The following is a 57,671-nucleotide window of genomic DNA, read 5'->3' as shown; positions in this document are numbered from 1 at the left end:
CAGAAAAAGGCCAATTAGCAAAGCAGTAACAAAAGTCTGGCTAAAAGCTCGACCTGCACCATCACGATAAATTAGCGCAACAATACCAGGAATAACCATGGTAAAAGAAAAGATAATGACAAGCAGCCCGACTATGCGGGTTATTGCACGAAAATGCATTCGGCAGGTTCCTTGATAAAACTGTTTACTATTCCGATTCTGGCGTGAGCGCTAAGGCCCCACGACTTATATCGCGTAATTTATCATTGACCTCCTGCTCAAGAGTAGCAGGAATTGCAATTTGTAAAGAGACAGTTTCATTATAATCACTGTGCAAAACCGTGCCATTCACCTGAGCAAGGAGTTGTTCAATCGCATTAATCAACGAATAGTCACACACTAAATTAAAGATCTTTTGTGGTACTTTTGTCTTTGTCGGTAATATTCTTAATGCTTGCTGGACACCATTTCCATAGGCTTTAACGAGCCCACCCGTTCCCAGTTTTATCCCACCAAAATAACGCACAACAACACAGGTAACCTCCCCTAGGTTGCTACCTAATAGTTGCGCCATAATGGGTTTTCCTGCTGTTCCAGTTGGTTCTCCGTCATCAGAGAACCCCAACTTTTGTGAATCATCAGGCCGACCAGCGACAAATGCCCAGCAATGGTGCCGGGCATCTGGGTATTGAGCTTTAATTGATTGAATATAATCTTTTGCCGCGTCAATACCATCTGTATGAGCTAAATACGTAATAAATTGGCTTTTTTTGATCTCTTCTGTAAAAGAAATAGTTTCAGCCGGTATTAAATAAGGTTTCATTAACGTAAATGTAAGTCTCGAGTCATATTTTCAATACGATTTGCGTGGATCACGATATTGTCTTCAATACGGATCCCACCGTAAGGTTTGAAAAACTCAATTTTATCCCAATTAAAATACTGGCTAAACTCCCCATTTCGCCATTCAGATAATAGAGATTCAATGAAGTAGAACCCAGGTTCAATAGTTAACACCATTTTAGGTTCTAAAACACGAGTACATCGTAAGAATGGATACATTTTAGGGGCCGCAAGATGTGTACCGCTGTCATCTTGCATAAAGCCAGCAGCATCATGAACTTGTAACCCAAGCGGGTGCCCTAAACCATGAGGCAAAAATGGCGTTGTTAAGCCACTTTCCACCATTGACTCTTCGCTAATACCTTTAATAATATCATGTTTAATCAGTATTTTAGCAATCCTATGATGCATATCTACATGATAGTCTGTATAGCGTACACCCGCCTTGATTGTATCAATTAAAGCGAGCTGTTCTGTATTGACATCCGCAACTAATTCAGCAAATTCATCCTTCCCTTTTGCCGCATAAGTTCTCGTAATATCAGCAGCATAACCGTTATATTCAGCTCCTGCATCAATAAGGAAGCTACGCAATTCATTCGGCACAGTTTGCTGTAGCTTAGTGTAATGCAATACCGCTGCGTTTTCGTTCAGCGCAACAATGTTACCATAAGGGACATTGGTATCTCGATGCCCAGTTGATTGTAAATAACTGATATTAATATCAAACTCACTCATACCTGCACGGAATGCTTCGAGAGCGGCAAGGTGCCCATTTACTGCCATTTTTTGCGCTTCACGCATGCAGTAAAGTTCATAATCGGTTTTATAAGAACGATGATAATGATAGTAATCTAAAACAGGTTTGGGATTGATATTATGTAGCGAAATCCCTAACGACTCAGCTTTTGCAGTTGCCGAACCAATATAAGCCACATTTTCTTTCGGTAGACTTGTTAGGAAGGTTTTAATGTCATCCGCATTTTTTAAATGGATTAATTCAATATCTTTAGTCCAAAAACTGTTCGGAAGTGGCTCAACACTATGCCAATAGTCAACAGGGGAATAAAACCATAGTTTAGGTTTATTTACGCCATCAACTAATAGCCATGAATGTGGAACATCGGTGACAGGTACCCACGCTTTAAAATGAGGGTTAACTTTAAACGGATAGTCGCTATCATCAAGAAAGATGCGTAGGGGTTCACCTGAATGAATCAATATGGCATCTAATTTGCTGCGCTGTAAAACTTGCTGAGTTCTGTTTTGTAACGTTTTAATATGTTCAGCGTAGAGTGCAGTCAGTTTTTCCATTTCCTTCAACCTTTCAGCATTAATTAGAAAAATTAAGCTTACCACGTTCTGTTATTAACGGATATGCGCTCTGTTGCAAACCCGCACTAATTAATTGATATATAATTAATTTATCATTTAAAACATTAATTATTTCACTTAATTGCTGTGACCAACCTTCCATTTTTGTTATTAAAAGTTTGCAATTAATTAACATTCTAGTCACACTCAACTCATCTGGTCGTACCAGATAACACTACCACGTAGAGGAGAGCAGAATGCTTTATCAAAGTGACACTATCTATATTCAATGGTTGAAACAAGGGATTGCAGAACTGGTTTTTAACTCACCAGGGCCAATTAACAAATTGGATACCCACACCGTTGCTTCACTTGATGAAGCCGTGTCTGTTCTTGAGCAACAAACCGAGCTGCAAGGTGTAATTTTCCGCTCTGATAAATCCGCTTTTATTGTTGGTGCTGATATCAAAGAGTTTCTTTCACTCTTTGAAGCATCAAAAGAAACGCTAAGTGATTGGTTGCACTACGCTAACAGTATTTTTAATCGCATTGAAGACCTGCCTGTTCCAACGATTTGTGCCATTAATGGCTATGCATTAGGTGGTGGCTGTGAATGTGTTTTATCCACTGATTTTCGCATCGCTTCACCTGATGCTCGAATTGGGCTTCCTGAAACAAAACTTGGGATCATGCCTGGATTTGGTGGGTCTGTTCGTCTACCTCGATTAATTGGTTTAGATAGCGCATTAGAAATTATTACTGCAGGTAAAGATGTCGATGCCTCTCAAGCTTTAAAACTTGGCCTTATTGACGCGATTGTTAGTACAGAAGCTCTCGCACACTCAGCGCTGCAAGTTATTGAATCTGCAATCACCGGGGCCTTTAATTGGCAGAAGAAACGCCAACCTAAACTTAATCCTCTACAATTGAAACCTATTGAGCAAACGATGAGTTTCAATGTCGCTAAGGGGATGGTGTACAAGGTTGCTGGCAAACACTATCCAGCCCCTATGGCTGCTGTGAATACGATAGAAAAAGCAGCAAACTGCACTCGTGATGAGGCATTGAAGCATGAAACAGCTGCATTTGTTCCTCTAGCGCATAGTGATGTTGCACGTGCTTTAGTGAATATTTTTCTAAATGACCAACAAGTTAAATCAAACAGTAAAAAAGTCGCACAACATGTTGATATTCCAACACATGCTACAGTATTAGGTGCAGGGATTATGGGCGGTGGCATTGCTTATCAATCAGCCAGTAAAGGCGTGCCAGTCTTAATGAAGGATATTAATGTTAAGTCATTAGACTTAGGGATTGAAGAAGCGCAAAAGCTATTAAATAATCAGTTTGAGCGTGGAAAAATTACAGCTGCGAAAATGGCAGCAACCTTATCATCAATTCACCCCTCATTATCTTACAACGGGGTGGAAAATAGCCAAATCGTCGTAGAAGCCGTTGTTGAGAACCCGAAAGTCAAAGCTGCTGTATTATCTGAAGTTGAATCCTTAGTAACAACAGAAACCATACTGGCTTCAAATACTTCAACGATTCCAATTTCAACCCTCGCAAAATCACTAAAACGCCCAGAAAATTTCTGCGGCATGCACTTTTTTAACCCAGTGCATCGGATGCCATTAGTCGAAATTATCCGAGGAGAACAAACTTCTGATAACACGGTTGCTAAGGTTGTTGCCTACGCCAATAAAATGGGTAAAACCCCTATTGTTGTCAATGATTGCCCTGGCTTCTTTGTTAACCGAGTACTTTTTCCTTATTTTGCAGGCTTTAATTTGCTGCTACAAGATGGAGCTGACTTTAGAGAAATAGATAAAGTCATGGAAAAAGAGTTTGGCTGGCCAATGGGGCCTGCTTATCTCCTTGATATCGTTGGTATTGATACCGCTTTTCATGCGGAACAAGTTATGGCCCAAGGTTTTCCTGAAAGGATGGGGAAAAAAGGAAAAAATGCCATCGATGTAATGTATGAACAACAACGATTTGGCCAAAAGAATGGCCAAGGGTTTTATCAATATGAAAAAGATAAAAAAGGGAAACCGAAAAAAATTGATGACCCTCGGACTGATGAATTACTTGCTACTATTTGCCCAACAAAGCGCACTTTCACCAAAGAAGAAATTATTGCTCGAATGATGGCTCCCATGATTAACGAAGTTGTTCGTTGCTTAGAGGAAGGTATCATTCAAAGCCCTTCAGATGCAGATATTGCTTTAGTTTATGGTTTAGGTTTTCCACCATTTAGAGGGGGAGTGTTCTGCTATTTAGATACCTTAGGTAGCCAGTCTTACTTGAAAACGACGGAATCTTTGCAGCACTTAAGCCCGCTATATCACGCGCCTAGTGGCTTAAAAGAAAAAGCGGCTACCAATGCAAGATATTACCCACAGCCACCTGTCGTGGCGATTGATGTCAAAAAAGTTGCGAGAGGTTAATTTTATGGAAAATGTCGTCATTATTGATGGAATACGTACACCAATGGGCCGTTCAAAAGGTGGGGTATTTCGCCATGTTAGAGCTGAAGACCTTTCTGCACACCTCATGAATGCAATTTTTGAACGTAATCCAAACGCAAGTAAAAAAGAATTGGATGACATTATCTGGGGTTGTGTTCAGCAAACACTGGAACAAGGGTTTAATGTTGCTAAAAATGCAGCATTGCTCACGGATATTCCTCATACAGTTCCAGCAGTTACAGTAAATCGCCTTTGTGGTTCATCAATGCAAGCAATACATGATGCGAGTCGGTTAATTATGACGGGTGATGCAAAATCTGTACTCATTGGTGGGGTGGAGCATATGGGCCACGTACCAATGACTCATGGTATAGATTTCAACCCTAAGCTGACTTTACACGTTGCTAAAGCCGCAGGCGCTATGGGTCTAACCGCTGAAATGCTTGCCAAAATGTATAAGATTAGCCGAGAAGAGCAAGATGCGTTTGCGTTACGGTCTCACCAACTTGCTGCCTTAGCGACGGAAAAAGGGAAGTTCAATAACGAAATCGTCCCAATTAGTGGCCATGATGCCACAGGTAACCTCATTTCAGTCAATTATGATGAAGTGATTCGTTTTGATGCAAATCTCCAAGGTTTAGCCGCTCTTCGCCCCGCTTTTGACCCTGTTAGTGGAACGGTAACCGCAGGTAATTCATCTGCTCTGTCTGATGGTGCTTCTGCGATGTTACTGACTAGCGAAAGTTATGCCACGCAGCAAGGAATTAAGCCACGAGCCAAAATACGCGCAATGGCCGTTGTTGGCTGTGACCCATCAATCATGGGATTTGGGCCTGTGCCAGCAAGTGAACTCGCTTTGAAACGCGCAGGACTAACTTTAAATGATATTGATATTATTGAATTAAACGAAGCTTTTGCGGCGCAATCTATTGCCTGTCTAAAAGGCTTGAAGCTATCAGAAAACCAATTAGATGATAAAGTAAATCTCAGCGGAGGGGCTATTGCACTTGGCCATCCTTTGGGTTGTTCAGGAGCAAGAATTTCAACAGCTTTGCTTAATCATTTAGAACAAAACGATAAACAATTTGGTTTAGCCACCATGTGCATCGGGTTCGGCCAAGGTATAGCCACAATTATTGAACGAGTTTAACAATTTAGTTTTAGTTTTCGCAAACATTGTATTTTGTCGATGTTCCCGCCTAGTCAGGGGCGGGTTTTTTTGCCTTTTTTTGCCCAAATAACCACAACAAACTTAACCCTCATAGTTCGGGTTATCGGTAGGCGGCAAGCAAATGAGACCCTAGGAGCATACAAAAGTATGTAACTAGAGCGAATAAGTGAAGCCACCCCCCCTACAATTTGAAATATGACGGGTTAAATGAATTCGTAAGCATCACCGAATAACTGCTCCGATTTAGCTCCGCGCTCATTACAAAACCGTTCTCTCGCTATTTTCGCCATTTCAAAACGACCTGCAATATAGATATCATGGCTTGATAAATCACCGAAATCTTCTAGCACTGCACTAAGAACAGTTCCTGTTCTACCACGCCATAGTTCGTCTGGTTGCTCAACAACAGGGGTGATCTTTAAATTAGGATAGTTTTCACTGAGGGCCTGCAATTCACCAAGATCGTATAAGTGCTCCAATTGACGACCGCCCCAATAGAAAGTTATGTCACGATTTGGGTTTTCAGCTAACGCCGCAAGCAATACTGAGTGGGTATAGGAAAAACCTGTTCCACCTGCAATTAAAATCATTGCGTTACTGCTATTTTCCCGAAACCAAGCTTTACCGTGAGGAATGTCAATATTTATACGTTTCTGATCCAGAATTCGATCCATTACAGCCATTGCGTATAAATTAATCTCAGAAGCACCAATATGTAATTCGATAGTTTCTTTATTATTTGGAGTAGAAGCCATTGAAAATGGTCGTTTGTCACGCTCATCCATCACGACCATTAAATATTGGCCTGCTTTAAAATGAAAAGGACCATCTGGCAACAAAATCACCCGATAAACCGTATCCGTGATAGATTCAACAGATGTTACTTTACAGCTTAAAGTTGCCATGGTTTCCCTCTTATTTTTTATCAAAAATATTTAATTGTTCCCAAATATCATCAATGCGAGATTTAACGCTCTCTGTCATTACGATAGGACGCCCCCACTCACGATCTGTCTCACCAGGCCATTTATTGGTAGCATCAAGTCCCATTTTTGAACCTAACCCTGAGACAGGAGAAGCGAAGTCGAGATAATCTATTGGTGTGTTTTCCATCATAACGGTGTCACGGGCTGGGTCCATCCGAGTTGTAATTGCCCAGATAACATCTTTCCAGTCCCGTGCATTAATATCATCATCACAAACAATAACAAATTTAGTGTACATGAATTGGCGCAGGTATGACCAGACCCCCATCATGACCCTTTTGGCGTGTCCTGCATATTGTTTTTTCATTGTCACAACGGCAAGACGATACGAGCACCCTTCTGGAGGAAGATAAAAATCAACAATTTCAGGGAATTGCTTTTGAAGAATAGGGACAAGAACCTCGTTTAACGCCTCCCCTAATACTGCAGGCTCATCGGGTGGCCTTCCTGTATAGGTTGAGTGATAAATTGCATCACGACGCTGAGTCACATGAGTCACGGTAAATACAGGGAAATTATCGATTTCATTATAATATCCTGTATGGTCACCATAAGGGCCTTCAGGGGCCATTTCGCCCGGCTCAATATACCCTTCTAAAATAATTTCAGCGCCAGCGGGAACTTCAAGGTCATTCGATATGCATTTAACAACCTCGGTTTTATTGCCACGCAATAACCCCGCAAAAGCATATTCAGATAATGTGTCAGGGACTGGTGTTACCGCACCTAAAATGGTTGCGGGATCTGCGCCAAGAGCGACTGCAACAGGAAATTTTTCGCCTGGATGAGCTTGGCACCACTCTTGAAAATCCAAAGCGCCACCGCGATGAGATAGCCAACGCATAATGACTTTATTTTTTCCAAGAACTTGCTGGCGATAAATACCTAAATTTTGCCTTTCTTTATGTGGGCCCTTAGTGACTGTCAACCCCCACGTAATTAAAGGTGCAGCATCTTCTGGCCAACAATGCATAACTGGGATTTTTGTCAGATCAACGTCTTCACCGGCCCAAATTTGTTCCTGACAAGGCGCAGAACTTAGCCGTTTTGCAGGCATGTTCAGCACTTGCTTGAATTTTGGTAGTTTATCGAAAAGGTCACGAAAGCCTTTCGGAGGATCGGGCTCTTTCAGAAAAGCGAGTAATTTGCCTACATCATGTAAAGCTTTTATGTCCTCTTGCCCCATTCCCATCGCAACGCGTTTAGTTGTGCCAAACAGGTTACACAAGACAGGCATGTTGTAGCCTTTGGGATTTTCAAATAATAGGGCCGGTCCCCCTGCTCTTAGTGTGCGATCTGCAATTTCGGTCATTTCCAAATAGGGATCGACTTCCATTGTAATACGTTTTAACTCGCCTTGTTTTTCAAGTTGCGAGATGAAATCTCTAAGGTCACGGTATTTCATTATCTTCTTTTACTGTTACAGGGGGAGTCCCATTATAAGACGTCCGGCCAAGGTTACAAGTTGCTGTCTAAAGCACTTTAAAATCAATCTTTTTCTGGCTTAGTATACCATTTTACTGGCAATCAAAAGGGACTAATTTTTCTAATAGTAATGTATTAAATTGTTCTGAGAATGTTTTATTATGCTGAAATAGTTTAAAACCTTCATCTTTTCCGCTGAAATAATGAAGTTCATTACCTTTAATTTGTAACCCACTTCCCTCCCTGAGCGCAACAACAACTTCGTGCGGGTTAATCACACAAAACTCTTGTAATCGCTCATCACGAGTTTCTCCCATATGACCAGAGATGTGAGCATCAATATAGTGAGGATTAATTTGTAATGGAAATATCCCCAGAGATGGCATAATTACGACGTTACTAACAGGCATATCATTCGTAGTACGAATACTTGGCGTCGCTACATTACATCCCGCACTCCAGCCGATATATGGTACACCACGCTCACGAACCGCACGTTGAATAGCAACGATCAACCCATTCTCATGTAGGCATTTATTCAGCCACCAAGTATTACCACCACTGACAAGAATACATTCAGCCTGCTCAATCGCTTCTACAGGGCTAGAAAAGTGCTCAATTGTCGTAACTTTTATTCCCAACGCTTCCGAAAGTTGTTCAGCTCTCTCATCATGTGAACCTCGAAGAACCGCATAAGGAACCAAAACTGCTGACTTTATGTTCTTACGAGCAATCATTTCTTTGATTCGAGGTAAGGCGTAGCTAAGCCATACAGGGTTGCCTGGTAGCTTACCGTTACTCAACAAAAAGATATCCATTATGTCTCCTACTGATTTAGTTTTTGCACTACAGTTATCATAAGAATATATTGGATTAATATAGACCTAAGAGTATCAATAATATGGTGCCATTATTCATTAGTCACATTGTTATGTCGTAATTTGTTATCATAAACATAGTTTAGTCAGATGGAATTCAAAAAAATGGAAAAATGGTATTTGCTTTACTGCAAACGAGGGCAAATTGAGCGTGCTATGGAGCATTTAAACCGACAGAATGTTATTTGTATGACGCCCATGACTGAAATGGAAAAAGTGGTTAGAGGGAAAAGAACGACTGTGCAAGAAGCGCTGTTCCCAAATTACTTATTTGTGAAATTTGATCACAACGAAATTCATACAACAACAGTCCAATCAACAAGAGGGGTCAGCCATTTTATTCGTTTTGGCCAATTGCCAGTGGAAGTCCCCGAAAAAATTATTGAGCTTCTACAACAAACTCCCATTAGTTATACCGTTGCACCAGATATGCCAAAGCATGGTGATCAGGTTACAATTACGGAAGGTATTTTTGCGGGTGTACAAGCTATTTTTGATGAGCCTAATGGTGAATATCGTTCTATTCTTTTACTGAATATTTTAAATAAAAGCGTACCAAAAGTAGTTGATAACACACAGTTTAAAAAAAATACAGATTGAATGTTTCAAGCAATAATGTTTCAAGCAATAAAAAGCCCTCTTTAGAGGGCTTTTTTGTCATTGTACATTACAAATAACAGCTATTTGATGCAAATCAGGACTCTTCTTTTTCTTCTTCCTCTGCCCCTTCTTGTCGATTTCTGCCTTTGCCAACATAGAAATTGGATAGCAAGACACCGAGTTCAAAAAGCAAATACATTGGAACAGCAAGTAAAGTTTGAGAGAGTACATCTGGCGGTGTTAAAAACATCCCAACAATAAATGCCCCGACTAAAATATAAGGACGTTTACGTTTCAGTGATTCCGGTGTAGTCACACCAGTCCAACACAGTAAAATAATTGCAATAGGTACTTCAAATGCTGCACCGAAAGCCATGAATAATGTCATGACAAAGCTAAGGTATTTACTGATATCAGGAATAAAGTTGACGCTATCCGGGGTCGTTTTAACAAAGAAACCAAATGCGAGCGGAAAAACAACGAAGTAGGCAAATGCCATTCCCAAATAAAACAAGAAGCTACTTGAAACAAGCAAAGGCAACATGAGTTTGCGTTCATGCTTGTATAAGGCGGGCGCAATAAAAGCCCAAATTTGATAGAGAATAACTGGGATCGATACAAAAACCGATACCATCATTGTCAATTTAATTGGGGTAAAGAATGTTGACGCCACATCCGTCGCACTCATTTGCGAACCTACTGGCAGCTTATCAATCAAAGGGGCTGCTACCAGCCGATAGATATCATTTGAAAAATAAGCAAGGGCAGCAAAAACAATTAAAACTGTAATTAAACAGTTTAGCAGCCGTTTGCGAAGTTCAATGAGGTGGCTAATAAGTGGTTGTGTATCATTTACAGCCATGTGTTATTTTTCACTTTCAGTTTGATTAGAGTTTTTTACGTTAGCTTCGAGTGATCCTACTGTTTTTACAGCTGTTGAATCTTCCGGTTTTTCATCCTCAACAACGGCAGCCATTTTCGCTGCATGTTCAGGGTTTGGATCAGACTCCTCAGGTTGCTGAGTATTATCTTTCGCTTCCTTTACAGCACTATCGTAACTGTCAGTGATCTCTTTTGCTTTGTTTAACTCTGTTTCAATATCATTGGTTGTCTCTTGGTAGCCGCTTTTAAGCGATTGTGCAGCTGTACGCAATTCTTCCATGGACTGCTTAAGTTCAGGAGAAAGTGCTTCTAAATTAGCCTTTTCTTCAACCTTTTTCAGCGTGTCCTGTAGTTCCTGCAATTTTAACTCTTGCGTTAACTCATTTTGTACATTTGCAGCCATAGAACGCATCGCACGGATCCACCCAGCGACAGTTCTCACTGCCACTGGTAATCGCTCAGGGCCTAATACAACGAGACCAATAACTGCAATAAGCAACAGTTCACTAAAACCTATGTCAAACACGGTTTAACCCTGCTCTTTATTTTTGCTCTCAACTGGGCTTTCTTTCTTCTCAGCAGCCTGTTGTTCCGTAATATTTTTAGGTGCGAAGTCAGCATCTTGCTTTTCTTGTTCTGCTTTTGCTTTTTCATCATCGCTCATCGCTTTTTTAAAGCCTTTGAGTGATTCACCTAAATCAGAACCTAAAGAACGTAATTTCTTGGTGCCGAAAATCAAAATAATAAGTAAAGCAATGATAATGAGTTGCCAAGGACTACCGAAAGCAGCCATTGCAAAAGTTGATTCCATTGTTAATACCTCTATATAGTTTTGGGATCAATGTTATGAGATCTATTATATACAACCAACACAAAATACGGAAATGTTCACAGCCTTATAAACTTGTCGCAAAACAAAGTTTACTTAATTTTCGTCTGTTTTACACCAACCAAACAGCCAAGACAAGGCGCCTGCGGCCATAAATACCACGGCTAGCTGCTTTAAGTCAGAAATAAAAAATAAGCTACCGCATAAGACAAATGTCGCCCCGATCCCTAGGAGGAATTGCGACTTACGCTGTTTATTACGCTGATTTTTCAATTGCTGTGTTAATTGATCAATATTCGACTGTAAGTATTTATGCTGCCTCAAAGCACCATATATCAAATCAGGAATTTCAGGCATTTTTTCTGCCCAATAAGGCGCCTTTTCTTTTAATGCTTGAGTGATTGCAGGTATCCCTACTTGGCTATGAACCCAATCCTCAAGGAATGGTTTTGCTGTTTTCCATAGGTCAAGCTGAGGGTAAAGCTGCCGTCCTAGCCCTTCTACATACAGCAGTGTTTTTTGTAATAAGACTAACTGTGGCTGAACTTCCATGTTGAAACGGCGTGCTGTATTAAATAAATTTAATAATACTTGCCCAAATGAAATTTCAGCCAATGGTTTTTCAAAAATAGGTTCACATACAGTACGAATAGCAAACTCAAAGTCTTCCACATTTGTGTCTGAAGGAACCCAGCCCGAGTCAACGTGCAATTCTGCAACTTTGCGGTAATCACGATTAAAAAAAGCAATGAAGTTTTCTGCCAAATAGCGTTTATCTTCTTTGTTTAATGAACCGACTATTCCACAGTCTATCCCTATGTATTGAGGATCTTCTGGATGATCGTAACTAACAAAGATATTGCCTGGATGCATATCTGCATGGAAAAAACTGTCACGGAAAACCTGTGTGAAGAAAACTTTAACACCACGTTCTGCCAGCAGTTTCATATTGGTTCCCTGCGCTTTAAGCGCAGCAATATCAGAAACTGGGATCCCGTAGATACGTTCCATGACCATCACGTTTTCACGACAATAATCTGGATAGACCTCTGGCACATACAGCATGGCGCTGTTTTCAAAATTACGACGAAGCTGAATGGCATTTGCTGATTCACGGAGTAAATTCAGCTCATCAATCAATGTTTTTTCGTATTCACGCACGACTTCCTTTGGCCTTAATCGCCGCCCATCTGGCAACAAAGGAACCCAATTTGCAATGCGGTACATTAATTTAATGTCAGCTTTAATAATTGGCAAAATATCAGGGCGGATCACCTTGATGACAACATCTTTGCCATTTTCTTTTAATGTTGCGGTATGAACCTGAGCGATGGACGCAGACGCTAAAGCTTGCTCATCAAAATCATCAAACCACTGTTCTAGTGGCCCTTCGAGAGACTCTTCAATATAGCTTCGTGCCAGTTTGCCATCAAAACTCGCGACTTTGTCTTGCAATAACGAAAGTTGATCTGCGATTGCTGGAGGGAAAAGATCTCGACGAGTCGATAGCATTTGGCCAAATTTGATCCAAACGGGCCCAAGTTCTTGTAGGGCGAGACGAAGCCTTTCACCCAATGCTTTGTCTTTATGCTTATTTCTGATCCAAAAGAAACCTAAGCGACCAATTCTTAATGGTAACGTTAGTTTAATTTTGGGGATTAACTCATCTAATCCGTAAGAGAGAAAAACCCGAATAATGAAGTAAAGTCGTTTTATTTCACCGGGTGTCATTCTTCTCCTCCAACTGGCTTAACCGTTGTTCAAGCGCACTCAATGAATTTTCTATTTGCTCAACTCCATCACTAAAATGAGCTAGCTCAAGTTGGCTAGGAGCCATTTTCCATTCTTCAACTATTGCGTCTTTGATATACGTTTTTTGCCGTTTTACTAAATGAGATGCAAGGCACGCGCCTTTATTCAGTAGCTTACTAAGACCCTCGGCTGCAACATCACCAATATAAGGTGATAAATAGTGAGCAGGATTCCAAATTGCTAAATCAAGCAAAGAAGACCAGTGCTGCACAATTTGCATATCCCCTTCAATCACGATATCACCGCGATTGATAAGTTGAGCTAATTGCTGTTTGTCTTTCAATTTAACAAGCGTAAAGATGGATGTTTTAATGGTACAGTCCGCAGGCTCAGCCCACTGGCTTAACACATCAACATGGTTTTCAGCAAAAACAAGTGTTAACGTTTTATTCAGTTCTTTAAGTTCAATCGCCATAACTTTACCAGCCAAACGCATTCTAGCAGGCTGTAGAACTTTTTCTTTAAACAACATGTGGTTAAGAGAGGTTTCCATCAATGCTGTTATCAAAGAATACAAAACTGTATTTTGATTTTCGGTATGTGTTGATGGTGCTTCCATCTTAGAATTTAAACCCTTTGTGCAATGCGACAATTCCACCTGTCATATTGGTGTACGACACTTGTTCAAAACCTGCATTTTCCATCATACCTTTTAGTGTTTCTTGGTTTGGATGCATGCGGATTGACTCAGCTAAATAACGATAGCTATCGGGATCATTAACGATCGCCTGACCAATACGAGGGAGTATATGGAATGAATAGGCGTCATAAGCTTTATTCAAAGGTTCAATAATTGGTTTTGAGAACTCTAATACCAATAAACGCCCACCTGGTTTTAGCACTCGGAACATAGAGCGTAGCGCTTTGTCTTTGTCAGTGACATTACGCAGGCCAAAAGAGATAGTAATGCAGTCAAAATAGTTATCAGGGAATGGCAGCTCTTCCGCATTGGCTTGCACATAATTAACATTACCGACAATACCAAGGTCACGTAATTTCTCACGCCCCATTTTTAGCATTGAGTCATTAATGTCTGCGAGTATGACTTCGCCTTTTTCACCTACTAAACGTGAAAATTTAGCAGTTAAGTCACCTGTTCCACCTGCAAGGTCAAGTACTCGCTGATTACGACGTACTCCGCTCGCTTCAATGGTAAAACGCTTCCAAATACGATGGATACCAAATGACATTAAATCATTCATTAAGTCATATTTTGATGCTACTGAGTGAAAAACATTCGCTACTAGGCCAGCTTTATCTTCTTTGCCGACAGTACGGAAACCGAAATCAATGGTTTCTTTAGTTGGTTCAGTCATTTCTCTTATGCCTGCTTATCATTCAAACTTTTGTAGGAAGTGTAACAGTCTTTGAGCCAAAACCCTATCAGAAGTCTAAGATTCCGCACAATTAGGCGTATCAGACCGCTCAACTAATTGAGGCGCTATAGGTTGCTTAATTTCGACTCCGAGCTCTTTAAAACTTTCCGCTTGGCTAATTAAATTTCCACGTCCTTGAGCAAGGCGCTTCATTGCCGATAGGTAAGTATTATTCGCTTTATCAAGACTGGCGCCTAAAACTTGCATATCATCAACAAACAAACGCAGCTTGTCATACATTTTCGCTGCTCTGTTTGCTATCTCTTGAGCATTTTGCCCTTGGCGTTCATACCGCCATATATTATTAATCGTTCTTACTGCGACTAACAATGTTGAAGGACAAACTAACATAATATTCTGTTTAATTCCTTCATCAAGTAACTCGGGAGCCTCTTTCAAAGCAAGTAAATAAGCAGGCTCAATAGGGATAAACATTAAAACGTAATCCAATGAGCGAATTCCCGGTAACTGGTGGTAATCTTTACGACTCAACATACGCATATGATTGCGGATAGAAGCCACATGGTTTTTCAATGCTTGTTGCTGTTCATGTGGGTCTTCGCTATTGAAGTAATGTTCATAAGAAACTAGCGACATTTTGGCATCAACGACCACATCTTTACCTTCAGGAAGATGGATAATCACATCCGGTTGATAACGGCTATTATAACTTGTATTGATGCTAACTTGAGTTTCAAATTCACTTCCTTCACGTAAACCTGAGACTTCGAGAATTCTGGTAAGAATGGTTTCGCCCCAGTTCCCTTGAATTTTGTTATCCCCTTTCAAAGCTCGTGTCAGGTTAACCGCTTCTTTGGTCATTTGATTATTGAGCTGCTGTAATTGCCGAATTTCATAGGCTAAAGTGTGGCGCTCTTTGGCTTCTTCACCAAAACTTTGCTGAACTTGCTGACGAAACCCCTCTAATTGCTCACGAAAAGGTGACAACATCGCCAATAGGCTTTTCTGTTGTTGCTCTGATGCACGGCGCTCATTTTGTTCAAAAATACGATTTGCTAAGTTTTCGAATTGTGCTGTCAGCCGTTGTTCACTATTTTGTAAAATTCGCTGTTTTTCTTCGTTTGCTAGCTGGTTTTGCTCAAAACGGGTGATGACCTCGCGAAGTTCTGCTTCTTGTTCTCGGTTGATGTCCCTTTGAGTACGCAGTTCTTGATCTAGCCTGTCATATTCTTCTTTCCATTGCGCAAGGTGAATATTTTTTTCGTCACTTGCTGCAAGTTGACGGTTGAGTTGCTGCAGTTCCTGATCTTTTTGCGCAATTTTTTGGGCAATAGAGAACCAAGTGGCTAAACCACCAACTAAAACGCCACTCAACGCCCCAATAACAGCATATAAAAGAGAGGTATCCACGGTTAAATCCTTACTTTACAAAGTCTAGTGTAAGGTAATGGGATACTGTATAAGTGTCCAGAGGTAATTTAGCTATCAAAGAAAATTTTGCGAAGCGCTTCGCAAGCTTAGCCAATCCAACTTGCGAACCACTTTAGGCCCAGAGCCCCTGGCGCTAAAATACCAAATGCCCAAATCATCGCAGAAGCGATATTGGCGAGTTGGAAATGCCGTTGTGGCATTGCGCAAATCCCAGCAACCAAGGGAACAATGGCTCGTAAAGGACCAAAGAAGCGCCCAAAGAAAATGCCCCAGATACCCCAGCGGTCAAAGAAACGCTGCCCTTTATCAATCATTTGTGGGTTACGAGAAATCGGCCACATATGACGTACATTTTCTTTGTAATGATAACCAATCCAATAAGAGAGCCAGTCCCCAAAGAAAGCACCGAGTGCGGCCGCTAACCATATTGGCCAGAAAGCAATATTACTTTCGCCAATCAAAGCACCAAGTGCGAGTAAAATCACCGTGGCGGGTAACAAAAGTGATAAAAATGCCAGAGATTCCCCAAACGCCAAAAAGAAAATAATAGGAAGCGCCCATACTTCATGTTCGCGTGTAAAGTCCGTCACTATGGTGACAATTTCATGGAGTGTCACGGTCAGTTCCTTTCATAAGGGGATAATCAGAATACTGTAGCGAAAAAGTGGTAAATCAAAGTTAAACAAAGCAAAAACACCTTTGGAAAAACCGAGTTGTGGATACAGAAAAATGGATCATCCACAACTCATCTTACAGTTAGTGAAACTTAGTCCAAAAACTGACTTTGCAGTGCTTCTCGTTGTTGCCTTCCTAAGCCAAAATCTTTTTCTAGCCATTGGTCAACATTGCCATAATGGCTTTCAATGCTGTTTAGGGCCGTTCTCAAGAAGTCTTCACGTACTGAATAGACATACTCAAATTTTTTCACAATGCTTTCGTCCATCGTTTTTGCATGCTCTTCGAGTAAATGCTTGCGGTATGGCGCAAGTGTTTCATTAGTCAGTAAGTAATCTTCCATTACTGTGTCTAAATCTGCCCCTAACGCAAATAATACGAGTGCAGACCCGACCCCAGTACGGTCTTTTCCTACCGCACAGTGTTGCACGATCCCGCCTTTTTCTGGCTGCTTGAGTAAATTGACCAATTGGTGATAAGCAGGGTTGTTCAGCGGTAATAATTCATATAAACGAAACATGAAGGCTTGTGGATCAAACTGTTCCAATATTTCTGGTGTGAGTTTATCTAAATTCGCGGTGACTTCTTTAGCTAACGGATTTGCTGGAGCATGAACATAATGTGCGCCTTGCCAAATAACATCAGGCTTATCTAAGATTTCAGCTTCATCACGATAATCAATGATTTGGAAAAGATTTTGTGAACGTAAAACCGCTTCGTCTTCCTGTGTTAATCGGTCTAACGCACCGGAACGGAACAGGACTCCAGGCTTGATTTTTCCACCATTAGCGAGTTTTTTACCACCGAGATCGCGGAAGTTAATACCGCCTTTTAAAGGCAAAACAGAAGGATGAAGATAAGGTGTTGTTGACATAATAATTCCTTTTCGCCCTACAGCTTTTATTCCAGTTAACAACAAAACAAATGTAACCTGAATAATTTAAGGGCACATAATATTGATAATTGTTTTTATGACAATAACAGATCTAGCGAATAAGAGGATCAGAATATTTCCTGTAAATTAATTAACAATTGTAATATTTATAAAGGAAATAAAGAGAAATAAGGGATATATAAGAGGACTAAGCCCGCTTACTTTTTGTCCACAACCGAGTGAAAGCCAAGTAAGCGAGCCAGTAAATCACGGACTACAGTAAGCGGCGTGCAGCTTCAACCACAATACTTAATACGTTACCTTCCGTTTTCTTCAGTAACGCTTCATTTGGAATTTCTTGTTGGGTACGATTTACGATAACCCCCGCAACCATACCAGCACGTAACCCTTTACTGCTAGAACACATAGTCAGCAATGTGGCTGATTCCATTTCATAGTTCATTACGCCCATGTCTTGCCACTCTTTCATCGAACCTCTGAAATGACGCATTACACGGCCGGTATAGGTATCATAACGCTCTTGACCGGGGTAGAAGGTATCTGATGACGCGGTGACACCGACATGAACGGTTGCGCCCGCATCTTTCGCTGCGGCATAAAGCGCATTGGTACAGTTAAAATCAGCAACAGCAGGGTATTCTAATGGTGCAAAGTGTTGGCTAGCGCCATCTAAACGTACAGCCCCCGTTGTGACTAACACATCACCGACATTAATATCTTCTTGAATTGCACCTGTTGTACCAATACGTAAGAAAGTACGGATACCAAGTTGTGCCAGTTCTTCTACGGCAATCGATGTTGATGGACCACCAATACCCGTTGAGCAAACAATGACGGCTTTTCCGTCAAGTTCACCACGCCAAGAGGTATATTCACGTAATGACGCAAGGTGTACAGGGTTATCCATCAGACGTGCAATTTTTTCAACACGGTTAGGATCCCCAGGAACAATCGCTACGGTCGCACCCTGTAAGTCACTTTTCTTTAAACCTAAGTGGAAAACGTCGGACATTTCAAACTCCTTTACACAATGGCATCATTAAATCAGTCGATACTGATTAATCGTTATTTGTAATATAACGAGAAAACGATAAATTTTTAGTGATGAACATCACCTTTAATGAAAACAATAAAAGTTTGATTTCATTATTTAGTGATTTACATCACATATGTTCATTGATTTTATTTCTCTTTAACACCCATTGCCATCAGTATAGATGAAAGTTTGACATAACGACAAAAGCGCCCCTGATTACTGGGCGCTTTGATTATTTGGCAGAACTAAAAATAGTAACGCTATACTAGAGAATTACATCAAGAACGAGGACTCCAACTAGACCTATCGCCCACGCAATGGTGGTCGGAATAGACCAAACAATGATTTGTTGTTTAACGTCCTTAATTCCCATCATTCTGTTCACCACCCAATACAGGCTATCGTTGAAGTAACCGAAGAACAGAGACCCCATGGTTGCCGCTTGCGCCGCGACCAATAAGTTAATATCAGGTATTTGGCTAATGATTGGAGCAGAAATAGATGCTGCGGTAATCATTGCTACTGTACCCGAGCCTTGAATCAAACGAACCAAGGTCGCAATAATAAACGGAATCAATACAGGTGTAATTGGCAGATTTGCTACATGTTCAGCAAGAATATTTCCTGTGCCACTATCACGCAGTACCGCACCTAATGCACCACCAGCCCCCGTAACAAGCAGAATAATACCGGCTGCTTGTAAGCCTTCTTCCATACGGTCGATGACTTCTTCTTTTGTTGCTTTGGGCATTAATGTGTAAACAGAGATCAACACACTAATTGATAATGCGATAATTGGTGCGCCTAAAAATTCAAACGTTTGGAAGTACCAATTGCTTTCCATGCCTTGGAAAGATTCTGTTTTTAGAATTAACCCATTGATTGCATTTATGAAAATTAACAAAATAGGTGTGATAATTGGTAAAAGCGATAAGAACAGGCTGGGTAATGGTTTATTCGCTTTTTCTTCCATATAACGAGCGTGAACTTCTTTCAGGTCTTCGCTGCCCGTTTCATCTGGCATAAATTCAGGGTACTTAGTCCCTAACCATTTTGCATACAAAACAATACCGATAACACAAGGAATAGCGAGGCTCATACCCGCGAGGATCATCGCGCCAACATCGACACCAAAAATCCCTGCAACGCCTAAAGGCCCCGGAGTCGGTGGAACAGTATGGTGTGTCACCACCAACCCACCAGCGAGTGCAACGCCCAGAGTCAGTATGCTACGTTTACCATTTTTGGCTAATGCTTTTGCCAATGGATATAAAATCACAAAAGCAGAGTCAACAAAGATAGGAATACTGACAATATAACCGGTAATTGCTAACGCCCATTCTTCGCGTTTTTTACCTAGCCATTTGATAAAGCTATAAGCTATCTGTTCAGCAGCACCTGAAACTTCCAGCACCCTTCCCATCATTACCCCGAGTCCAATAACAATACCGATGCTACCGAGTGTTGACCCAAAGCCTTTTGTGATGACTGTCACCGTCTCTGCCGCGGTCAAACCACCGGATATACCCGCGATTGCCGCAGCAATTAGCATTGCTAATAACGCATGAACACGCGTTCGTAATACTAAAAAGATCAGGACAAATATGGCCACTGCGAGGCCAATAATAGGAATATAGGACATAGGCTATCTCCTACTTAGACGAACCGTGGTTGGTGATAAACGAACGGATCGCATCACCAAACGAGCCATCGGCACGGAAACCGAGACCCAATGCACGGCTGATATCAAATTTGCCCGGCCAGCTCGCCACAATACTGTTAATGGCTTCGTCAGGTTCAAAGCGAATCAGATCTACCGCTTCTTGGCCTGCAACATCACGTAACGCATCAATCATACCTTGGACGGTAACGGTGATACCTGGCAGGTTCACAGTGCGTGATTTACCGAATTTCTCAGCAGGGATACTCACTGCATGAATAAAGTTGTTAATCACAGTTTCAGGGCTCGATAACCATAGCGCGAGGTCAGGGGAGACAGGACAAACACTTTCAATCCCATTTAATGGCTCACGAATAATGCCACTTGCGAATGAAGAGGCCGCTTTATTTGGCACACCCGGACGAATACTAATGGTTGGCAAACGCATCACACGGCCATCAACAAAGCCTTTACGTGAATAGTCATTGACCATCAATTCACACATGGCTTTTTGAGCGCCATAGGACGACTGTGGGTTAACGACGCACAAGTCTGTGATGACATCAGGTAGCTCACCACCAAACACAGCGAGGGAGCTGGTGAACATAAATTTGATTGCAGGGTTCTTGGCACGAGCGACTTCCAATAATTGGCGAGTGGCTTCAAAGTTAACCTTCATTCCCAAGTCAAAATCACTTTCAGCGTGGCTACTTACGATAGCTGCAAGATGGAAAACCACATCGGTTTGTGCATCAATCAGTTTATCAGCTGCCCCTGCTTGCGTTAAATCTAACGCAACACAACTGACTCTGGCATCTTCAACCGGTGATGTAGGGCATTGAATATCGGCTAAAACAAGGTGGTCAAATTTTAAACCCTGGCGATTTTTAAGCAAAGCAGCGGCTAGCTGCTGGCCCAGAAAGCCTGCGCCACCAGTAATAATAACTTTCATTGTAATTCTCCTTGCTATAGCCTTTTAACTGGCTATGCAGTTTTAGGTAAGATTATTTATGTTTTATGTCTTGATTAAATGAAGTTTTATGTTTTGTTCTGTTATCCGCTGCACCACATCAGTTGGCAATTGATCATCACAAATGATGTCGTGCAATTGATTCAATGGGCAAACACGAAACATGCCATATTTGCCGAACTTACTACTGTCTGAAACCAGCACACAACGGCGAGCAACATCCAATAGCGTTTGTTTTATCTGAACTTTTTCCTCATGTGGAGTAGAAACCCCATGCTGCAAATCCCATGAACTGGTGCTGATAAAAGCAATATCAACATTGAGCGTTTTCAGCATCATCGCAGCCGTATTTCCGACACTAGAATGGTTACGTTTATCCACTAATCCCCCGGTGTGGTATAGGTTTAGCTGCGATTTATTCATTAAGTACTGCATAATAGAAAAATCATTGGTGACAATCGTTAAATTAAAACGCTCGCCAAGTACGCGTGCTATCTCAAAGGTGGTTGTTCCCGCATCGAGATAGACCACTTGCCCATCTTCAACTAATGAGCTGGCAAACTGGCCAATTTCACGCTTATGGCGATGATGCAACCGTGCCTTTTCACTCCAAGGTAGCTCTTGGCGCAATACATCATTTAACTTAACGCCACCACTGATACTGAGCACCTTCCCTTCTTCTTCTAACATCCGAATATCACGTCGCACTGTCATATGAGAGACATTCATTAACTCAACCAAGTCACTGATCGATACGGTTTGATGTTCATGCACGTAACGGTAAATAAAATCACGACGCTCAGAAGGGAGCATAGGTTCTCCTAATTATGAATTTGCTTGTTTAAGCCAGCCTAATCCATCTTCGGTACGGCCTGCTGGATGATATTCACATCCTAACCAGCCTTCATAACCCATTTCATCTAATTGCTTAAAAATCCATGGGTAATTGACTTCACCGCTATCCGGTTCATGACGATAAGGGACTGACGCTATCTGAATGTGACTAAATTTACCCCATAAACGCTCAATTGTTTTCAATAAATCACCTTCCATAATTTGGCAGTGATATAAATCCAACTGGATAAAGACATTTTCACGATTAATTTCAGGCAGTAATGCTTCAGCTTGTTTTTGCGTGGTCAAAAAGTATCCGGGCATATCACGGGTATTGATGGGTTCGATAAGCACACGAATACCGTGCTCAGCCATCACATCGGCCGCATATTGAATGTTTTTGATATAACACGCAGTTTGCTGTTCAAGTGTATAGTTATCATTCACTTTTCCTGCCATCGCATGAACTTGTTTACAACCTAACGCTTTCGCATATTTCAATGCGGTCTGTACGCCTTCGGCAAATTCGTTCTCACGACCTGGGATCGACGCCATTCCGCGCTCACCTTGTGCCCAATTTCCTGCTGGCATATTAAACAGAGCCTGAGTTAAATGGTGTTTACTCAGCTCACCAGCAATGACATCGGCATCTTCTTCATAAGGAAAAAGATATTCAACACCTTTGAACCCTGCATTTGCAGCTCGCTCAAAGCGCTGTATAAAAGGCACTTCGGTAAACATCATGCTTAGATTTGCAGCAAATTTAGCCATTTTCGCCTCGCTACTTTTGTGGATAACGACTTTCGAGCTGTTCAACTTGCTCTTGCGTTAATGTTGTAAAGCCATGTGGGCGTAATGTGATATATAAGCGAGCGGTATCTTCTAACTCTTCTGCATTGAAGAAAGCTTGTCTTAATGTTTTACCACCCACGACCGGGCCATGATTCGATAGCAATACCGCATTATGTGTCGGTGCTAATTTTGCAATTTCCTCACCAATTCGGTCATCCCCCGGTGGCAAGTATTCAATCAATGGCAGTTTCCCCACTCGCATCACATAATATGGTGTGATTGGAGGCAAACAATTTTTTGTATCTAACCCCGGCAAGCAAGACAACGCCGTTAACCAAGGTGAGTGAAGATGAACAACCGCTTGGCAATCAGGGCGTTGCAGATACATCGCCATATGCATAGAAACTTCTTTTGTCGGTTTATCTCCCCCAATCCAATTGCCTTGTGCATCGAGCTTACTCAGTTTGTTAGGGTCTAAATCACCAAAACTGGAGTTTGTCGGTGTCACGATAATCGAACCATCAGGTAACCGAGCACTAATATTTCCTGCGCCACCGCTACTGTAGCCGCGGTTAAACATTGATTTAGCCCAATCGACTAACTCTTGGCGCAGCGCCTTTTCATCACTCATTAAACATCTCCTGTGCAAACTGGAAGAAATTTTCTTGGCCGAAATTACCTGATTTCAGCGCCAACCAGTTACCGCTTGCTAAGTCCTGTACCCATGGCACACCAGGGGCGATTGGTGAACCAATACTTAATTGTTCTGTCCCAAGGCTTTGAACCACTTTTCCAGAGGTTTCGCCGCCAGCAATAATAAAGGTGTCATACCCTTGCGCTTTCAACAGCACGACAACTTCACCAAATACCTTCTCGACCGCGGAACTTGATTCCGCTGCGCCATATTTTTCTTGTGTCTGTTTCAATAATTCAGGTGATTGAGTGGCATAAAGCATTGGCGCTAAACCGGTTAGTTGCTGTGCTTGCACCCAATCAGCTAATGTTTTGGCATACTCTGAGTTATTTAAACATTCACCCACATCCAACATTTTTGCAGGAGCAACTTGCTGATAAGCTTGCACTTGTTTGTTGGTCATTACCGAGCAACTCCCCGATAAAACAACTGTTTTCCTGTTTTTACCTGTTGGTTTTTCACCTCGTTGCGTTGTGCCGCCCCATGAACATTGGCTATCCACATTGGCCAGTGCAGCACCGAGGCCGGAACCCCCAGTTAACAATGGCATCGCTTTAACCGCTTGTGCGATAGGAAGCAAATCATCCATCGTCAAGCCATCAACGACCGCGTAACTCACACCTTGTTGAGCTAATTCGGCAAGTTTTTGGCTAACAACGTCACTGCCTTTTTGAATATCATCAAGTCTGACTAAACCTGCTTTGCCTTTTGATTGCTTTTCCATCACACGCAATAAATTTGCGTCGGTCATTGGGGTTACAGGGTGATGCTGCATGCCACTTTCATTAAGTAGCTGGCCATTCACAAACAAATGACCATGAATAACTGTTCTGCCGTTAATTGGTAACGCAGGGCAAACTAATGCTAAGCCTGTTCCCAGTTGCGCCATCAATGCATCTGTAACGGGACCAATATTGCCTTTTTCAGTTGAGTCAAACGTCGAGCAATATTTAAAGAAAATTTGCTGACAATTCGCTTTTTGTTTCAGCCAATTGCACGCATTGGTCGATGCATTAACAGCTTCATCGACAGGACAAGAGCGGCTTTTTAAACTGATGACTATGGCATCAACATCTTGTGGTACCGGTGTGTTTTCATCGGGTTCATTTAATAATTGGACGACCTTCCAACCGTTTTGCACCATAAAGCCTGCGATATCAGTCGCACCGGTAAAATCATCCGCTATTACGCCTAACTTCACTGTCATGCTTTTTTCTCCGGTAAAGTAATACCTTTAAATGTTTTGATAACCGCGCTGTCATCCTGCAAACCAAAACCTTCATTGCTCGCTGAAATAAACATTTGATGGGCGGTTGAAGCTAGTGGGAGCGGGAAATTTAATGCTTTCCCTGTTTCCATCACTAGCCCTAAATCTTTGACAAAAATATCGACTGACGATTTTGGGGTGTAATCACCATCTAGAACATGTTGCATGCGGTTTTCAAACATCCATGAATTTCCAGCTGCATGGGTAACAATGTCATACATCACATCAAGGTTAATACCCGCTTTGGCGGCTAAAGCCATGCTTTCTGCAGCAACCGCAATATGTACCCCAGCTAATAACTGGTGAATCGTTTTGACGGTTGAGCCTAAGCCAACGTCATCCCCTACACGATATAAGCGCTCAGAAATAGCGTCAAATACGGGTGAAAGCCGCTCAAATAAAGCAGGCTCACCTGAAGCCATTATGGTCAACTTCCCTTCAGCGGCTTTAATTGAACCGCCTGAAATAGGCGCATCTACAAGCGGTAATTGATATGAGGCAAGGCGCTGAGCGATATTTTTTGTTTGCTCAGCGGAGAGTGTGCTATGCAGTACAATAACTGTACCGGGGCGTAATTGCTCAACAAGAGGCTGTTCACCCGAAAATAAAATCGCTTCAACTTGACGACCATTGACGACCACTAACAATAAAGCGTCAATCTCATGGGCGAATTCCGCTGCATTTTGTCCCACTGCAACAGCTCCACCACGAAGTAGGCTTTCGCAAGCACCTTGGTTTAAATCAAATCCATAGGTAGGAATGTTATTTTTTATAAGAGATTGTGCGATCCCCATCCCCATAGAACCTAGGCCAATCACGCCAACTTTATTAACGAAATTTCCCATAATGACCCCTGATATTGTTAATCTTCGTGACTGTTGTGAATTTTCACACAATAAAATTCACAAACACATGACTAACATCACATTTGAGATAATATAAAAAACCAACAAATAAAATGTAACCAATTGAATCAAAACAAATTAAATGAACAAAACCCTCAACACCCCCTTCACAAGATAATGTGATAAAAAATGTGATGCCCATTGCGTTTACTCACATTTAATTCACAAATGAAAAACCGTTATTTTTCTACTGCACTATATTCAATGCATCATTTCTATTGACCTAAAACTCAAATTGCTGAAAATAGCCGACTACAATTTTTTGAATAATGCTCCATACTATGGATGAGAGCATAAATTGGCTGATTGCCTAGGAGATAACATGGGGTTATTTGAGCAAATGATGGGTATGGTTGCAGGCGACAAAATGCAACAATTTCAATCAGTAATAAACTGGGTTGAGGAGCAAGGTGGCCTTCAAGGTGTTATCGAAAAATTTAACGAACAAGGCTTAGGTGGTGTTATTGCATCGTGGATCAGTGAAGGTAATAATTTACCTATCGATGCTAGCCAATTAATGCAAGTCTTTGGAAATGCCAATATCCAAGAGTTAGCTCAACAGGTTGGCTTAGAGCCTCAAGCAACCTCAGAAATGATTGCTAAATATCTTCCTCAATTAGTTGATAGTGCCACACCAAATGGCGAAGTTCCTGAAAGCCTCGATCTTGCTTCTATCGGTATGAACTTACTGAAATCTAAATTATTTGGTTAATATTTTCAAAAAGGCAGGTTTCCCCTGCCTTTTTGACACACTAGCTGATCACCATTTTACTGCTCATTTCTAAGCTGTTTCGCTGCCTCAACCATGTTGGCTAATGCTTGGCGAGTTTCTGGCCAGCCGCGAGTTTTTAAGCCACAATCTGGGTTAACCCATAAACGTTCCACCGGGACACGCTTCGCCGCCTTTCTTAATAATGCAACAATCCATTCCACATTAGGTACATTTGGTGAGTGAATATCATAGACACCGGGACCAATTTCATTTGGATAATCAAAATCTTCGAATGCGTCTAACAGATCCATATCTGAACGTGATGTTTCAATCGTGATCACGTCGGCATCCAGAGCCGCAATAGAATCCATGATGTCATTAAACTCGCAATAGCACATATGAGTGTGAATTTGCGTGTCATCATCAGCAATCGCAGCACTAAGCTTGAAGGCGTCAACTGCCCATTTGAGGTAAGCCGCCCACTCATCTCTGCGCAATGGTAACCCTTCACGCAGTGCAGGCTCATCGATTTGAATAATACCGATCCCCGCTTTTTGTAAGTCATCGACTTCATCACGTAACGCTAGCGCAATCTGTTTAGCAATCGTTTCACGGCTAACATCTTCACGTGGGAATGACCAACACAGAATAGTGACAGGGCCAGTTAACATCCCTTTGACCGGTTTCTCCGTTAAGGACTGAGCGTATTTTGCCCACTCCACGGTTATCGCTTCTGGGCGACTAATATCACCAATAATCACTGGGGGCTTAACGCAACGTGAGCCATAGCTTTGAACCCAACCATTTTGGGTAAATACATAACCATCAAAGTGCTCACCAAAGTATTCCACCATGTCATTACGTTCAGCTTCGCCATGCACAAGAACGTCGATATCTAAAATTTCTTGTTCTTTAATAGCTTGCTTAATATGTTCACTAATATTGGTGCGATAGTAGGTTTTATCCACATTTCCTTTTTTGAAATCTAAACGTAGCGTTCTAATTTCACTGGTTTGTGGGAAAGAACCAATCGTGGTGGTCGGCCATAATGGTAAGTTAAAGCGTTGACGTTGGCGCGCTGCCCGCTGTGGATATGGGCTATAACGCTCGGTATCCCCTTCACTGATTGCAGCCAGACGCTGAGCCACTGATGCATTATTCACTCGAGCAGATGTTTTACGCGCTCGAATAGGTGCACTGTATGTCTCTAATTCAGCAATGTGGCTGTCTGTTGGCTGATTTAACGCTTTAGTTAACAGAGCAAGTTCTTCGCATTTTTGGATAGCAAAAGCGAACCAGCTTTTTACTTCGGTATCTAAACGCGTCTCATCATTTAAATCGATTGGGCTATGCAGTAATGAACATGACGTTCCTACCCATATATCACGCTGACCTAAGAGCGGTTTCACCTGTAAAAATTTTTCACCTAAGTCCGCCTTCCATACATTACGACCATTAATAATTCCCAGTGATAATACCCAATCTGCTGGTAGCACTTGATGTAGTTTTTCAATATCATCAGCGCCTGCGACCACATCAACATGTAAACCTTGCACTGGCAATTGCTTAATCAAGTCTAAATGGTGGCTCACACCATCAAAATAGGTGGTTAACAACAGCTTTATATGACCTGACAGCGCTTGATATGCGTGCTGATAAGCTTGCTGCCATTGCTCTGGCAAATCTAACACTAATGCAGGCTCATCAATTTGTACCCACTCAAGGCCTTTTTCTGCTAAGCGAGACAAGATCTCCTGATATACAGGTAATAATTCATTCAATAATGATAAGCGGTCGAATGGTTCACCTTTCACTTTACCTAACCAGAGGTAGGTTATAGGGCCAATGATAACGGGTTTTACCTTGTGGCCTAATGCTAATGCCTCATCGACTTCATCAAACAACTGTGTCCAAGACAGGGAAAATTGTTGCCCTTTTTGAAATTCAGGCACGATGTAGTGGTAGTTCGTATTAAACCACTTCGTCATCTCACCTGCGGGAGCGGGTTTGCCCGTTGGTGCGCGACCGCGAGCAACACGAAATAAGGTATCTAAATCAATCGAACCATCTTCATTTTGATGGCGTGGCGGTACATTGCCCAATAGCAAACTGGTTGTCAGCACTTGGTCATACCAAGCGAAATCACCAACGGGTAATAGCTCAACACCTGCACTTTTTTGTTGTTGCCAATGACGCGCACGTAACTGATAACCGGTTTCTAATAGCGCGGCTTGGTCAATCTTGCCTGCCCAATAATCTTCTTGTGCACGTTTTAGCTCTCTTTTTAGACCGACACGTGGAAAACCAAGTGTATGATTTATAACAGACATATTGACCCCTTAAAATATTTAGCCGTCTAGATGTTTACACATCCATAATCAACAGGTACTGTATAAAGCACAAGCGCAAATTTTTCATTGTCACCGTGAAGGTTTCTCATGATCGAACTAAAACATTTAAAAACATTGCAAGCGCTCAGCCAATACGGTTCATTAGCGGCAACAGCAACACACTTGCACCAGACACAGTCTGCTTTATCACACCAATTTAGTGATTTAGAGCATCGGCTAGGTTTCCGGTTATTTATTCGTAAAAGCCAACCTTTGCGCTTTACGCCACAAGGGGAAGTCTTATTACAGTTGGCACAACAAGTCTTGCCATTAGTGAAAGATGCTATTCGAGTATGTAATGAGCCTGGGGTTTGTGCGTTACGCATCGCGATTGAATGCCATAGCTGCATTCAGTGGTTGACCCCTGCACTACAGCAATTCAGACAAACTTGGCCACAAGTTAGTGTGGATTTTAAATCTGGGGTGGCGTTCGACCCACAACCTGAATTGCTCTCAAGGGAATTGGATATTGTGATGACTTCTGACATCTTGCCAGATCAAGGGATCCACTATACGCCAATGTTTGATTATGAAGTGAAGTTGATTGTGGCGAACGACCACCCTCTAGCCAAGAAACCACATATTGACCCCCATGACTTGGCAGATGAAACGTTGCTTATCTACCCAGTACAACGGGATCGCTTCGATGTGTGGCGCCATTTTCTGCAACCTGCGGGTGTGTCACCTAACGTAAAAAATGTCGATAACACATTAATTTTAATCCAAATGGTCGCTGCTAAAATGGGTATCGCTGCACTTCCTCACTGGGCGGTTGATTCATTTGAAAAACAAGGGCTAATAAAAACCAAAACCTTGGGTAGCGGTTTGTGGAGCCGGCTGTATGCGGCCTGCCGTGAAGGAGAACAGCGCCAGCCAGCTATTGAAGCATTTACTGAGGCGACGACGGATCACGCTGTGGAGTACTTGTCTTATGTGAAGGCCGCGAAAGGATCCAACGCTTATGCACCCAAAGAGAAGCAACTATTAGGCTCGATCCTATGGTAAAACTCAGCCAATCCGGGTGTTGTTGCCAGATAGCAAAATTCACTAATAACCCCGCTGGGACCATCATGTTATTCATAATAGCAAGGGTTCCGGCATCCACTTTGGTTGCGCCATAGTTCCACATAAAGTAGCCAATGCCTGAAGCTGCAATACCCAGCCACAATAAGACGCCCCACTGGAGAGTCGTTGTCGGCATCATCGATTTATTACCAAATAGCAACCATCCAAGCAATGCAACTAGCGTTGCACCAAGGTAAAACCATGAGAAAGCCTGATGTTGAGGGATCGGATGTATCTCCATCAGACGTTTATACCCCACCTGTCCAATCGCAAAAAAGATATTAGCCAACTGCACAAAAAGTAAACCTAACCAAAAAGATTCACTCAAGTGGTCATAACGAATAATTGCCGCACCAATCACCGCTAATAATGAGCTAAACAGGTAGCCTTTACGCAGCTTCTGCCGTTCTAATAAGTCATAAATTAACGTGACGTATAGCGGTGTTAACACTGTAAAAAGCAAAAATTCAGCAACAGTAAGGTATTGATAAGCATGGAATACAAACAGGTACATGATGCCAAGTTGGCAAGCGCCCACTAGCATATAGAGCGAAATCACTTTAGCGCTAAACTGGCGCCAACGTAGGAAAGGTAAAAAAACCAGCGAAGCCAGTGCAACCCGCACTAATACTGAGAACCAACTATCTACTTGGCCCGCAAGGTATTCGCCGATAAGACTAAACGACGCTGCCCAAAGCAGCGTCGTGATAACAAGTAACCACATAATGCTGTATTTCGCCCCAAACTTAAGAATGTTGGCTAGAATACTCGCTTTTTGGTTTTAATGCTCTTTTTCGATCAAGACGGCTTCTAATAAGTCCAGATCGACCAACAGCGTTTGTAGCGTCTCATTACTGATTTTCTTGGTGGCGCGCAAGTGATAAAGCTCACCACGCTCTGCACGTAAAGCCGTTAAACGAAAACGTCGTTCAAGGTCTTCTATCAGCAAATTATGGTCAATTTCATCTTGCCCTGCCGTACGTCGTCTTAAATAACCCGTCACACGGGAAGCAACTTCACTGATATCTTCTGAGTCGAGTTTTTCATCAACGTCAGCAGATAAACGTTCCTGCATCTTATTTAAGCTGACAATCGCCACTTCAGCCATTGCGGCTTTTGCCATGCGGATTTCATTGGCATCGGCTTCTTTGTCGCCCACTTTAAAATTACGCAGCAGAAGCGGTAAAGCGACCACACCTGCAAAAATGGAAAATAAGATAACCCCCGCGGCAATAAATACTAACTGGTAACGTGCAGGGAATGGCGAGCCATCCGTTAAAAATAACGGGATAGAGAGCACACCCGCTAAGGTGATCGCCCCGCGTACCCCTGCAAAAGAGGCAAGCCAAAGCTCACGCACGGTATAGTTCGCAAACTGCAGTGGCCTTTTCTTTAAGAACAAACGGCTAAACCTTTTCATCAGCCATAGCCAACAAAAACGCAATAGCAGTAAAGCAAAATAGATAATTGCCACCGCGGCAAATAGCATCCACGTTTCTACGCTTGGGTCGAGATCCGCTTGGATAACGGACGTTTCCCAAATACCGGGCAACTGGAGCCCTAACATGATAAAAACCAAGCCGTTAAAGACGAATTCAAGCATCGACCAAACGCTATCAGCACGTAGCCTCATCGCTAATGGAGCGTTACGGATAACCCCCGATTTTGTAATGGTCATACCCGCCGCAACGGCAGCTAAAATACCTGAAAAACCAATATGTTCCGCAATCATGTATGATGCAAATGGCAGCAATAGCATAAATACAATTTGGGTTGCAGGGTCATCACCGCTCCAGCGGCTCATTAGACGTAATGATTTACTGTATAGCCAAGTCACGATGATACCTGCGAGTAGCCCGCCAACCGCAACTTTGAAAAATTCAATGGTAACGCCAGAGGCGCTAAACACCATGGTTCCCATGGCAATTGCTACCGCAAATTTTAATGCAACCAGACCAGAGGCATCATTCATCAATGCCTCTCCTTCTAGCACACTCATCATCCGTTTAGGAATACGCCCTTTTCCAACAATGGAAGATAATGCAACGGCATCGGTGGGCGATAATACAGCCGCTAGAGCAAACGCAGCAATCAATGGAATACCGGGCATCAACCAGTAAATTAAATAACCTATCCCAATAACCGTAACCAATACGAGAACCAACACTAAAATAAAAATTTCTCGACCGTTTTGAAAGAACTCACGGGTTGGCGTTTTCCATCCATCAACAAACAGCAAAGGTGGGATTAACAGAACCATAAAAAGTTCTGGGTCAAAGGTGACATGTAGGCCAAATTGTGGCCAAGCCAATAGCGCACCAATAGCGATTTGAATGAGAGGAAGAGGAATACGAATAGGAAGAATTTTAGCGGCCACCCCTGAAACAGAGACAGCTAAAATCAAAATAAGAATAGTAAAGAAAATTTCCATGTTGCCCTTACTGAATTAACCTAGCGACTAGAACCAAGAATTGCCTGCCGCCGCATAGTAAGAGATAGCACCGTCCAGACCATGATAATTGAGACCAAGCCAGCCACCAGTGGAAGTCATACACAGCCACTTGATTAACTGCCTTCTCTCTATTTTATCCCTAGCCATCCATTTTCGGGGAAAAAATTAAGACTTTACGATTAATTAATACAATAAGTTAAAAAGGTGGCAACATTGGCCACCTTTTTGAAGCAATTCACTTTAGATTGCCAATCCTGAAGCGTAAAATGCCACTAAAAGTACCGCAATAATGACAGTACCAATATTCAATTTGCGCCATTCACCTGCACAAATACGGCCGATAACCAAAGCGGCAAAGCCCAACATGATACCTGTGACAATATTACAAGTCAGAACAATGAACACCGCACATAATAAGCCAGACATTGAATCCACAAAATCATCAAAATCAAGCTTAGAAACATTACTGAGCATTAAAAGCCCAACATACATCAATGCAGGAGCCGTTGCATAGGCAGGCACCAAATAAGAGAGTGGCGATAAAAAGAGAATCAATAAGAATAGTACGCCAACCACCACTGCGGTTAAACCGGTACGACCACCCGCAGCGGTACCTGCCGCAGATTCAATATATACCGCCGCAGGAGATGCACCAATCGCCCCCGCAAAAATACTGCTCACGGAGTCTGCTGTTAATGCTTTACCACCATCAATAATTTGGCCGTCTTTATCCAATAAATTCGCTTGTCCCGCCACTGCGCGGATAGTACCTGTCGCATCAAAAACTGCCGTCATCACTAATGCAAGCAAGCTTGGCAATACCATTGGCTGTAATGCACCCATGATATCCATATTAAAAACCAATGAGAGCCCGTCATCACCCAATGAAGGCAACTTAAAGAAGCCCTGATATTTCACAGCAGGATCAAAAATTAAACCAATAATTGAAATCGCAATAATAACAAGGAGCACACCACCCGGAACGCGACGTTTTTCTAAACCAAAAATGACCGCTAACCCAATGAGTGACATCAAGACAGGGAAAGACGTAAATTCACCCAGAGCAACAGGCAGGCCTGCATTTGGGTTTTTGATCACTAAACCCACCCCATTAGCAGCGATTAACAGTAAAAATAAACCGATACCAATACCTGTACCATGTGCAATACCCATTGGCATATTGCGTAAAATCCAACTACGAATACCTGTAACAGAAATGATGGTGAACAAACACCCCATTAAAAATACAGCGCCTAGTGCCACAGGAATACTAATTTGCTGCCCTAACACCAGACTGAATGCAGTAAATGCAGTGAGTGAAATCGCACAACCAATCGCCATCGGTAAATTGGCCCATAACCCCATTAATAAAGAGCCAAAGCCAGCCACTAAGCAGGTTGCAATAAATACCGCAGTTGGAGGGAACCCTGCTTGCCCTAACATGCCAGGTACAACGATGACAGAATAAACCATCGCTAAGAATGTGGTTAACCCTGCAATGATTTCACGGCGAACTGAAGAGCCGCGCGCTGTTATCTTGAAAAATGAATCCAATTTGCAACTGGATGAAGCCTGTTGGCCTGACATGGTATACCTCTGCTGTTAATGGAAAACGAAAGCACTCAAGTACTGCTAACAACTAATCTATATATCGACGTAAACGATTACGTTTTTTCAGAAAAAACAAACTAACTGGGAAAAAATCCCAATAAAAACAGCTACGCAATCGTTTGGCTTTAAAACTAGAATAAAACATGTTGTGAGGGGAGCAATTATCATTCTAAACAGGGGGAATGATCAAGTATTTTTAGCATTTCTTACCCACTAACTGTTTTTTAACATCTAAATACCCAGATTCTTATGTAATGAACATTATTTTCAAATAACAATTCTTTTTAGTTACATTTACCTTACGTAAAAATAGCTAAATACCTTTCATATAGTGTCTGTTTAAAAAGTACGGTTATTTTTTTGATACAATCCTAGAATATTTTCTTACAAAACGAATAGCTGAAAATTTATTTATTGGTGGTAATATGCGTTATTTAAAAACGTACCTAAAAATACGCTCCCTATTGTTTTTTATAAAAAAACAACCATCACTCACTGAGTAAATATATATTTAAGTATATAATCTCAATTATTATCAACTGCAGTTATAGTTTCAATTTAATCCAGTAAAAACACATTAAAATGCCAAATAAAAATGCACCATTAATCATATTACAGCGGAGTATTTTATTACTTTTCATTAGTTTTCTTGCTATGTATTTATTACCAGGAATATATAGTCATAGCCCTTGGAAGCAAGATGAAAATTATAGTTTTGGTATTATTCAAACTATGTATGAAACAGGTAAATGGTTAGTCCCCACAAATGCGGGCGAGCCGTTTATGGAAAAACCTCCGCTTTATTATTGGGTTGCAGCAATTACCTCTCATTTGTTTTCAAGTTTTATCCCACTTTATGATGCCGCCCGTAGTGCAAGCTTATTTTTTTCGGTGATCAATTTTTCATTTTTTATTCTTTTGGCGCGCCGTTTTTTCCATGCCAAAGACTTCACCGATACCCGTATTTGGGTCGCTTTTGCACTGTATGCTTGTGCCCCCGGTGTTATCAGGCATAGCCATGATATGTTTACCGATGTTGCGCTGATGGCAGGGACGACTATTGGCTTGTATGGGTTATTAGGGCTGATACAACAACAAAAAATGCACATGTCTGCACTTTGGTTATCCCTTGGAACCATCGTCACCATGTTGTCAAAAGGTGTTTTTATCCCTGGTGTTCTCTGGATCTGCCTATTTTTATCGCCAATTTTTCTCGCTCAATGCCGAACTAAGCAATTTTGGTTATACAGCTTAACTGCAGGGTTAATTGCCTTTATTGCGATTTTACCTTGGCCTATCCAACTGTACCTTCAACACCCTGATTTGTTTATCGTGTGGTTTTGGGAAAATAATATCGGCCGCTTCTTTGGTTTTTCGGTTGAAAAATTAGGGGCAAAAGCTAATTTAACCCGGATCCCTGCGGCAGTTTCCTTATTTGCCTTTCCTTCTGGTTTACTGGCTGTTGCTTATTTTCTAAGGCATCCGGTTAAGCGTTTATTTAATTCTAACGAGTTTCTATTGGCGCTATTTCCTTTATTAGGTATCGTTTTTTTACAGATTTCAGCTTCTGGTCGGGCGTTATATTTACTGCCTAATATTGCCCCCATGGCCATATTAGGAAGCCAGACACTATTTTGTTTCCCAGAAAAGCTCCTCAATAATATTGCCCGCTTTGCAGCTGTTTTGTGGTCTGTACTTATTCTTTTTTTATGGGTCTGCTATTTCATCTCTTTGGCTGGCTATCAACAAGAATGGCTAGCTCCATTTGGCCGCTGGCTCCCTATGAGCTACCAAATGGCATTTTCTCCCGTTGTATTCATCTGTGCTCTGTTGATTACATTGGTATGGTTTTTACGCAATAAAATTATTCCAAACTTTATGCCACCTGCTTTTCATATGATGAAAAACTGGTTATTAGGCTTATGTGCTGTTTGGGGGGTAATTTTAACCTTATTTTTGGGGTGGATAGACTATGCAAAAGGTTTCGAAGGGGTTTTTGTCGATTTAGACCAGCATTTAACTGGCCAATTTACAGAAAATGATTGTATGGCATCTGATAATATTGGTGAATCTGAAGCACCGATGCTCTACTACTACGCGGGGGTATTACACCAACGCCAAGATCGGTTTGAAAAACCGGAACAATGCCGCTGGCTAATTGTACTCTCAAAAACGATTAAACCTGCACCGCAAGGCATGGAATTATTCTGGCACAATCATCGGCCGGATGAATTCAGAGAAAACCTCGTTGTGTATAAAGTTATTGAGTAATTTATTTGCGGTGCTCGCTGGCTGAGTAGAGCACCGCAAATGAGCTTATTGGGTAACTTGCTCAACTTTTTGGGCACTGTATTTTTCTCGTGTGAACCATAAAAATACAGTCACAGACAGAACCAATAACACCGGTAAGCCTACAGGTGAGATTGAAGTCGCAATTCCCGCAAGTAGTGGCCCTGATAAATTACCAATTCCCCACAGCATGGCAGCCGCAGCATTAGCAATGATCAACTCGTTCCCTTTGAAATATTGGCCGATTTGCACCAACGCAATAGTATAAATTGCCCCTGCTGTCGCCCCTAAGACAAACAGTAATACCCAAATCAGATAAGGTTGAGTTATAAGGAAAGGCAATAATAGACTGGCTGCAAGTGTGATAATGCCACAGATTCGGTACAATTTTTCTCTATTCATATGGTCTGCTAGCCAGCCGAAAGGAAGTTGCATAATGGCATCCCCAGCAAGAATAGCGCTGATCATTAATGCGGCAACCGCTTCTGTATGACCCATTCCCATGCCATAGATTGGGAATATCGATAAAATGGTTCCATCAAAAAAGGCAAAAAATAAAATTCCGCCACAAATACTCGGTGCAATTTTCACAAATTGAACAATTGAAAAATTAGATTTTTCGGCATTTTCGGCTAAACGGTCACCGACTTTTTGATCCATTAAAATAAATAGTGCCACAGAGATTAAATGGATCAACGTACAAATCAATAAAGGGGATTTATCTTCCACACCATAATAAGCAATAAAGGAAGGCCCGAGTAGTTGGCTTACTGTGAATACAGTGGTGTAAATTGCCAAAATACGGCCCCGTTTATTTTCAGGCGATAATTCGTTAATCCACGTTTCACCCAAGCAAATCAGCACACCGCTCGCCAAGCCTGTTACTAACCGTAACGGAAATAATAACCAAAGAGGTAATGTGCTCAATAATGGTAATAAGCTAATGGCAGAAACAATCGTTGCCAATAGCATTGCTTTTCGCTTACCTGACCAACGCACAATACGTTGAACGACAGGTGCAATTAAAAACATGCCTAATGCAGGTGCCGCTGAAATAATGCCAATATACAACTCATTGATACCATAATTATTTAGCCTAAGCGCTACCATTGGAATACTTAGCCCAATAACGATACCAATGACAGCAATACTCATTGTAATGGTAAAAATAGCAAAGGATGGGGAACGACGAAAATGTTGTAAACGCTGATTATCAGAGCTCATGTTGAAATTAATCTGTTTCTTTTTAACAAAATAACAGACTTTAACTCCATAAAATAGATTGTTATGAGAAATAAAAAACCACATCATTATTAGTAAAACCAATAATGTTCGCGATGATTGTAACACGACCTATATATTCTGCTATTTATCTTTATAAAACTATTTTTAATATTCTAAATACTTAAAGGACGAAGAAATATCGATAAAGCAGAGCAATACCTGATAATAAAATAATGACATTAATAAATTTTAAAAAACTTTCACGTGAAATTTTTAATGTTATATGCCGCCCAACCCACGTACCGATTAACATAGCAGGAGAAAACGCTAAGGCAATCAATAAAATATCCAGATTGAGATACACTCCCATCACCAAAAATATCACCACTCGAGTTAGCGTGCTAAACCCAATTAACGTCATTTGAGTGAGTCGAAAACGTTGTTTATCTTCAATTCGGCTCGATAAATACATGGCATAGATAAAACCACCACTACCAAATAAAGCACTAAAAACACCACCCACTAAACTAAATGGGACAACCAATGCCTTTGAAAAGGGTAATTTTGATTTTTTAGAAAAGAATGCATGTAATACATAACCAACAACAAATAACCCAAGTAATAATACGAGTATATCGGGACGTGTTTTTAATAAAATCGCAGCGCCAACTAAACTCCCTACTATCATTAATGGAATTATCCATTTAATTTCCTGATAATCCGCATTTTTGCCATCTTTAAATAAGTTCAAAACTGCGGCGGTTAGATCAATTAGCGCAAGAATTGGAACAATCATATTTAATGGCAAATACATGGCTAGCACAGGGGTTGCTATGAGGGCCGAACCAAACCCCGCCATACCAAAAACCAAATAAGCAAAAAGTAGCGTTGAGAAACAAATCGCCATTTCTAATGATAATAATTCAAACGGCATGACCTTAACTCCAGACGTTTTTTAACGTCCTCACTATAGGTTCTTTCAAATACAGAAAATAGTTTTATTTTTGTAGGGTTTTAAATTTCAAATCTATATCAAAAAACAAAATAGCCACTTTAAATACAATATACAACTAAGAGTGTATAATTTGCTTCACTGAGTGATACAGAACTAGCACAATAAATTAAAATTCAGGTAAAGACACATTGTGGATAAAAAAATTAATTTAAAAATCGGGCAGAAAATTCGTTTACTTAGGCAAGCAAGAGATCTTTCACTAAACGAGCTATCTCGTCTATCGGGGATCTCGAAAGCGGCTTTATCCAAGTTAGAATCTGGCGATTCAAACCCACGCATTGATACATTAGAGTCGATTGCCATTGCCCTGCGCTTTCCACTAAGCGATCTGTTTACACGGCAACATGAGGCCTATCCCTATTTTCTCAAAGCCACTCCCAATGAAAAAGAGTATTCACAACAGTTTAAGTTTCGCATTAGCATGGGAAATATCTCTGAAATTTGGCAATTAACCATGAAGAGAGGCGCTATCATTAATAGCCCCGCCCATATGAGTGGAACCCACGAACACATTATGGTGAATTCTGGCTCACTCATGTTACGGCTACATGACGACCAAAATATCGTCTTAGAAGCGGGAGATTTTTATGCTTTCAGTGGTGATTTCCCACATAGTTATCTCTGTATGGAGGGAGAGCTGCAAGCAACCGTCGTCATGACTTACTCTCACCTTAGTGATAGCGTTTAAATTGCGGCATGTTGTGCATCATAACTAATGCGCAACGTCCCCTTTTTAAATTTCATCGACTTAATTGAAAAATGCTGAATGTTATCTAGCGAAGAAACATGTGTTCCACCACAAGGCATTTCTTCAGTTTGGTCGATATAACTGATCCGCAAATCCCCCTTTTGCTTTATTGCAACGGCTCGCCCACTATGAAGGCTTTGGTTAACAATATCTTCAATGTATTGGCTATCTAGCTCTTCAAAAGGCGTGACATCCCCTTCCATCATGCTAAATTCCACCCGTGATTCATCAGGAAAGTGATGGCCTTTTTGTGCAAGCCAACCAAAGCGACGTAATTCCCAATTCAGCAAGTGACCAGCAGTATGTAGCGCCGCATAACGCTGACGTTTTTCCTTATCGACCCTTGCAACCACATTGCTATCTTGGCTCAAAATGACATGTTCTGGTAAGTATGCCACAATCAAGCCACCCCATTGTTTCTTAATACGAACAGTAATATCATTCACCCAAGCTGTGTCCATGGGTTGCCCACCACCTTGTGGGTGGAAAATATTATCTTTTAAAGCAACCCAATGCCCCTCATCATCTTCCCCTTGCGCCAGTAAGGAAGTTTCGATTTCATACTGATAAGTGTTCGATAAATAGATGTTATTTTGCATAGATTCATACCTGTTTGTTATTCAATTTACCAAATAGAAACCCACAATACATTCGAAAAATTATTGTTCAGCAACTGAATTTATATCACTTTCGTTCGCTTTAGGAAACCCCATTTAACACTATGATTAAATATCAAACAAAAATAGCCCACACAGTTGAATGGGCTATTCGGTCATAAACTTAATCTCAGAATTACTGCAAATAACTTTCCATTGTTTCGAAGAGGCGCAAATCATCACTAAAGCGTACTTCTCGAACATCTTCTAGTTTTTCAACTTGGTTAATCATTTGCGACAAGCGCTCATCTTTTTGTACTAATAGCCATATACGGCTTTCATCTTTATCTTTAATCGGCATACAGAGAATGCCATCAACGTTAAATGCTCTACGGGCAAATAAACCACAAATATGTGACATTACACCTGGGTGGTTACGAACGATTAGCTCTAAAGCAATCGGATGATGTTCAAATACCATAATTACGCTCCAATCATATCAATGTTAGCTGCACCCGGTGGAACCATTGGATATACCTTCTGATTAACATCAATCAAGGCATGGATCAAACATGGACCTTTGGTATTCATTATCGCTTCTAACGCCATTTCAGGGTCTGCTTCATTATTTAAATCGCAAGTTTGCAAACCAAACCCTGCCGCAATTTTGATAAAGTCAGTTTGGTACGGATAAGCTGCAGCAAATATGCGGTTTTCAAAAAATAAATCTTGTTGTTGATGAACCATTCCTAATGCTTGGTTATTCATTAAAATGATTTTGATATTTAACTGATGTTCCGCTGCGGTTGCCAGTTCTTGAATATTCATCATCAAACTGCCATCACCAGAAAAGCACACTATCGTTTTTTCAGGTTTTGCTAACGCCGCGCCTATCGCAGCAGGCAGACCAAACCCCATGGTACCTAACCCTCCTGATGTCAGCCATTGACGTGGACGAGACAGAGGATAAGCTTGAGCTGCCCACATTTGATGCTGACCAACATCCGTTGTCACAATTGCATCTTCACCTGCCGCACGTGCTGTAGACAAAACTAAGCCATAGTGATTCAGCGGGTTATCCGCATCACTGAAATTCAGTGGATATTTCTCTTTTAATTGATTTACTTGCGCCATCCAATCAGCGCGCTCATTACGTTCAACCAAAGGCAATAACAGCTCCAATATTTGCCCCGCATCTGCATGAATAGCGATATCTGGGCGCTTAATTTTGCTGATTTCTGCTTTATCGATATCCACATGGATGATTTTCGCGTTAGGACAAAATTTCTCTGCCTTGCCTATCGCCCTATCATCAAAGCGTGCACCAATAACAATCAATAGATCCGATTCTTCCATTATCATGTTAGTACTTGCCGCAGCGTGCATACCTAACATACCTAAATATAACGGATGCCTCATCGGGATAGTACCAAGTGCCATTAAGGTCATGGTTGTTGGTAATGAGGCTTTTTCCGCAAATGCGATTGCCGTTTCTGTAGAATCGGAGCTAATCACCCCACCACCAAAATACAATACTGGACGTTTCGCGTTATTAATCATTTCAGCCGCTTGCAGAACTTTTTCCATGTCAAAAGCAGGAGCTTTATCTTTCGGTAATACTTCTGGTATTTCAGTTAGTTCAATTGTGGCAGTTTGAACATCTTTTGGAATATCAATCCAAACAGGTCCAGGGCGGCCTGACTCTGCAATACGAAAAGCATCACAAATCACTTGTGGCAATTCATTGATATTACGAACCAAATAATTATGTTTCGTCACTGGAATCGAAATGCCATAGGTATCAACCTCTTGAAAAGCATCCGTGCCAATCATTGACGAAGAAACTTGAGCCGTAATACAAACCAGCGGGATAGAATCCAGTTTTGCATCGGCAATAGCAGTCACTAAGTTTGTTGCCCCAGGCCCACTTGAAGAGATACAAACTGCGGCTTTTCCTGTGGTACGCGCAATTCCCTGAGCAATAAAACCTGCTCCTTGCTCATGGCGAGCCAGTATATGACGGATTTTCTGGCTTTGCCCTAATGCATCATAAAAAGGCAAAGCCGCTCCCCCAGGAATGCCAGAAACGATGGTAATACCGTGTTTTTCCAGTAAATGTACGATTAATTCTGCACCCGTAAAGCGGGTTTTATGTGGTGTTGTGGTGCCCGATTCGCTCATCATAATTATCCTTTGCTAGCCTGCGGACTCGAGCGAGAAGTGATAAAAAACCCCGCTCGGTTTGCGCCGGCGGGGTTTCTAAATCTACGTTGATTTGTACCCGTTACGGCGCTAAGCCCACGACCACCACCACACGCACGACCACCGCGGCACGTGGCGCGGTTAGTAGTAGGTTGGAATGATGAATAGTCATGTTCACGGGTTCTTCCTGTTTAGTCTGTCTAATTTATTGATTATTATTTTTCAGTTTCTTTTCTTAAGAAAACATAAATTTCGTAGCATGACAATCATTTTTTCTTGTTTTATTCCAAAGGAATGGTAATTGCGACATTCATCACACCCCATTCCAGTAGAGATATTATCTAGAAAAATAAAAAAATATAGAATTAATCACCATTCAAAATCCCAGCAAAAACCTTGACTTAAAGTTAACTTTAAGTTGTATCCTTTACTCCAACTCAAGGGGGTTCGCTCTTGATGGAAACATTAACTAATTGATTTTTAATTAATAAACAGAGGGATATATGCCAAAATCCGTTTGGTGGTTAACCATCACACTTGCATTATTTATCACAGGAAATGCTATTGTCCTTTCTGTAGCAGTGGTTATTGGCGAAAAACTGGCTATCAACCCAACGTATGCGACAATTCCACTGGTAAGCCAATACGTTGGCTTAATCTTAGCAACTATTCCGATCGCGTTTTTAATGCAAAAGTACTCGAGAAGAGTAGGCTTTATTATTGGTAATATCGGTGGGTTAATCGGCGCAGGCTTTTCTATTCTGGGCGTGATAGAAAGCCATTTAGTTTATTTTTCCATCGGGTTATTTTTCACTGGTATTGCTATTGGTACTGCACAACAATTCCGTTTTGCTGCTATCGAAGAAGCACCAATTTCTTTGCGAGCAAAAGCTATTGGCCTTGTCATGAGGGGAGGTATCGCCGCCGCCTTAATCGGCCCAACATTAGCCATTACTACCCAAAGATTTTTTGCAGAGCACCCGTTTGCAGGGCCATTCATCACGTTAGCCGCCATCTATGTGATCGCATTTATTCTATTATTAGTTGTGCCATTAAAGAAAATAGAGAAAACGCCATCGGATGAAGCGTTAGTCAAACGCAACTACAGTGCATTGTATTCACAACCTATTTTAAAATTAATCGCCATTGTGAGCGCGGTTGGATATGCCATTGTGGTTTTCACCTTTGCCTCAATACCGTTATCCATGAAACAACATGATTTCGCCTTTTCCTCTATTGCGATTGTATTTCAATTCCATGTATTAGGTATGTTTGCACCATCATTTTTCACTGGAACATTAATCCATCATTTAGGGGCAAAACGCATTATTTTCTGCGGTATCATATTGTTAATTTTATCAGCTACTATGAACCTGCTAGGTAACCATTTTTACAATTATTTGTTGGCGGGTATTTTTGTCGGTGTCGCCTGGAATTTAATTTTAATTAGCACCACTAACTTATTACCACATACCTATGAAGCTCATGAACGCGCTAAAGTGCAAGGAATGACCGACTTTCTTATCTATTTCTTCGGAGGAATAGGTAGCTTAGGGGCAGGAGTTCTTTTCTTTATATTCGGTTGGCAGACGATGAATGCCCTATCTGTAGTCATTTCCACCACCATTTTAATTAGTTTTTGGAAGCTAAAAAAATATATCCCCAAACGCCAATGAAAAGTTACATCACTGTACGATGGTTTTATATTCAGAGAGCCTAATAGTTTTATCTATTATTAATCGATATCATGATGAATATATCTCCTTAAGATAAACTCCACTGGCTATAAACTAATTAAAAATCGGTATTTTGTCTATTTTGCCAATTAACAAACTGTATTCAACTTTGTTTACTATTTATTTATTGGCTATTGACTGAATGAGGGATAAGATTAAAAAGTAACTAATAGGAAGATATTATGTATAAAGAAATCCCTGTTCCCTGCAATGGGAAATACACAGAATTTCAATCTACAGTTGTTAATGAAATATTAGTTTGGATTGAAATGAACTTAACCAGTCGTCTATTACTTGATGATATCGCACTAAAATCAGGATATACAAAATGGCATTTACAAAGAGTATTTAGAAAAGTCGTTGGTATGCCTTTAGGTGAATATATTCGCCGAAGGAGGATCTGTGAAGCCGCTAAAGACCTATGTTCCACCGAACTCCAGGTTATTGATATTGCATTAAAATACCAATTTGACTCCCAGCAATCTTTTGCAAAGCGATTTAGAGCTTATTTAGGTACATCACCGTCAATCTACCGACTGTCCGGTGAAAGTCAAAATGACCCATTACTACTGGAACCTAAAGTAGCTTGATACGCTAATATGAAAATAAAATTTATATTTCCTTTTTTAATAACACTACCAATACAAAGCCCTATGTAAGTTAATTACTAGGGCTTTTTTATTTTCTATTCATTTAAGAAACTCTTAATTTAAGATTAATAAACTCTTAAGGTTTTAGTTTTATATTTAGTTTACCATGTTAATAAAAAAAATAATTTTCTGGATATATAATTTTAATTTTATTATTTATTTTATTTGCATACTCTGATAAGCAAACAAAGTAGAACAGTAATTAACATAAAGCAGAGAAAAAACCGTTTAGTTAAGCCTAATATTATCAACTTTCTGATCCGGTACTCTGGGAGTATTTGTCCCAAGCGTAAAGGTAGAATCTTGACACTTTCATTAACAGCACTTTCTCAACTCAGGCTGCTCCCTCAAAATCAAATAGGTAAGTATTCGAAAGCGGGCTGTTTTTAACAAACATTGAATCATATTCTAGTAAGATCTCAGTGAAAAAATCCATTTTCCACTCTTACCCTCAACTCTATATCAAACCTTAGTATTTTTGCTCAACTAACTGTGGAGCCAAAATCAGGCCACTATACTGCGATGACTTCCTGAACTAGCGTCTATTTATTCATAATCATGAATAAATCCCTCTATTTATTATTCTTAACTTGATAACGTACCGGACGATTGAGCTTCTTCACCACGCCATCATCAACAGCGCGTTTCAGCCATTCAGTTAACTGAGACTTATGAAGCTGAGTGCTTTCAACTAGCGTATCAAGGGTAACTGGCTTTTCAGCCAATTGTTGAAGCTCGGAGGCAAACAGCTGATAAAAATCGACAGGCCCTGCTGGCGTAGCTTCGCTTTTGGTTGCCTGCTCTGGAATAGTCTCAATATTTGCCTGACTTTTGCTAACGACTATTTCACGCTCTGACTCGATAACGTCTTCTTCAAGCTCAGATTGTGGCTCAGGACTAGACTGAGGCTGAAAAAACAATTCCGACTGAGCAGGCATGGAAAATAAATCGCCTATCTGCCCTTCTACCTGATTCTCACAGCCACCTTCATTACTCATTAAATCGGAAATAGTGAAGGCTTGAGAGTCTGCCTCCAGCCAACGACCACCTTTGGCAACCAAATCGGCATTCGCGGCATCTTTATCAGTCGTTTGTTTAACCCACAGAGGCACCCATGTTTTTTTCAGATTTTCTTCTGCACCGTTTAGTGTACCGCCTTTTTTACCTGAGTGAATCACCAGAGAGCTATCCGCAAGGCAATAGATATATTTATTGCGGGCCATAGCGTTACCTACACTGAATCCTGCCTCAGGGTAGAAAGGCGATACCAACACAGTATGACCATCCATTACCCCTTTTCGCCACTTGCTGCTGGTTGATGCCTTTAGCAGGCTATCGGCCATAATGCCGATCACCACTCCACCTTGTTTGATGGCACCCTGCATTACCGTTTCGTCGACCCCCCGTGCACCGCCAGAAACAATGGCAATACCCTCTACTGCGGCTTTCTCTCCTATCTGTTCGGTAAAGGCCAGATCAGGCTCACTGGCATTTCGCGAGCCAATAACCGCCAAGCCACCTGCATTTAACAAGGATTTATTACCGCAGCCAAATAACACCGGCGGACAATCGGTTTTCAACCGTTGCTTTAGGCGTTTTGGATATTCTGGATCTGAGCGGGTTACAACCCAGAGACCAGCCCGTTGCCATTTTTCCATAGCCAGTGCAAGGCTATGGCCACGACTCAACAATTCAATGATTCTCTCCATGCTGATACGCGCATCGTACCAACCATGCAGCAATGCTTTCGGGTCGGTCATCAACAAGTCGGCGGGAGTGGTGGACTTTTCTTTTAGCCATAAGGCAAAGCGTCCCCACTCCGTATTAGTCAGCGGCTTGGCAGCTTCGCTACTAGTTTTCGAAAAATAACTGGTCAGCAGCAAGGTCGCTTGCGCCGTAGGTGACAATAGAGTGGATTCAATCATGAGTCTTTCACCGAAGATGAAGCTAGTGCCACAGGATAAACTACTCCGCTGCCTGCTTGCTGTAAGAGTGCTGCAATGACCGTCAGCGTCCAGCCGGAGTCTACTATGTCATCAACTAACAAAACTGGCTGTTCCCTATAAAGCTGAGTTACAGCAAACGCACCATCTAGATTGCGACATTGATGGAAACGATTCTGCTGGCCTTTTTGCGGCTGGTTGTCTTTGACTTTGCTAACTGCATCCACAAATGGTAGACCTAATCGTGCAGCCAGACGACGTGCAAAATCCGGTACCAGTTCAGGATGATTACGCGATGGCACGCAGCACACCCACTGTGGCGCAGGATCCGGCTGCCAGCGCTGAAGAAACATTTCCGCCATGGCTTCAACCAACTCATCGCTGAAACGCCCGGCATGCTTGTTGTCAGCAACCGTACTACCCCAGCCAGCATCCCCCCAGCGGGATAAAACACGGCCTTCTTGTGCGCGAAGTTGCTGGGGTAGATTACCATGAAAATCGTAATCCAGAAAGGAATTGGCCGCCACTTGTGCTTTAGGGGTAATCACCATTTCCGCGTGCTTAAGGAAGGTACCTGCACGATGCACCAAAGCAGGATCAATCGGAGTATTGATGACGGCCTGCCCTAGGCAAGATGAACATTTATTGCAAGGCGTAGGATCGAGATCATCCAGCGCCCGGCGCAGAAAAGTCATTTTGCAGCCAGTATCATTCAAATATGCCTGAACCTCTTGCCATTCGTTCTCCCGCTGCCCGATTAAGTGAGCAATTCGGGCATGATCCATTTGGTAACGAACCGGTGTTCTAACCCAACGACTTCCGTCTTTAATGACAGGTGCAGGGTTTTCCACGCTCAGCAGCTTTAATACTTTTTCAATCTGGCCATGCCGAAGGTTGGTTTGCTCCTCAATGCTACGGATCGACACACCATCGTTCTGCTCTAGAACTGACAAGATCTCATTAACATGCTCCTCTGAAGGAAAAGCCGAGTCGCGGAAAAATTCATGAATATCCTGATCTTCAACACCCGACATCAACATCCCTACAGCATAAGTAATACCACGACCGGCGCGCCCTACCTGCTGATAATAGGCAACGATAGAGCCCGGCGCTTGATAGTGAATAACAAAACTTAAATCCGGTTTGTCGTAGCCCATCCCCAAGGCTGTGGTAGCTACTAATACCTTTAACTGGTTATTGAGCAGCAGTTCCTCCAGATACTGTCGATATAAGTTGCTATTTTCAAAACCATCTGCTTTAACGCTGCCGTGATAAGCTCTGGCGTCTATGCCATTATCACTTAACCATTCAGCTACCTGTTCGGCATCCCGTACTGTTAAGGTGTAAACGATACCTGTGTTCGGTAATGTAGGTATCACCTGCGCCAACCAAGCCAATCGAGAAGCCTGGTCGGGCAATATCATAGTCTGCAATGCAAGGCTTTCTCGGATCAACTGGCCTCGATGGATTTGAATAGTTCCAAGCTGAGTTTGAATATCCTCAACTACACGGTTATTAGCTGTTGCTGTAGTCCCCAGTACCGGCGTATTGGCAGGCAACCGGCGAAGAATATTCACTATTCGACGGTAATCGGGGCGAAAGTCATGACCCCAGTCCGAAATACAATGCGCTTCATCAATCACCATCAGAGCGATACGATCGGCAATGGGTTGTAACACGGTTTGGATAAAGTTGTCGTTGGCCAAGCGCTCAGGGGAAATCAACAAACAATCGATTTGATTATTCAGAACCCGCTGGGTCACCGCCTGCCAATCGTTTTGATTGCTTGAGTTCATGGTCTCGGCGACAATACCCAAACGCTGCGCCGATTCGATCTGGTTACGCATCAAAGCTAACAAAGGCGAAACGATAATAGTCGGTCCCATCCCCCGATCACGGAATATTTTGGTGCTAATAAAATAAACCGAACTTTTACCCCAACCGGTGCGCTGCACCACTAACAGCTTTTGACGATGATTCACCAATGCATCAATAGCTTCCCATTGGCCATCGCGGAATTCGGCGGCAGGATTAGCTAAGGCAGCTTTTAGTAATTGTTGGGCTTGGGCTCGATTCATGATCACTCCTTGATTTACATGGTTAGCTCGTTACTCATAAGTTTGAGCCGTAGCTAGTCGTGGGCTTTAGGGCATCAGCAGATTTTCACAGTCGTTTTTCAATTACTTCGATGTTTTCCAGTTATGCCGTCGGGCCAAATTTCTAGTTATCGTCTGAACTACTGCTTGCTGATTTAATGACTTCACTCACTCTTGCTCGGTTGTGCTGGGCGGCGATATATTGCTCCAGCTCGCTTTGTTTAAATCGCCAGGAGTTACCAACTTTAAAGCCTGGTAGTTCACCACTTGCAGCCAAACGGTATATAGTTCGTTCATTCACCTTGAGGTAATCGGCCACGTCTTTGATAGTCAATATGGGGTTACTCATGACGAGATTCTTCACCAATGTCGAAAAAGTACCAAAATGTCAATATATAGGATCTGGAAAGGAGATCAAGTAAGAAAAACTTTCAGTCTTATTGATCACCAAACATTCTTTGGTAGTCTGCCTTATAATAGTTGACAGGTATGTTTTTGACCAATCCATTGATTATGTGATGGACGTTGTGACTGGTGAAATCCACTTTGATACTACTGGAAACATATTCGGACTATTAAAACCAGAAATGTACCATGGACATAATTTTCAAAATACCGATGAACTAACTGAAAAAATTGACGAATATATAGAGTATTACAATACCAAATGGGCCAACTCCAAACTAAAAAGCCTGACTCCGGTTGAATATCGAAATCAGGCCTTACAAGCCGCTTAGCTAAAAATGTCCAACTTTATGGGCACTTCACAATTAAAGGACTTTAATTTTCATTTATTAAAAATAACTCCAAGATAAATCCTAGAACGGAATATCGTCATCGAAGTCCATTGGTGGTTCATTGGTTTGTGGAGCAGGCGCTGATGAGCGTGCTGCAGGGGCTCCGCCGCCACTAAATTGCTGTGCTGCTTGTGGCTGCTGAGGTTGACCCCAACCGCCTTGGCCGCCTTGACCTTGTGATGGTGCATCACCGCCACGGCCGCCTAACATTTGCATTGATCCACCGATATTCACAACAACTTCTGTCGAATAACGGTCTTGACCACTTTGGTCTTGCCATTTACGTGTTTGCAGAGAACCTTCGATATAGACTTGTGAACCTTTTTTCAGGTATTCACCGGCTACCTCAGCAAGTTTGCCGAAGATAACCACGCGGTGCCATTCGGTTTTTTCACGCATCTCACCGGTTTGCTTGTCACGCCAACTTTCAGAAGTTGCCAGAGTCAGGTTTGCCACAGCTCCGCCGTTAGGCATATAACGGATTTCTGGATCTTGTCCTAGGTTACCGATAAGAATTACTTTATTTACGCCTCTGCTGGCCATTTATTACTCCTGATGCATTGAATTTTAATCTCTGGATTAGCCGTGAAGTTTACCACGACCTCGCTTTTTTGCACCACGAAATTGAAACTACTGAGCGTTATTGCGAAACGCTTTCCAACTTTTGGTGAAATTCTACCGTGCCAATTTTCAGTATAGACATAAAATAATTCGCACAGCATCTATCTTTTCGATAAATTCAGATCGCTGTTTTTCTGTTTCACTATTAAAATCTTACTCTAAATAGTTCAAGCAGTGGCTAGGCGGCAAGCGAAGATATCGCAGAGAGCAGCTAACACCGCCACGGTTTGAAATATGACGAATAGGAAATACTGTATATCCATTCAGCCATAAATATGTGATAATAGTCTCTTGCGATTGTTCAATATCAAATCATCCGGGAAGTGGTAAATGGATAATATCGAAGTCCGCGGCGCACGCACGCATAATCTGAAAAACATCAATCTCATCATCCCTCGCGACAAACTCATTGTTATTACTGGGTTATCTGGTTCAGGGAAATCATCTTTAGCTTTTGATACCCTGTATGCAGAGGGTCAGCGCCGTTATGTTGAATCTTTATCTGCTTATGCTCGCCAGTTTCTTTCTTTAATGGAAAAACCGGATGTCGATCATATTGAAGGGTTATCCCCTGCGATTTCGATTGAACAAAAATCCACTTCACATAACCCACGATCGACGGTCGGAACCATCACAGAAATTCATGACTATCTGCGGTTATTATTTGCACGTGTTGGTGAACCTCGCTGCCCTGATCACGACATACCACTTGCTGCTCAAACTGTTAGCCAGATGGTCGATAATGTTCTGGCTCAGCCCACCGATCGCCGAATGATGCTACTTGCGCCTGTCGTTAAAGAACGTAAAGGGGAGCACGTTAAGTTACTCGATAACTTAGCCAGTCAAGGTTATATCCGCGCCCGAATTGATGGAGAAGTTTGCGATCTATCCGACCCGCCAAAGCTCGAATTACAGAAAAAACATACGATTGAAGTGATTGTCGATCGTTTTAAAATTCGTGATGATATTGCTCAGCGTTTAGCCGAATCCTTTGAAACTGCATTAGACCTGTCTGGCGGTACCGCAATTGTTGCAGATATGGATGACGCCAATGCAGAAGAACTGGTTTTTTCTGCCAATTTTGCCTGTTCCGTTTGCGGCTACAGCATGGTGGAACTTGAACCTCGCCTATTTTCTTTTAACAACCCTGCAGGTGCCTGTCCGAGCTGTGATGGCTTAGGTGTTCAGCAGTTTTTTGACCCCGAAAGAGTCATTCAAAATACTGAAATCTCACTCGCGGGTGGTGCAATTCGGGGTTGGGATCGCCGTAATTTTTACTATTTCCAAATGCTGATGTCATTAGCTGAGCATTATAAATTTGATGTGGAAGCCCCTTATGACACTCTGAGCCCTGCCATTCAAAAAATTATTTTATACGGCTCAGGCAAAGAAACGATTGAGTTTAAATACCGTAATGATCGTGGTGACATCACCGTGCGCCGACACCCTTTTGAAGGCGTGCTCAATAATATGGAGCGTCGTTATAAAGAAACAGAATCAACGGCTGTCCGTGAAGAATTAGCGAAATATATCAGTAACCGTCCATGTGTTTCTTGCCATGGGACTCGCTTACGTAAAGAAGCACGCTTTGTATTTGTTGAAAATACGACATTGCCTGAAATCGCAGATTACAGCATTGGCCACGCAATGGAATTTTTCCAGAACCTAAAACTCACAGGTCAGCGCGCTCAAATCGCAGAAAAAGTTTTAAAAGAAATTGGCGATCGCCTGAAATTTCTCGTCAATGTTGGGCTTAATTATCTGACACTTTCACGTTCTGCTGACACCTTGTCTGGTGGTGAAGCACAACGCATTCGTTTAGCAAGCCAAATTGGTGCTGGTTTAGTGGGAGTGATGTATGTTCTTGATGAACCTTCAATTGGCTTACACCAACGGGATAATGATCGCTTACTTGAAACATTGATCCATCTTCGTGATCTAGGAAATACTGTGATCGTCGTTGAACATGACGAAGACGCGATCCGCGCTGCAGACCATGTGATTGATATCGGACCCGGTGCTGGGGTGCATGGTGGGCAAATTGTTGCCCAAGGAACACTGGAAGATATTGTCGCAAACCCAGATTCACTCACTGGTAAATTTTTAAGCGGTGAGCGCAGAATTGACATTCCACAAAAACGCGTTCCAATTAATAAAGATAAAATGCTGACGGTGTTTGGGGCCAAGGGCAATAACCTGAAGAATGTGACATTAAAAGTCCCTGTCGGGTTATTTACCTGCATCACTGGTGTGTCTGGCTCAGGTAAATCAACACTAATAAACGATACGCTATTCCCTATTGCTCAACGCCAATTAAATGGGGCGACCACCATCACCCCTGCCCCTTATTTGGATGTAGAAGGCTTAGAGCACTTTGACAAAGTCATTGATATTGACCAGAGCCCAATAGGCCGTACACCACGTTCCAACCCTGCTACCTATACCGGTGTTTTTACACCTGTTCGTGAATTATTTGCCGGTGTGCCTGAGTCTCGAACTCGTGGTTATAACCCAGGGCGCTTTAGCTTTAACGTTAAAGGCGGCCGATGCGAAGCTTGCCAAGGTGATGGCGTCATTAAGGTTGAAATGCACTTCTTACCTGATGTGTATGTCCCTTGTGACCAATGTAAAGGCAAACGCTATAACCGCGAAACACTAGAAATTAAATATAAAGGTAAAAATATCCATGAAGTGCTGGATATGACCATCGAAGAGTCTCGTGAATTCTTTGATGCCGTACCTGCCCTTGCTCGCAAGCTACAAACTCTGATGGACGTTGGTTTATCCTATATCCGTCTCGGCCAATCAGCAACGACGCTATCCGGTGGTGAAGCACAGCGTGTGAAATTAGCCAAAGAGCTGTCTAAACGCGGAACAGGGCAAACTATCTATATATTGGATGAACCGACAACAGGCCTGCACTTTGCTGATATCCAGCAACTTTTGGTCGTTTTACATCAACTTCGTGACCAAGGAAACACCATTGTAGTGATTGAGCACAACCTTGATGTGATTAAAACGGCAGACTGGATTGTTGATTTAGGCCCTGAAGGAGGGAGCGGTGGCGGTGAAATTTTAATTGCCGGCACACCAGAAGAAGTGGCTGAGTGCAAAAAATCTCACACTGCAAGGTTCTTAAAAACGATTTTAGAACGCGGCTACTAAGTAAAAAGGCCATTAAAAAATAAGTAAGAAGATTATCAGGGAGTATTTTGCTCCCTGATAATTATTACGATAGCTAAGAGTTATTAGCTAACCGCAGCAAATGCTTCCACAATACGTTTAACATTATGGCGATTGACGCCTGCCATACAAACACGGCCAGTTCCAACCAAGTAAACCGCAAATTCGTCTTTCAGGCGAGCCACTTGCTCTTTAGAAAAACCAGTGTAACTGAACATACCGCGTTGCTTTAACAAGTGGTCGAAATTGTGGTTTGGTAATGCTTTTTTCAGCTCATCAACCAGTACCGTACGCATGTCTAAAATGCGCAAACGCATCTCTTCCACTTCTGCTAACCATTTGGCTTTTTCTGCGCTATTGGTTAATACCGCTGCAACAATTTTTGCGCCATTCGATGGCGGGCTTGAGTATAAGCGACGAACGCCCGCTTTTAACTGACCTAATACACGGTCGCGCTCATCTGGGTTTTCGCAAATAACGGATAGCCCTCCGGCACGTTCACCGTAAATACCAAAGATTTTAGAGAATGAATTGCTAACGAACACAGGCAAGCCAGCTTTAACCATCGTTCGGATAGCGTAAGCATCTTCATTAATGCCTTCTGCAAAACCTTGATAAGCAATATCTAAAAATGGGATCAGTTTACGCTCTAATGCCACCTTTGTGACTTCATCCCATTGTGCAGGAGTCAGGTCGGAGCCTGTTGGGTTATGGCAGCACGGGTGCATTAGGATGATGCTATTAGCAGGTAATTTTTTGAATGTTGCTAACATTTCATCAAATTTAACGCCTTTAGTTTTTTCATCAAAGTATGGGTAATAATGCACTTTTGTACCCGCACCTGAAAAAATAGAAGCATGGTTTTCCCAAGTTGGGTCACTGCACCACACTTCGGAATCTGGATAATATTGATGTAAAAAATCTGCACCAATTTTCAATGCACCAGAACCACCAATGGTTTGCACAGTAGCAATACGCTCCTGTGCAATTAGTGGGCAATCCTCACCAAATACTAATTTTTGCAATTCAGTACGGTAATCTTTCAAACCTTCCATAGGCAAATACAGTGATGCGCTTGCTGGCAGTTTATTTAACGCTGCTTTTGCCGTACCGACTGTCGCTAGTTCAGGGGTTTTCCCTTCACCATCATAGTAAAGACCGATACTCAAATTAATTTTATTTTCACGAGTGTCTTTATTAAATTCATCCATTAACGACAGAATTGGGTCGCCCGGATAAGCATCAACATGTTCGAACACAGGACATCTCCTAATCATTATTTTACGCTAAATAAACCAAGCGATGATTTGCCCTATTTAGCGCCATTTTTACGTTGTTATCTGAAAATAACCCTTTGCTGGCTATTCGTCTACATATTCCATTGCAACTCTAGAGGTTAACTTTGTCAGCAACTCATAGTTGATAATACCCGTTTGTGTGGCAATTTCTTCAACCGGTAGTTGATTTCCCCACAAAATCACGTCATCACCCACTTTATCATTGGCATTTAACCCTAAATCCACCACGGTCATATCCATGGAAATTCGCCCAACAATAGGCACTTTTCGTCCATTAATTAACACAGGTGTACCTGAAGGTACGTTACGTGGATAACCATCACCATAGCCGATTGCAACAACACCAAGCAGAGTCTCTTTATCACTGCACCATGTTTCACCGTAACCTACACATTGCCCTGCCGCATGTTTTCTAACCGCAATTAATGTTGATTTTAGTGTCATCGCGGGAAGTAAACCGAAGTCTTGTGCACTTTTCCCCTCTTGTGGCGAAGCGCCATACATCATGATCCCTGGACGTACCCAGTCATAATGAGCTTCTGGCCAAAGTAAAATCCCCGCGGAGGCCGCAATGGATTTTTCCCCCTCTTTATCAGCAATAAACTGTTTAAAGCAGGCAATTTGTTTTTCAGTTGTCGGTAAATGGGGGGTATCCGCTTGGCAAAAATGACTAACAATGTTGATAGGAAGCTGAACTTGTTGGCAGCGTTGTAAACGTTGATAAAAGCCTTCAGCATCTTTAGGGAGGACACCTAGGCGGTGCATGCCTGTATCTAATTTCATCCAAACTTTAAGAGGATAAGGCAATTTGGTGGCTTCTAGCATTTCAAGTTGTTCAATACAGTGGATCACGGTATCAATCTGGTTTTCTGCCATCAACAACAAGTCAGACTGCTCAAAAAAACCTTCCAGTAACACAATCGGTTTTACCACACCATGTTGCCGCAGCAATAGCGCCTCGTTGAGCCTTGCCACCCCAAAGCCATCCACCAGCTCTTCTACTGCCTGACCAACCCCTACTAACCCATGACCATAAGCGTTTGCTTTGACAACTGCAATCATTTGGCTATTTGGTGCAATTTCTTTCACCCGTTGCAAGTTGTGTCGCAGAGCGCGGCGGTTTATCAATGCGGTTGCCGCTTTCATTGTTTCCTCGTTCTTTTTCTCTAAACCCGCTAAAAATTAAGCTGCCCTTTGGCAGCCCAATATGTTCTCTATTTGTTATACGCTAAAAAATATCAATTTCCATTCGATATTATTTTTATGGATCATTTAATTTTAATACGCTAGTTCCAATACTCTAAATAGTTTGCGTTGTCGCTAGGCGGCGATTGAGCTAATCCTAGGAGCATACAAAAGTATGTGACTAGGATTAGGGAATGAAGCCAACACCGCGACAGCGCGAAATATGACGATTCCAATACTCTAATCCAATACTCTAAATAGTTTGCGTTGTCGCTAGGCGGCGATTGAGCTAAGCCTAGGAGCATACAAAAGTATGTGACTAGGATTAGGGAATGAAGCCAACACCGCGACAGCGCGAAATATGACGAGTATTTATGAGGAGTATTTAGTCCTCGTCGTTATAAGCCGGCCCCGCATAATTATCGAAGCGCGACCACTGCCCATTAAACGTCAACCGCACTGTACCAATTGGCCCGTTACGCTGTTTACCTAATATAATCTCAGCAACGCCTTTGAGCTCACTATTATCGTGATAAACTTCATCGCGGTAGATAAACATAATCAAGTCCGCATCTTGCTCGATAGACCCTGATTCACGTAAATCCGAGTTAACTGGGCGTTTATCAGCACGTTGCTCAAGGCTTCGGTTCAACTGAGACAGTGCCACCACCGGTACATTTAATTCTTTCGCTAACGCCTTAAGTGAACGTGAAATTTCGGCAATTTCTAACGTACGGTTGTCAGAAAGCGCAGGAACTCGCATCAATTGTAGGTAGTCAATCATGATCAAACTTAAACCACCATGTTCACGGTAAATACGCCTCGCACGTGAACGAACCTCTGTGGGAGTCAGGCCCGAAGAGTCATCGATGTACATATTGCGCTTTTCCATCAAAATACCCATCGTGCTTGAAATTCGCGCCCAATCCTCATCATCAAGTTGCCCAGTACGAATACGGGTTTGGTCAACACGGGATAATGATGCCAACATACGCATCATGATTTGGTTACCTGGCATCTCTAAACTGAAGATTAAAACCGGTTTTTCTTCCGTCATCGCCGCGTTTTCGCACAAGTTCATTGCAAAAGTGGTTTTCCCCATCGATGGACGAGCGGCCACAATAATTAAATCAGAACCTTGTAAACCTGCAGTTTTTTTATCGAGGTCTTGGTAACCTGTTGAAACCCCAGTAACACCGTCGTGAGGCTGCTGGTAAAGTTGCTCAATTTTTTCAACAGTTTCCGACAAAATGGCTTCAATGCCTTTCGGCCCTTCATCTTTATTCGCTCTTGATTCGGCAATTTGGAAAACTTTAGTTTCGGCTAAATCGAGGAGGTCTTCACTGCTTCGCCCTTGTGGGTCATAACCTGCATCCGCAATTTCATTAGCAACAGAAATCATATCGCGAACTATCGCACGTTCACGGACGATGTCTGCATAAGCATTAATATTCGCCGCACTTGGCGTATTTTTAGATAGCTCAGCCAAATAAGCAAAACCACCGACGCTATCTAATTCACCCTGTTGTTCTAGTGATTCCGATAGAGTAATAAGATCAATAGGTTTGCCTTGCTCAAGCAAAAATTGCATTTGCGAGAAAATAGTGCGGTGGGGTCGGCTAAAGAAATCAGCATGAGTCACACGTTCAGAAACGGTATCCCAACGCTCGTTATCTAACATTAACCCCCCTAAAACAGACTGCTCCGCTTCGAGAGAATGAGGTGGAAGTTTTAACCCTTCCATTTGGTGGTCTCGTGGGGCATCCGTTTTGAAATTTGATGAGGGTTTTTTAGCCATACATTAATATCCAAGTCTATAATTAACGATCTGCGCTTAGTATACGCCAATCTTATTTTTTTGTGGTTTTCTTTGCATCTTTACGCAAAGTCATCACAAGATAAAATACATCACTGAAAGCACAAACCTATAATTCTTCTGATTGAAACATGGCGTTATGATAAAACGATTGTTATTGTAATTAAAATGAATGGTTCTTATTGGAGATTGTCATGGCAAAACGTATTGAGTTCGCGCAACATGGCGGCGCTGACGTCCTTAACTTGGTAGATTACTCCCCAGCAAATCCAGCAGATAACGAAATTCAAATTGAAAACCGTGCTATCGGGATTAACTTTATCGACACCTATGTCCGCAGTGGTTTATACCCTGTC

At 41.9% G+C, this 57,671-nt stretch carries 52 protein-coding genes (2 of these 52 running past the window's edge); 12 read left to right on the top strand and 40 right to left on the bottom strand.

Going from position 1 to position 57,671, the window contains the following annotated elements:
• The 3 genes in view from trkH to pepQ are tightly spaced (at most 28 nt apart) and all read right to left on the bottom strand, a layout consistent with a single transcriptional unit that may run on beyond the window.
• Nucleotides 1–159, bottom strand: partial view of a Trk system potassium transporter TrkH gene (trkH, locus tag PR809_RS09195; RefSeq protein ID WP_166267368.1) — the start only. 1,293 nt of this gene lie to the left of the window's left edge; 159 of the gene's 1,452 nt are visible here — the first part of the coding sequence; it begins with the start codon at nt 157–159; its stop codon lies beyond the left edge, outside the window.
• Between the two features lie 28 nt (nt 160–187).
• Nucleotides 188–802: an IMPACT family protein gene (locus PR809_RS09190; RefSeq protein ID WP_102139071.1), complete on the bottom strand. Its 615-nt coding sequence runs from the start codon at nt 800–802 to the stop codon at nt 188–190.
• Complete coding sequence (pepQ, locus tag PR809_RS09185) at nt 802–2,136, bottom strand: Xaa-Pro dipeptidase (protein WP_206276492.1); 1,335 nt, start codon at nt 2,134–2,136, stop codon at nt 802–804. The genes PR809_RS09190 and pepQ overlap by 1 nt, the downstream gene beginning before the upstream one ends.
• Before the next feature lie 257 nt (nt 2,137–2,393).
• Between pepQ and fadB the strand changes: the two genes are divergently transcribed.
• Together fadB and fadA are read left to right on the top strand one after the other, a co-directional pair.
• Nucleotides 2,394–4,586, top strand: coding sequence for a fatty acid oxidation complex subunit alpha FadB (gene fadB, locus PR809_RS09180; protein WP_206276491.1), 2,193 nt, complete (start codon nt 2,394–2,396; stop codon nt 4,584–4,586).
• A 4-nt stretch (nt 4,587–4,590) separates the two neighbouring features.
• Nucleotides 4,591–5,757, top strand: coding sequence for an acetyl-CoA C-acyltransferase FadA (gene fadA, locus PR809_RS09175; protein WP_102139074.1), 1,167 nt, complete (start codon nt 4,591–4,593; stop codon nt 5,755–5,757).
• Nucleotides 5,758–5,981: 224 nt separating this feature from the next.
• Here fadA and fre read toward each other — a convergent pair whose 3' ends face one another.
• The 3 genes from fre to pepE all read right to left on the bottom strand — a co-directional run bounded on the left by fre (nt 5,982) and on the right by pepE (nt 9,007).
• Nucleotides 5,982–6,683 (bottom strand): NAD(P)H-flavin reductase, encoded by a 702-nt coding sequence (gene fre, locus PR809_RS09170; protein ID WP_166267361.1) that lies wholly within the window; start codon nt 6,681–6,683, stop codon nt 5,982–5,984.
• A 10-nt stretch (nt 6,684–6,693) separates the two neighbouring features.
• Complete coding sequence (ubiD, locus tag PR809_RS09165) at nt 6,694–8,169, bottom strand: 4-hydroxy-3-polyprenylbenzoate decarboxylase (protein WP_102139076.1); 1,476 nt, start codon at nt 8,167–8,169, stop codon at nt 6,694–6,696.
• Nucleotides 8,170–8,281: 112 nt separating this feature from the next.
• Entirely contained in the window at nt 8,282–9,007 is a 726-nt protein-coding gene (pepE, locus tag PR809_RS09160; RefSeq protein WP_206276490.1) for a dipeptidase PepE, read from the bottom strand.
• Nucleotides 9,008–9,172: 165 nt separating this feature from the next.
• Here pepE and rfaH point away from each other — a divergent pair, with 165 nt between their 5' ends.
• On the top strand, nt 9,173–9,667 hold the full coding sequence (gene rfaH / locus PR809_RS09155; RefSeq protein ID WP_102139078.1) for a transcription/translation regulatory transformer protein RfaH: 495 nt from the start codon (nt 9,173–9,175) through the stop codon (nt 9,665–9,667).
• Nucleotides 9,668–9,761: 94 nt separating this feature from the next.
• Here the strand turns inward: rfaH and tatC are convergent, their stop codons facing one another.
• The 17 genes from tatC to ltnD form a co-directional block, all read right to left on the bottom strand.
• The gene (tatC, locus tag PR809_RS09150) at nt 9,762–10,529 is read right to left on the bottom strand and encodes a Sec-independent protein translocase subunit TatC (RefSeq protein WP_004260806.1); all 768 of its coding nucleotides are present in this window, start codon (nt 10,527–10,529) and stop codon (nt 9,762–9,764) included.
• Between the two features lie 3 nt (nt 10,530–10,532).
• Nucleotides 10,533–11,075, bottom strand: a complete 543-nt coding sequence (gene tatB, locus PR809_RS09145; RefSeq protein WP_102139079.1) for a Sec-independent protein translocase protein TatB — start codon at nt 11,073–11,075, stop codon at nt 10,533–10,535.
• Between the two features lie 3 nt (nt 11,076–11,078).
• Nucleotides 11,079–11,360, bottom strand: a complete 282-nt coding sequence (gene tatA / locus PR809_RS09140) for a twin-arginine translocase TatA/TatE family subunit (RefSeq protein WP_102139080.1) — start codon at nt 11,358–11,360, stop codon at nt 11,079–11,081.
• A gap of 114 nt (nt 11,361–11,474) precedes the next feature.
• Complete coding sequence (gene ubiB, locus PR809_RS09135; protein ID WP_102139081.1) at nt 11,475–13,109, bottom strand: ubiquinone biosynthesis regulatory protein kinase UbiB; 1,635 nt, start codon at nt 13,107–13,109, stop codon at nt 11,475–11,477.
• Entirely contained in the window at nt 13,096–13,749 is a 654-nt protein-coding gene (locus PR809_RS09130) for a ubiquinone biosynthesis accessory factor UbiJ (protein WP_206276488.1), read from the bottom strand. The genes ubiB and PR809_RS09130 overlap by 14 nt, the downstream gene beginning before the upstream one ends.
• 1 nt (nt 13,750) lies before the next feature.
• Nucleotides 13,751–14,506, bottom strand: coding sequence for a bifunctional demethylmenaquinone methyltransferase/2-methoxy-6-polyprenyl-1,4-benzoquinol methylase UbiE (gene ubiE / locus PR809_RS09125; protein WP_102139083.1), 756 nt, complete (start codon nt 14,504–14,506; stop codon nt 13,751–13,753).
• Nucleotides 14,507–14,581: 75 nt separating this feature from the next.
• A complete protein-coding gene (gene rmuC / locus PR809_RS09120) occupies nt 14,582–15,937 on the bottom strand; it encodes a DNA recombination protein RmuC (RefSeq protein ID WP_102139084.1) in 1,356 nt (451 codons plus the stop codon).
• A 107-nt stretch (nt 15,938–16,044) separates the two neighbouring features.
• Nucleotides 16,045–16,575, bottom strand: coding sequence for a DedA family protein (locus tag PR809_RS09115; RefSeq protein ID WP_102139085.1), 531 nt, complete (start codon nt 16,573–16,575; stop codon nt 16,045–16,047).
• A gap of 149 nt (nt 16,576–16,724) precedes the next feature.
• Nucleotides 16,725–17,507: a tyrosine-protein phosphatase gene (locus tag PR809_RS09110; protein WP_096865127.1), complete on the bottom strand. Its 783-nt coding sequence runs from the start codon at nt 17,505–17,507 to the stop codon at nt 16,725–16,727.
• Nucleotides 17,508–17,781: 274 nt separating this feature from the next.
• A complete protein-coding gene (gene udp / locus PR809_RS09105; protein WP_042848832.1) occupies nt 17,782–18,540 on the bottom strand; it encodes a uridine phosphorylase in 759 nt (252 codons plus the stop codon).
• 289 nt (nt 18,541–18,829) lie between these two features.
• On the bottom strand, nt 18,830–20,206 hold the full coding sequence (locus PR809_RS09100) for a GntP family permease (RefSeq protein ID WP_094961394.1): 1,377 nt from the start codon (nt 20,204–20,206) through the stop codon (nt 18,830–18,832).
• Between the two features lie 10 nt (nt 20,207–20,216).
• Nucleotides 20,217–21,176 (bottom strand): D-erythronate dehydrogenase, encoded by a 960-nt coding sequence (gene denD, locus PR809_RS09095; protein ID WP_206276487.1) that lies wholly within the window; start codon nt 21,174–21,176, stop codon nt 20,217–20,219.
• 63 nt (nt 21,177–21,239) lie between these two features.
• Entirely contained in the window at nt 21,240–22,007 is a 768-nt protein-coding gene (locus tag PR809_RS09090; protein ID WP_004260836.1) for a DeoR/GlpR family DNA-binding transcription regulator, read from the bottom strand.
• Nucleotides 22,008–22,019: 12 nt separating this feature from the next.
• Nucleotides 22,020–22,799, bottom strand: a complete 780-nt coding sequence (otnI, locus tag PR809_RS09085; RefSeq protein WP_102139087.1) for a 2-oxo-tetronate isomerase — start codon at nt 22,797–22,799, stop codon at nt 22,020–22,022.
• A gap of 10 nt (nt 22,800–22,809) precedes the next feature.
• On the bottom strand, nt 22,810–23,451 hold the full coding sequence (otnC, locus tag PR809_RS09080; protein WP_004260842.1) for a 3-oxo-tetronate 4-phosphate decarboxylase: 642 nt from the start codon (nt 23,449–23,451) through the stop codon (nt 22,810–22,812).
• On the bottom strand, nt 23,444–24,721 hold the full coding sequence (gene otnK / locus PR809_RS09075) for a 3-oxo-tetronate kinase (RefSeq protein WP_206276486.1): 1,278 nt from the start codon (nt 24,719–24,721) through the stop codon (nt 23,444–23,446). Before otnK ends, otnC begins: the two co-directional genes overlap by 8 nt.
• Complete coding sequence (gene ltnD / locus PR809_RS09070) at nt 24,718–25,626, bottom strand: L-threonate dehydrogenase (RefSeq protein ID WP_102139089.1); 909 nt, start codon at nt 25,624–25,626, stop codon at nt 24,718–24,720. Before ltnD ends, otnK begins: the two co-directional genes overlap by 4 nt.
• A 382-nt stretch (nt 25,627–26,008) precedes the next feature.
• On the opposite strand from ltnD, the gene PR809_RS09065 reads away from it, so the two are divergent.
• A complete protein-coding gene (locus tag PR809_RS09065; protein ID WP_102139090.1) occupies nt 26,009–26,398 on the top strand; it encodes a YidB family protein in 390 nt (129 codons plus the stop codon).
• A 56-nt stretch (nt 26,399–26,454) separates the two neighbouring features.
• Here PR809_RS09065 and metE read toward each other — a convergent pair whose 3' ends face one another.
• Entirely contained in the window at nt 26,455–28,728 is a 2,274-nt protein-coding gene (metE, locus tag PR809_RS09060; RefSeq protein ID WP_206276484.1) for a 5-methyltetrahydropteroyltriglutamate--homocysteine S-methyltransferase, read from the bottom strand.
• Between the two features lie 108 nt (nt 28,729–28,836).
• On the opposite strand from metE, the gene metR reads away from it, so the two are divergent.
• The gene (metR, locus tag PR809_RS09055; RefSeq protein ID WP_166267341.1) at nt 28,837–29,793 is read left to right on the top strand and encodes an HTH-type transcriptional regulator MetR; all 957 of its coding nucleotides are present in this window, start codon (nt 28,837–28,839) and stop codon (nt 29,791–29,793) included.
• Here the strand turns inward: metR and PR809_RS09050 are convergent.
• From PR809_RS09050 to PR809_RS09040, 3 genes are all read right to left on the bottom strand, one after another.
• Entirely contained in the window at nt 29,678–30,577 is a 900-nt protein-coding gene (locus PR809_RS09050) for a carboxylate/amino acid/amine transporter (protein ID WP_116068790.1), read from the bottom strand. The two genes, metR and PR809_RS09050, sit on opposite strands and share 116 nt — an antisense overlap.
• A 57-nt stretch (nt 30,578–30,634) precedes the next feature.
• The gene (locus PR809_RS09045) at nt 30,635–32,284 is read right to left on the bottom strand and encodes a Na+/H+ antiporter (RefSeq protein ID WP_102139093.1); all 1,650 of its coding nucleotides are present in this window, start codon (nt 32,282–32,284) and stop codon (nt 30,635–30,637) included.
• 261 nt (nt 32,285–32,545) lie between these two features.
• Complete coding sequence (locus tag PR809_RS09040) at nt 32,546–33,892, bottom strand: NCS2 family permease (RefSeq protein ID WP_102139094.1); 1,347 nt, start codon at nt 33,890–33,892, stop codon at nt 32,546–32,548.
• A gap of 606 nt (nt 33,893–34,498) precedes the next feature.
• On the opposite strand from PR809_RS09040, the gene PR809_RS09035 reads away from it, so the two are divergent.
• Complete coding sequence (locus PR809_RS09035) at nt 34,499–36,187, top strand: ArnT family glycosyltransferase (protein WP_272524512.1); 1,689 nt, start codon at nt 34,499–34,501, stop codon at nt 36,185–36,187.
• 45 nt (nt 36,188–36,232) lie between these two features.
• On the opposite strand, the gene PR809_RS09030 is transcribed toward PR809_RS09035, so the two are convergent.
• Both PR809_RS09030 and PR809_RS09025 read right to left on the bottom strand, forming a co-directional pair.
• Nucleotides 36,233–37,516 (bottom strand): MFS transporter, encoded by a 1,284-nt coding sequence (locus PR809_RS09030; protein ID WP_336298716.1) that lies wholly within the window; start codon nt 37,514–37,516, stop codon nt 36,233–36,235.
• 94 nt (nt 37,517–37,610) lie between these two features.
• On the bottom strand, nt 37,611–38,363 hold the full coding sequence (locus PR809_RS09025; RefSeq protein WP_102139097.1) for a sulfite exporter TauE/SafE family protein: 753 nt from the start codon (nt 38,361–38,363) through the stop codon (nt 37,611–37,613).
• A 211-nt stretch (nt 38,364–38,574) separates the two neighbouring features.
• On the opposite strand from PR809_RS09025, the gene PR809_RS09020 reads away from it, so the two are divergent.
• A complete protein-coding gene (locus PR809_RS09020; RefSeq protein ID WP_102139098.1) occupies nt 38,575–39,132 on the top strand; it encodes a helix-turn-helix domain-containing protein in 558 nt (185 codons plus the stop codon).
• Here PR809_RS09020 and PR809_RS09015 read toward each other — a convergent pair.
• The 4 genes from PR809_RS09015 to ivbL all read right to left on the bottom strand — a co-directional run bounded on the left by PR809_RS09015 (nt 39,129) and on the right by ivbL (nt 42,162).
• Complete coding sequence (locus PR809_RS09015; protein ID WP_206277003.1) at nt 39,129–39,791, bottom strand: hypothetical protein; 663 nt, start codon at nt 39,789–39,791, stop codon at nt 39,129–39,131. The genes PR809_RS09020 and PR809_RS09015 overlap by 4 nt on opposite strands.
• Before the next feature lie 193 nt (nt 39,792–39,984).
• A complete protein-coding gene (ilvN, locus tag PR809_RS09010; protein WP_102139100.1) occupies nt 39,985–40,269 on the bottom strand; it encodes an acetolactate synthase small subunit in 285 nt (94 codons plus the stop codon).
• Between the two features lie 2 nt (nt 40,270–40,271).
• Entirely contained in the window at nt 40,272–41,969 is a 1,698-nt protein-coding gene (gene ilvB, locus PR809_RS09005; protein WP_102139101.1) for an acetolactate synthase large subunit, read from the bottom strand.
• A gap of 103 nt (nt 41,970–42,072) precedes the next feature.
• Nucleotides 42,073–42,162 carry an ilvB operon leader peptide IvbL gene (ivbL, locus tag PR809_RS09000; RefSeq protein WP_241098802.1) on the bottom strand — a complete coding sequence of 30 codons (90 nt, stop codon included), beginning with the start codon at nt 42,160–42,162 and terminating at the stop codon, nt 42,073–42,075.
• 331 nt (nt 42,163–42,493) lie between these two features.
• Here ivbL and PR809_RS08995 point away from each other — a divergent pair, with 331 nt between their 5' ends.
• The gene (locus PR809_RS08995; protein WP_206277004.1) at nt 42,494–43,666 is read left to right on the top strand and encodes an MFS transporter; all 1,173 of its coding nucleotides are present in this window, start codon (nt 42,494–42,496) and stop codon (nt 43,664–43,666) included.
• Nucleotides 43,667–43,908: 242 nt separating this feature from the next.
• Entirely contained in the window at nt 43,909–44,316 is a 408-nt protein-coding gene (locus tag PR809_RS08990; protein WP_102139104.1) for a helix-turn-helix domain-containing protein, read from the top strand.
• A gap of 632 nt (nt 44,317–44,948) precedes the next feature.
• Here PR809_RS08990 and PR809_RS08985 read toward each other — a convergent pair.
• The 3 genes from PR809_RS08985 to PR809_RS08975 form a co-directional block, all read right to left on the bottom strand.
• Entirely contained in the window at nt 44,949–46,301 is a 1,353-nt protein-coding gene (locus PR809_RS08985) for a DNA-processing protein DprA (RefSeq protein WP_206275891.1), read from the bottom strand.
• A complete protein-coding gene (locus PR809_RS08980) occupies nt 46,298–48,397 on the bottom strand; it encodes a RecQ family ATP-dependent DNA helicase (RefSeq protein WP_206275890.1) in 2,100 nt (699 codons plus the stop codon). The genes PR809_RS08985 and PR809_RS08980 overlap by 4 nt, the downstream gene beginning before the upstream one ends.
• A 142-nt stretch (nt 48,398–48,539) precedes the next feature.
• Nucleotides 48,540–48,764, bottom strand: a complete 225-nt coding sequence (locus PR809_RS08975; protein WP_166267325.1) for a helix-turn-helix domain-containing protein — start codon at nt 48,762–48,764, stop codon at nt 48,540–48,542.
• A gap of 169 nt (nt 48,765–48,933) precedes the next feature.
• Between PR809_RS08975 and PR809_RS08970 the strand changes: the two genes are divergently transcribed.
• A complete protein-coding gene (locus PR809_RS08970; protein ID WP_206275889.1) occupies nt 48,934–49,152 on the top strand; it encodes an IS3 family transposase in 219 nt (72 codons plus the stop codon).
• 81 nt (nt 49,153–49,233) lie between these two features.
• Here PR809_RS08970 and PR809_RS08965 read toward each other — a convergent pair whose 3' ends face one another.
• A complete protein-coding gene (locus PR809_RS08965) occupies nt 49,234–49,755 on the bottom strand; it encodes a single-stranded DNA-binding protein (RefSeq protein ID WP_102139105.1) in 522 nt (173 codons plus the stop codon).
• A gap of 408 nt (nt 49,756–50,163) precedes the next feature.
• On the opposite strand from PR809_RS08965, the gene uvrA reads away from it, so the two are divergent.
• Nucleotides 50,164–52,998: an excinuclease ABC subunit UvrA gene (gene uvrA, locus PR809_RS08960; RefSeq protein WP_102139106.1), complete on the top strand. Its 2,835-nt coding sequence runs from the start codon at nt 50,164–50,166 to the stop codon at nt 52,996–52,998.
• An 83-nt stretch (nt 52,999–53,081) separates the two neighbouring features.
• On the opposite strand, the gene PR809_RS08955 is transcribed toward uvrA, so the two are convergent.
• From PR809_RS08955 to dnaB, 3 genes are all read right to left on the bottom strand, one after another.
• Nucleotides 53,082–54,275: an amino acid aminotransferase gene (locus tag PR809_RS08955; protein WP_166267309.1), complete on the bottom strand. Its 1,194-nt coding sequence runs from the start codon at nt 54,273–54,275 to the stop codon at nt 53,082–53,084.
• Between the two features lie 102 nt (nt 54,276–54,377).
• Nucleotides 54,378–55,460, bottom strand: a complete 1,083-nt coding sequence (gene alr / locus PR809_RS08950; RefSeq protein WP_102139108.1) for an alanine racemase — start codon at nt 55,458–55,460, stop codon at nt 54,378–54,380.
• A gap of 424 nt (nt 55,461–55,884) precedes the next feature.
• Complete coding sequence (gene dnaB / locus PR809_RS08945) at nt 55,885–57,297, bottom strand: replicative DNA helicase (RefSeq protein WP_004260904.1); 1,413 nt, start codon at nt 57,295–57,297, stop codon at nt 55,885–55,887.
• 212 nt (nt 57,298–57,509) lie between these two features.
• Here dnaB and PR809_RS08940 point away from each other — a divergent pair, with 212 nt between their 5' ends.
• Nucleotides 57,510–57,671, top strand: the beginning of a protein-coding gene (locus tag PR809_RS08940) for a quinone oxidoreductase (protein ID WP_102139110.1). 822 nt of this gene lie beyond the right edge of the window; 162 of the gene's 984 nt are visible here — the first part of the coding sequence; its start codon is at nt 57,510–57,512; the stop codon falls past the right edge of the window.

This window comes from Providencia sp. PROV201 (genome assembly GCF_028479545.1).
Classification (GTDB): Bacteria; Pseudomonadota; Gammaproteobacteria; order Enterobacterales; family Enterobacteriaceae; genus Providencia; species Providencia huaxiensis.
This window is presented reverse-complemented; position numbering and strand designations above follow the sequence as displayed.

Excerpts from the sequence above, each read along its gene's own strand:
- PR809_RS09190 (WP_102139071.1), bottom strand. The coding sequence starts at position 802 with ATGAAACCTTATTTAATACCGGCTGAAACTATTTCTTTTACAGAAGAG.
- pepQ (WP_206276492.1), bottom strand. The coding sequence starts at position 2,136 with ATGGAAAAACTGACTGCACTCTACGCTGAACATATTAAAACGTTACAA.
- fadB (WP_206276491.1), top strand. The coding sequence starts at position 2,394 with ATGCTTTATCAAAGTGACACTATCTATATTCAATGGTTGAAACAAGGG.
- fadA (WP_102139074.1), top strand. The coding sequence starts at position 4,591 with ATGGAAAATGTCGTCATTATTGATGGAATACGTACACCAATGGGCCGT.
- fre (WP_166267361.1), bottom strand. The coding sequence starts at position 6,683 with ATGGCAACTTTAAGCTGTAAAGTAACATCTGTTGAATCTATCACGGAT.
- ubiD (WP_102139076.1), bottom strand. The coding sequence starts at position 8,169 with ATGAAATACCGTGACCTTAGAGATTTCATCTCGCAACTTGAAAAACAA.
- pepE (WP_206276490.1), bottom strand. The coding sequence starts at position 9,007 with ATGGATATCTTTTTGTTGAGTAACGGTAAGCTACCAGGCAACCCTGTA.
- rfaH (WP_102139078.1), top strand. The coding sequence starts at position 9,173 with ATGGAAAAATGGTATTTGCTTTACTGCAAACGAGGGCAAATTGAGCGT.
- tatC (WP_004260806.1), bottom strand. The coding sequence starts at position 10,529 with ATGGCTGTAAATGATACACAACCACTTATTAGCCACCTCATTGAACTT.
- tatA (WP_102139080.1), bottom strand. The coding sequence starts at position 11,360 with ATGGAATCAACTTTTGCAATGGCTGCTTTCGGTAGTCCTTGGCAACTC.
- ubiB (WP_102139081.1), bottom strand. The coding sequence starts at position 13,109 with ATGACACCCGGTGAAATAAAACGACTTTACTTCATTATTCGGGTTTTT.
- PR809_RS09130 (WP_206276488.1), bottom strand. The coding sequence starts at position 13,749 with ATGGAAGCACCATCAACACATACCGAAAATCAAAATACAGTTTTGTAT.
- ubiE (WP_102139083.1), bottom strand. The coding sequence starts at position 14,506 with ATGACTGAACCAACTAAAGAAACCATTGATTTCGGTTTCCGTACTGTC.
- PR809_RS09110 (WP_096865127.1), bottom strand. The coding sequence starts at position 17,507 with ATGTCAACAACACCTTATCTTCATCCTTCTGTTTTGCCTTTAAAAGGC.
- udp (WP_042848832.1), bottom strand. The coding sequence starts at position 18,540 with ATGTCCGACGTTTTCCACTTAGGTTTAAAGAAAAGTGACTTACAGGGT.
- PR809_RS09100 (WP_094961394.1), bottom strand. The coding sequence starts at position 20,206 with ATGTCCTATATTCCTATTATTGGCCTCGCAGTGGCCATATTTGTCCTG.
- denD (WP_206276487.1), bottom strand. The coding sequence starts at position 21,176 with ATGAAAGTTATTATTACTGGTGGCGCAGGCTTTCTGGGCCAGCAGCTA.
- PR809_RS09090 (WP_004260836.1), bottom strand. The coding sequence starts at position 22,007 with ATGCTCCCTTCTGAGCGTCGTGATTTTATTTACCGTTACGTGCATGAA.
- otnI (WP_102139087.1), bottom strand. The coding sequence starts at position 22,799 with ATGGCTAAATTTGCTGCAAATCTAAGCATGATGTTTACCGAAGTGCCT.
- otnC (WP_004260842.1), bottom strand. The coding sequence starts at position 23,451 with ATGAGTGATGAAAAGGCGCTGCGCCAAGAGTTAGTCGATTGGGCTAAA.
- otnK (WP_206276486.1), bottom strand. The coding sequence starts at position 24,721 with ATGACAGTGAAGTTAGGCGTAATAGCGGATGATTTTACCGGTGCGACT.
- ltnD (WP_102139089.1), bottom strand. The coding sequence starts at position 25,626 with ATGGGAAATTTCGTTAATAAAGTTGGCGTGATTGGCCTAGGTTCTATG.
- PR809_RS09065 (WP_102139090.1), top strand. The coding sequence starts at position 26,009 with ATGGGGTTATTTGAGCAAATGATGGGTATGGTTGCAGGCGACAAAATG.
- metE (WP_206276484.1), bottom strand. The coding sequence starts at position 28,728 with ATGTCTGTTATAAATCATACACTTGGTTTTCCACGTGTCGGTCTAAAA.
- metR (WP_166267341.1), top strand. The coding sequence starts at position 28,837 with ATGATCGAACTAAAACATTTAAAAACATTGCAAGCGCTCAGCCAATAC.
- PR809_RS09050 (WP_116068790.1), bottom strand. The coding sequence starts at position 30,577 with ATGTGGTTACTTGTTATCACGACGCTGCTTTGGGCAGCGTCGTTTAGT.
- PR809_RS09045 (WP_102139093.1), bottom strand. The coding sequence starts at position 32,284 with ATGGAAATTTTCTTTACTATTCTTATTTTGATTTTAGCTGTCTCTGTT.
- PR809_RS09040 (WP_102139094.1), bottom strand. The coding sequence starts at position 33,892 with ATGTCAGGCCAACAGGCTTCATCCAGTTGCAAATTGGATTCATTTTTC.
- PR809_RS09035 (WP_272524512.1), top strand. The coding sequence starts at position 34,499 with ATGCCAAATAAAAATGCACCATTAATCATATTACAGCGGAGTATTTTA.
- PR809_RS09030 (WP_336298716.1), bottom strand. The coding sequence starts at position 37,516 with ATGATGTGGTTTTTTATTTCTCATAACAATCTATTTTATGGAGTTAAA.
- PR809_RS09025 (WP_102139097.1), bottom strand. The coding sequence starts at position 38,363 with ATGCCGTTTGAATTATTATCATTAGAAATGGCGATTTGTTTCTCAACG.
- PR809_RS09015 (WP_206277003.1), bottom strand. The coding sequence starts at position 39,791 with ATGCAAAATAACATCTATTTATCGAACACTTATCAGTATGAAATCGAA.
- ilvN (WP_102139100.1), bottom strand. The coding sequence starts at position 40,269 with ATGGTATTTGAACATCATCCGATTGCTTTAGAGCTAATCGTTCGTAAC.
- ilvB (WP_102139101.1), bottom strand. The coding sequence starts at position 41,969 with ATGAGCGAATCGGGCACCACAACACCACATAAAACCCGCTTTACGGGT.
- ivbL (WP_241098802.1), bottom strand. The coding sequence starts at position 42,162 with ATGACTATTCATCATTCCAACCTACTACTAACCGCGCCACGTGCCGCG.
- PR809_RS08995 (WP_206277004.1), top strand. The coding sequence starts at position 42,494 with ATGCCAAAATCCGTTTGGTGGTTAACCATCACACTTGCATTATTTATC.
- PR809_RS08990 (WP_102139104.1), top strand. The coding sequence starts at position 43,909 with ATGTATAAAGAAATCCCTGTTCCCTGCAATGGGAAATACACAGAATTT.
- PR809_RS08985 (WP_206275891.1), bottom strand. The coding sequence starts at position 46,301 with ATGATTGAATCCACTCTATTGTCACCTACGGCGCAAGCGACCTTGCTG.
- PR809_RS08980 (WP_206275890.1), bottom strand. The coding sequence starts at position 48,397 with ATGAATCGAGCCCAAGCCCAACAATTACTAAAAGCTGCCTTAGCTAAT.
- PR809_RS08975 (WP_166267325.1), bottom strand. The coding sequence starts at position 48,764 with ATGAGTAACCCCATATTGACTATCAAAGACGTGGCCGATTACCTCAAG.
- PR809_RS08970 (WP_206275889.1), top strand. The coding sequence starts at position 48,934 with ATGGACGTTGTGACTGGTGAAATCCACTTTGATACTACTGGAAACATA.
- PR809_RS08965 (WP_102139105.1), bottom strand. The coding sequence starts at position 49,755 with ATGGCCAGCAGAGGCGTAAATAAAGTAATTCTTATCGGTAACCTAGGA.
- uvrA (WP_102139106.1), top strand. The coding sequence starts at position 50,164 with ATGGATAATATCGAAGTCCGCGGCGCACGCACGCATAATCTGAAAAAC.
- alr (WP_102139108.1), bottom strand. The coding sequence starts at position 55,460 with ATGAAAGCGGCAACCGCATTGATAAACCGCCGCGCTCTGCGACACAAC.
- dnaB (WP_004260904.1), bottom strand. The coding sequence starts at position 57,297 with ATGGCTAAAAAACCCTCATCAAATTTCAAAACGGATGCCCCACGAGAC.